The 56,107-nt window shown below is 68.7% G+C and carries 55 protein-coding genes (1 of these 55 only partly in view); 18 read left to right on the top strand and 37 right to left on the bottom strand.

Annotation, left to right across the window (positions count from 1 at the left end):
* The first annotated feature begins 198 nt into the window (after positions 1-198).
* The 3 genes from BN3560_RS12030 to BN3560_RS12020 are packed head-to-tail and all read left to right on the top strand — an operon-like array spanning position 199 to position 3,361.
* Positions 199-1,218, top strand: a complete 1,020-nt coding sequence (locus tag BN3560_RS12030) for an alpha/beta hydrolase (RefSeq protein ID WP_096228235.1) — start codon at positions 199-201, stop codon at positions 1,216-1,218.
* Positions 1,191-2,708 (top strand): phthiocerol/phthiodiolone dimycocerosyl transferase family protein, encoded by a 1,518-nt coding sequence (locus BN3560_RS12025; protein ID WP_227115399.1) that lies wholly within the window; start codon positions 1,191-1,193, stop codon positions 2,706-2,708. Before BN3560_RS12030 ends, BN3560_RS12025 begins: the two co-directional genes overlap by 28 nt.
* A complete protein-coding gene (locus BN3560_RS12020) occupies positions 2,705-3,361 on the top strand; it encodes a DUF6320 domain-containing protein (protein WP_096228234.1) in 657 nt (218 codons plus the stop codon). The genes BN3560_RS12025 and BN3560_RS12020 overlap by 4 nt, the downstream gene beginning before the upstream one ends.
* Before the next feature lie 432 nt (positions 3,362-3,793).
* Here BN3560_RS12020 and BN3560_RS14780 read toward each other — a convergent pair whose 3' ends face one another.
* On the bottom strand, positions 3,794-4,150 hold the full coding sequence (locus BN3560_RS14780; RefSeq protein WP_227115398.1) for a hypothetical protein: 357 nt from the start codon (positions 4,148-4,150) through the stop codon (positions 3,794-3,796).
* 1,376 nt (positions 4,151-5,526) lie between these two features.
* Here BN3560_RS14780 and BN3560_RS12010 point away from each other — a divergent pair.
* The 4 genes from BN3560_RS12010 (at position 5,527) to BN3560_RS11995 (ending at position 9,132) form a co-directional block, all read left to right on the top strand.
* On the top strand, positions 5,527-6,231 hold the full coding sequence (locus tag BN3560_RS12010) for a response regulator transcription factor (RefSeq protein ID WP_096228684.1): 705 nt from the start codon (positions 5,527-5,529) through the stop codon (positions 6,229-6,231).
* Between the two features lie 242 nt (positions 6,232-6,473).
* Positions 6,474-7,385: an ATP-binding cassette domain-containing protein gene (locus tag BN3560_RS12005; RefSeq protein ID WP_096228233.1), complete on the top strand. Its 912-nt coding sequence runs from the start codon at positions 6,474-6,476 to the stop codon at positions 7,383-7,385.
* Entirely contained in the window at positions 7,378-8,250 is an 873-nt protein-coding gene (locus tag BN3560_RS12000; RefSeq protein WP_227115397.1) for an ABC transporter permease, read from the top strand. The genes BN3560_RS12005 and BN3560_RS12000 overlap by 8 nt, the downstream gene beginning before the upstream one ends.
* A 3-nt stretch (positions 8,251-8,253) precedes the next feature.
* Entirely contained in the window at positions 8,254-9,132 is an 879-nt protein-coding gene (locus BN3560_RS11995; RefSeq protein ID WP_096228231.1) for a sensor histidine kinase, read from the top strand.
* A gap of 114 nt (positions 9,133-9,246) precedes the next feature.
* On the opposite strand, the gene BN3560_RS11990 is transcribed toward BN3560_RS11995, so the two are convergent.
* The 16 genes from BN3560_RS11990 to BN3560_RS11915 form a co-directional block, all read right to left on the bottom strand.
* Positions 9,247-10,374: a DUF3810 domain-containing protein gene (locus BN3560_RS11990; RefSeq protein WP_096228230.1), complete on the bottom strand. Its 1,128-nt coding sequence runs from the start codon at positions 10,372-10,374 to the stop codon at positions 9,247-9,249.
* 71 nt (positions 10,375-10,445) lie between these two features.
* Positions 10,446-11,042: a hypothetical protein gene (locus tag BN3560_RS11985; RefSeq protein WP_227115396.1), complete on the bottom strand. Its 597-nt coding sequence runs from the start codon at positions 11,040-11,042 to the stop codon at positions 10,446-10,448.
* Between the two features lie 146 nt (positions 11,043-11,188).
* Positions 11,189-11,878 (bottom strand): MBL fold metallo-hydrolase, encoded by a 690-nt coding sequence (locus BN3560_RS11980; RefSeq protein WP_096228229.1) that lies wholly within the window; start codon positions 11,876-11,878, stop codon positions 11,189-11,191.
* Between the two features lie 47 nt (positions 11,879-11,925).
* Positions 11,926-12,396 carry a GNAT family N-acetyltransferase gene (locus BN3560_RS11975; RefSeq protein WP_096228228.1) on the bottom strand — a complete coding sequence of 157 codons (471 nt, stop codon included), beginning with the start codon at positions 12,394-12,396 and terminating at the stop codon, positions 11,926-11,928.
* A 105-nt stretch (positions 12,397-12,501) separates the two neighbouring features.
* Positions 12,502-13,065, bottom strand: a complete 564-nt coding sequence (gene ahpC / locus BN3560_RS11970; protein ID WP_096228227.1) for an alkyl hydroperoxide reductase subunit C — start codon at positions 13,063-13,065, stop codon at positions 12,502-12,504.
* Between the two features lie 541 nt (positions 13,066-13,606).
* Entirely contained in the window at positions 13,607-16,195 is a 2,589-nt protein-coding gene (gene feoB, locus BN3560_RS11965) for a ferrous iron transport protein B (RefSeq protein ID WP_096228226.1), read from the bottom strand.
* A 140-nt stretch (positions 16,196-16,335) separates the two neighbouring features.
* Complete coding sequence (locus BN3560_RS11960) at positions 16,336-17,283, bottom strand: sensor histidine kinase (protein ID WP_231897398.1); 948 nt, start codon at positions 17,281-17,283, stop codon at positions 16,336-16,338.
* A gap of 27 nt (positions 17,284-17,310) precedes the next feature.
* On the bottom strand, positions 17,311-18,117 hold the full coding sequence (locus BN3560_RS11955) for an ABC transporter permease (protein WP_331712903.1): 807 nt from the start codon (positions 18,115-18,117) through the stop codon (positions 17,311-17,313).
* The gene (locus BN3560_RS11950) at positions 18,081-19,031 is read right to left on the bottom strand and encodes an ABC transporter ATP-binding protein (protein WP_096228224.1); all 951 of its coding nucleotides are present in this window, start codon (positions 19,029-19,031) and stop codon (positions 18,081-18,083) included. Before BN3560_RS11950 ends, BN3560_RS11955 begins: the two co-directional genes overlap by 37 nt.
* A 261-nt stretch (positions 19,032-19,292) precedes the next feature.
* Entirely contained in the window at positions 19,293-19,994 is a 702-nt protein-coding gene (locus BN3560_RS11945; RefSeq protein WP_096228223.1) for a response regulator transcription factor, read from the bottom strand.
* Between the two features lie 980 nt (positions 19,995-20,974).
* The gene (locus BN3560_RS11940) at positions 20,975-22,162 is read right to left on the bottom strand and encodes a GNAT family N-acetyltransferase (protein ID WP_096228222.1); all 1,188 of its coding nucleotides are present in this window, start codon (positions 22,160-22,162) and stop codon (positions 20,975-20,977) included.
* Positions 22,163-22,332: 170 nt separating this feature from the next.
* Entirely contained in the window at positions 22,333-22,653 is a 321-nt protein-coding gene (locus BN3560_RS11935; protein WP_096228221.1) for an outer dense fiber protein 1, read from the bottom strand.
* 267 nt (positions 22,654-22,920) lie between these two features.
* Positions 22,921-24,414 (bottom strand): DNA polymerase Y family protein, encoded by a 1,494-nt coding sequence (locus tag BN3560_RS11930; RefSeq protein ID WP_231897396.1) that lies wholly within the window; start codon positions 24,412-24,414, stop codon positions 22,921-22,923.
* 173 nt (positions 24,415-24,587) lie between these two features.
* On the bottom strand, positions 24,588-26,117 hold the full coding sequence (locus BN3560_RS11925; RefSeq protein ID WP_172623288.1) for a hypothetical protein: 1,530 nt from the start codon (positions 26,115-26,117) through the stop codon (positions 24,588-24,590).
* A 4-nt stretch (positions 26,118-26,121) separates the two neighbouring features.
* Positions 26,122-26,808: an ABC transporter ATP-binding protein gene (locus BN3560_RS11920; RefSeq protein WP_096228219.1), complete on the bottom strand. Its 687-nt coding sequence runs from the start codon at positions 26,806-26,808 to the stop codon at positions 26,122-26,124.
* A gap of 217 nt (positions 26,809-27,025) precedes the next feature.
* The gene (locus BN3560_RS11915) at positions 27,026-28,141 is read right to left on the bottom strand and encodes a helix-turn-helix domain-containing protein (protein ID WP_096228218.1); all 1,116 of its coding nucleotides are present in this window, start codon (positions 28,139-28,141) and stop codon (positions 27,026-27,028) included.
* 262 nt (positions 28,142-28,403) lie between these two features.
* Between BN3560_RS11915 and BN3560_RS11910 the strand changes: the two genes are divergently transcribed.
* The 5 genes from BN3560_RS11910 (at position 28,404) to BN3560_RS11890 (ending at position 31,844) form a co-directional block, all read left to right on the top strand.
* Positions 28,404-29,333 carry an EamA family transporter gene (locus BN3560_RS11910; protein ID WP_096228217.1) on the top strand — a complete coding sequence of 310 codons (930 nt, stop codon included), beginning with the start codon at positions 28,404-28,406 and terminating at the stop codon, positions 29,331-29,333.
* Positions 29,334-29,653: 320 nt separating this feature from the next.
* Complete coding sequence (locus BN3560_RS11905; protein ID WP_157780582.1) at positions 29,654-30,133, top strand: type III toxin-antitoxin system ToxN/AbiQ family toxin; 480 nt, start codon at positions 29,654-29,656, stop codon at positions 30,131-30,133.
* A 218-nt stretch (positions 30,134-30,351) separates the two neighbouring features.
* A complete protein-coding gene (locus BN3560_RS11900; protein ID WP_096228215.1) occupies positions 30,352-30,675 on the top strand; it encodes a PadR family transcriptional regulator in 324 nt (107 codons plus the stop codon).
* Entirely contained in the window at positions 30,672-31,028 is a 357-nt protein-coding gene (locus BN3560_RS11895; protein WP_087191954.1) for a DUF1048 domain-containing protein, read from the top strand. Before BN3560_RS11900 ends, BN3560_RS11895 begins: the two co-directional genes overlap by 4 nt.
* A gap of 24 nt (positions 31,029-31,052) precedes the next feature.
* Positions 31,053-31,844, top strand: coding sequence for a class I SAM-dependent methyltransferase (locus BN3560_RS11890; RefSeq protein ID WP_096228214.1), 792 nt, complete (start codon positions 31,053-31,055; stop codon positions 31,842-31,844).
* Positions 31,845-31,958: 114 nt separating this feature from the next.
* On the opposite strand, the gene BN3560_RS11885 is transcribed toward BN3560_RS11890, so the two are convergent.
* Positions 31,959-32,441: a hypothetical protein gene (locus tag BN3560_RS11885; RefSeq protein WP_096228213.1), complete on the bottom strand. Its 483-nt coding sequence runs from the start codon at positions 32,439-32,441 to the stop codon at positions 31,959-31,961.
* Positions 32,438-32,647, bottom strand: a complete 210-nt coding sequence (locus BN3560_RS11880; protein WP_087191957.1) for a helix-turn-helix transcriptional regulator — start codon at positions 32,645-32,647, stop codon at positions 32,438-32,440. The genes BN3560_RS11885 and BN3560_RS11880 overlap by 4 nt, the downstream gene beginning before the upstream one ends.
* Before the next feature lie 308 nt (positions 32,648-32,955).
* Here BN3560_RS11880 and BN3560_RS11875 point away from each other — a divergent pair, with 308 nt between their 5' ends.
* Together BN3560_RS11875 and BN3560_RS11870 are read left to right on the top strand one after the other, a co-directional pair.
* Entirely contained in the window at positions 32,956-33,843 is an 888-nt protein-coding gene (locus BN3560_RS11875) for a helix-turn-helix transcriptional regulator (RefSeq protein ID WP_161959473.1), read from the top strand.
* A gap of 61 nt (positions 33,844-33,904) precedes the next feature.
* The gene (locus tag BN3560_RS11870; protein WP_096228211.1) at positions 33,905-34,489 is read left to right on the top strand and encodes a type 1 glutamine amidotransferase family protein; all 585 of its coding nucleotides are present in this window, start codon (positions 33,905-33,907) and stop codon (positions 34,487-34,489) included.
* 179 nt (positions 34,490-34,668) lie between these two features.
* Here the strand turns inward: BN3560_RS11870 and BN3560_RS11865 are convergent, their stop codons facing one another.
* From BN3560_RS11865 to BN3560_RS11845, 5 genes are all read right to left on the bottom strand, one after another.
* Complete coding sequence (locus tag BN3560_RS11865) at positions 34,669-36,108, bottom strand: HAMP domain-containing sensor histidine kinase (RefSeq protein WP_231897395.1); 1,440 nt, start codon at positions 36,106-36,108, stop codon at positions 34,669-34,671.
* Positions 36,096-36,758 (bottom strand): response regulator transcription factor, encoded by a 663-nt coding sequence (locus BN3560_RS11860; protein WP_087191961.1) that lies wholly within the window; start codon positions 36,756-36,758, stop codon positions 36,096-36,098. The genes BN3560_RS11865 and BN3560_RS11860 overlap by 13 nt, the downstream gene beginning before the upstream one ends.
* A gap of 204 nt (positions 36,759-36,962) precedes the next feature.
* Positions 36,963-37,781, bottom strand: coding sequence for an ABC transporter permease (locus tag BN3560_RS11855; RefSeq protein WP_231897394.1), 819 nt, complete (start codon positions 37,779-37,781; stop codon positions 36,963-36,965).
* A complete protein-coding gene (locus BN3560_RS11850) occupies positions 37,778-38,554 on the bottom strand; it encodes a lantibiotic immunity ABC transporter MutE/EpiE family permease subunit (protein WP_096228208.1) in 777 nt (258 codons plus the stop codon). The genes BN3560_RS11855 and BN3560_RS11850 overlap by 4 nt, the downstream gene beginning before the upstream one ends.
* Complete coding sequence (locus BN3560_RS11845) at positions 38,551-39,249, bottom strand: lantibiotic protection ABC transporter ATP-binding protein (protein ID WP_096228207.1); 699 nt, start codon at positions 39,247-39,249, stop codon at positions 38,551-38,553. Before BN3560_RS11845 ends, BN3560_RS11850 begins: the two co-directional genes overlap by 4 nt.
* 137 nt (positions 39,250-39,386) lie before the next feature.
* Here BN3560_RS11845 and BN3560_RS11840 point away from each other — a divergent pair, with 137 nt between their 5' ends.
* A complete protein-coding gene (locus tag BN3560_RS11840) occupies positions 39,387-40,208 on the top strand; it encodes a hypothetical protein (protein WP_096228206.1) in 822 nt (273 codons plus the stop codon).
* A 19-nt stretch (positions 40,209-40,227) separates the two neighbouring features.
* Here the strand turns inward: BN3560_RS11840 and BN3560_RS11835 are convergent, their stop codons facing one another.
* A complete protein-coding gene (locus tag BN3560_RS11835) occupies positions 40,228-40,593 on the bottom strand; it encodes a winged helix-turn-helix transcriptional regulator (RefSeq protein ID WP_096228205.1) in 366 nt (121 codons plus the stop codon).
* Positions 40,594-40,728: 135 nt separating this feature from the next.
* Between BN3560_RS11835 and BN3560_RS11830 the strand changes: the two genes are divergently transcribed.
* A complete protein-coding gene (locus BN3560_RS11830; RefSeq protein WP_096228204.1) occupies positions 40,729-41,244 on the top strand; it encodes a nitroreductase family protein in 516 nt (171 codons plus the stop codon).
* Between the two features lie 407 nt (positions 41,245-41,651).
* Positions 41,652-42,329: an orotate phosphoribosyltransferase gene (gene pyrE / locus BN3560_RS11825; RefSeq protein ID WP_096228203.1), complete on the top strand. Its 678-nt coding sequence runs from the start codon at positions 41,652-41,654 to the stop codon at positions 42,327-42,329.
* A 127-nt stretch (positions 42,330-42,456) separates the two neighbouring features.
* On the opposite strand, the gene BN3560_RS11820 is transcribed toward pyrE, so the two are convergent.
* The 12 genes from BN3560_RS11820 to BN3560_RS11765 all read right to left on the bottom strand — a co-directional run bounded on the left by BN3560_RS11820 (position 42,457) and on the right by BN3560_RS11765 (position 55,349).
* Positions 42,457-43,170, bottom strand: a complete 714-nt coding sequence (locus BN3560_RS11820; protein ID WP_096228202.1) for a VanZ family protein — start codon at positions 43,168-43,170, stop codon at positions 42,457-42,459.
* A gap of 210 nt (positions 43,171-43,380) precedes the next feature.
* Positions 43,381-44,553 carry an MFS transporter gene (locus BN3560_RS11815; protein WP_096228201.1) on the bottom strand — a complete coding sequence of 391 codons (1,173 nt, stop codon included), beginning with the start codon at positions 44,551-44,553 and terminating at the stop codon, positions 43,381-43,383.
* A gap of 160 nt (positions 44,554-44,713) precedes the next feature.
* The gene (locus tag BN3560_RS11810) at positions 44,714-45,049 is read right to left on the bottom strand and encodes a 4Fe-4S dicluster domain-containing protein (protein ID WP_096228200.1); all 336 of its coding nucleotides are present in this window, start codon (positions 45,047-45,049) and stop codon (positions 44,714-44,716) included.
* Positions 45,050-45,069: 20 nt separating this feature from the next.
* A complete protein-coding gene (locus tag BN3560_RS11805) occupies positions 45,070-47,376 on the bottom strand; it encodes a molybdopterin-dependent oxidoreductase (protein ID WP_096228199.1) in 2,307 nt (768 codons plus the stop codon).
* Positions 47,369-47,644 carry a hypothetical protein gene (locus BN3560_RS11800; protein ID WP_096228198.1) on the bottom strand — a complete coding sequence of 92 codons (276 nt, stop codon included), beginning with the start codon at positions 47,642-47,644 and terminating at the stop codon, positions 47,369-47,371. The genes BN3560_RS11805 and BN3560_RS11800 overlap by 8 nt, the downstream gene beginning before the upstream one ends.
* Positions 47,645-47,650: 6 nt before the next feature.
* Complete coding sequence (locus BN3560_RS11795; RefSeq protein ID WP_096228197.1) at positions 47,651-48,949, bottom strand: trigger factor; 1,299 nt, start codon at positions 48,947-48,949, stop codon at positions 47,651-47,653.
* 33 nt (positions 48,950-48,982) lie between these two features.
* The gene (locus BN3560_RS11790) at positions 48,983-49,219 is read right to left on the bottom strand and encodes a hypothetical protein (RefSeq protein ID WP_087191973.1); all 237 of its coding nucleotides are present in this window, start codon (positions 49,217-49,219) and stop codon (positions 48,983-48,985) included.
* 134 nt (positions 49,220-49,353) lie between these two features.
* A complete protein-coding gene (locus tag BN3560_RS11785) occupies positions 49,354-50,859 on the bottom strand; it encodes an MFS transporter (protein WP_096228196.1) in 1,506 nt (501 codons plus the stop codon).
* A gap of 70 nt (positions 50,860-50,929) precedes the next feature.
* The gene (locus BN3560_RS11780) at positions 50,930-51,262 is read right to left on the bottom strand and encodes a 4Fe-4S dicluster domain-containing protein (protein WP_096228680.1); all 333 of its coding nucleotides are present in this window, start codon (positions 51,260-51,262) and stop codon (positions 50,930-50,932) included.
* A 33-nt stretch (positions 51,263-51,295) separates the two neighbouring features.
* Positions 51,296-53,608: a molybdopterin-dependent oxidoreductase gene (locus BN3560_RS11775; RefSeq protein WP_096228195.1), complete on the bottom strand. Its 2,313-nt coding sequence runs from the start codon at positions 53,606-53,608 to the stop codon at positions 51,296-51,298.
* Between the two features lie 30 nt (positions 53,609-53,638).
* On the bottom strand, positions 53,639-53,875 hold the full coding sequence (locus tag BN3560_RS11770; RefSeq protein WP_096228194.1) for a hypothetical protein: 237 nt from the start codon (positions 53,873-53,875) through the stop codon (positions 53,639-53,641).
* A gap of 226 nt (positions 53,876-54,101) precedes the next feature.
* Entirely contained in the window at positions 54,102-55,349 is a 1,248-nt protein-coding gene (locus tag BN3560_RS11765) for an MFS transporter (protein WP_157780581.1), read from the bottom strand.
* Between the two features lie 356 nt (positions 55,350-55,705).
* Here BN3560_RS11765 and BN3560_RS11760 point away from each other — a divergent pair, with 356 nt between their 5' ends.
* Positions 55,706-56,107, top strand: the 5' portion of a protein-coding gene (locus tag BN3560_RS11760) for a response regulator transcription factor (protein ID WP_123649924.1). Its footprint extends 1,098 nt past the window's final position; 402 of the gene's 1,500 nt are visible here — the first part of the coding sequence; its start codon is at positions 55,706-55,708; the stop codon falls past the right edge of the window.

The raw sequence follows: 56,107 nt of genomic DNA, 5'->3' as shown, positions 1-56,107 counted from the left end.
AGGCGCCTGCCACGCCGCCGAAAGGCAGTTCGCAGCCACCGGCGCGGGGCTCGCCGCATGCCGGGGCCGTGGGGCCCGCGCAGCACGCCCCACGCTGCGGCGCGCTTGTGCTACGATGGCACGCGAGGGAATCGCGGCGCCGCTGCCGCGCAGGACGACCCGGCAGCGGCGCCGCCACCCCGGGAAAGGACGGCATACATGCCCATCAACAAGGCGGTGCTCGCCGCCTTCAAGGCGGCAACGCGGCTTCGGCCGGACATCAAGGAGTTCTACAAGGCGCAGCGCGTGGCCGAGGACCTGAGCGCCAGGCTCGCCATCCCCAACCCGCGCTGCCGCATCGACGACATCACGGCCCCCATGCCCGACGGCTGCGCGCTCCCCCTGCGCGTGTTCACCCCGCTCGACATCGACTTCTCGTTGGCCGAGGGCTTCAAGGTCACGGAGGACTTCCGCGGCACCGTGCTGTTCTTCCACGGCGGCGGCTGGGTGAACGGCGACGTGGACTTCTACACCGACGCCTGCAGCACGATGGCGCTGCGCCTGGAGCGGCGCGTGGTGTCGGTGGACTACCGCCGCGCGCCCGAGCATCGCTTTCCCCAGGCTCCCGAGGACTGCTACGAGGTGGCCCGCCAGCTGCACGCGGGCGAGCTTTTGGCCGACGTGGACCCCGACCATATCGTGCTCTTCGGCGACAGCGCCGGAGGGAACCTGGCTGCCGTGGTGTCGCTCATGGCCCGCGACCGCGGGGAGTTCCTCCCCCGCACGCAGATGCTGCTCTACCCCGTGACGTACAACGACCATGATCCCGCCACCTCGTTCTTCGACTCCGTGAGGGACAACGGCGAGGACTACCTGCTCTCGTCGCGCGACATACGCGGCTACATGGAACTGTACGCCTCGTCGCCCGCCGACCTGCACCGTCCCTACTTCGCGCCGCTGCTGGAGGGCGACCTCTCCCGCCAGCCGCGCACCCTCGTGGTCACGGCCGAGTACTGCCCCCTGCGCGACGAGGGCGAGGTGTACGCCCAGCGCCTGGCCGACGACGGCGGCGACGTGCAGTGCTACCGCATGCTGGACGCCGTGCACGGCTACCTGCTGTACCCCACCGTGTTCAACATCGTGAAGGACACGTACCGCATCATCAAGCAATTCCTCGATGGCGACCCGCTCGTGCAGGAAGGCGAACCGACGTGGCTCGGACTGCTTGGTACCGACTAGACAACGTAGGGAAGTTCTACTCGTCGCAGGCGGGCAGCTCCGCCCAGACGGTGTTCCGCTACGCGGCGACGATGGCCGACGACGTGGACCCGGCGGCGCTGCAGCGCGCGCTCGACCGCACGGCGGAGATGTTCCCCGGCTTCAACGTGTGCCTGCGCAGCGGCATGTTCTGGCACTACCTGGAGCAGGCTCCCCAGCCGCCCGCCGTGCACGAGGAGAACCTGCCCATCTGCTACGGCCTGCACGTGGACGCGAAGAGCGTGCTCATCCGCGTGAGCTACTACCGCGCTCGCATCAACCTGGAAGTGTCGCACATGGTGTCCGACGGGCGCGGGTCGCTGAGCTTCTTCAAGGCCCTGCTCTACGCCTACGTGGAGGAGCGCTACGGCGTGGAGGGACTGCCGCAGGAGTACGACGGCTCGGACCACCAGAAGGCCGAGGACAGCTTCGACAAGTACTTCGAGCGCGACAAGGCGGCCCCCACGCGCGCGCCCAAGGTCTACCGGCTCACCGGCTGGCGCGATGCGGCGGACCCCACGTACCTGGAGTACCACCTTCCCGTCCGCCCGGTGCTCGACCTTGCGCGCGGGCACGGCGTGAGCCTGACGTCGCTCGTCATCGCGGCCATCATGTGCGCCATCCGCGCCGAGATGCCCCGGCGCGAGCGCCACCGCGCCATCCGCCTGGACGTGCCCGTGGACCTGCGGCAGCATTTCAAGTCCACCACTACCAAGAACTTCTTCGGGCTGGCGTTCGTGTCCTACGTGCCCGGCGATGAGGACGAGCCCGTGGAGCAGGTGGCCGCGAAGGTGCAGGAGCAGCTGCGCGTGGCCACCGACCCCGAGAGCCTCAAGCCCCGCATGAACCGCATGATAGCGCTGGAGAAGAACCCGCTTCTGCGCCTGGCCCCCCTGTTCGTGAAGGACGCCCTGCTTGAGCTGGCCAGCCGCTTCACGGCGCGCGAGACCACCACGACGCTCTCGAACCTGGGGCGCATCTCCGTGGACGCGCGGGTGGCCCCGTATGTGCGCGACCTCAACCTCCTGACGTCCACCACCGGGCTGAACTTCCTTTTGTGCTCGTTCGGCGACGACCTGAGCATCGGCATATCCACGGCGTATTCGAACCCCGACGTGGTGAAGAACTTCGTCCGGTACTTCTCGGGCTGCGGCATCGAGGGGCTCATCAACATCAACAAGACGAGCGAGGAGGTTGCCGAGGACCGCCTGGAGGCAAGGCTGGAGGCCTCGGTGAAGCGCGCCCGCGGCCAGGCGCCCGCCCGCGGCGGGACACCCGAGCGCGAAACGTCGAAGCGCAAGGCGAAGGCCGCGCGCGGGGCGCGGGCCGACGGGGCGGAAGTAGGGCGCGAGACGGGGGCCGCGCTGGCAGAGCCGGAGCACGGGGAGAAGGCGGCGCGGAAAACGAGGGCTGCGCGAAAGGCTGGCTCGGACAGCGACCAGAAGGCGAAGCGTAAGGAGGCCGGGCGATGAAGCGGTGCGGCAAGTGCGGCGTGTCGTTCACGGGCGACCTGGACCGGTGCCCGCTCTGCCAGGCAGAGCTCTCGGGCAAGGCCGAGCCGTCGGCGTTCCCCAGAAACGAGGTGCGCAAGTCGGGCGCCGTGGCGTTGAGCGTGCTGGCGTTCGTGAGCGGCGCGTGCCTGCTGGCCATGCTGTTCCTGGGGCGGCTGCTGGGCTTGCCGGGCGACATCGTGCTCACCGTGTGCCTGGGCCTCGTGGTGAACTACCTGTTCGTGCGCAACATCCTCGTGCATACGCCCGACTTCCTGCGCGTGGTGGTGCGCTACTTCCTCATCCTGCTGGCCATCGCGGCGCTGTGGTACCTCATCACGCGAAACCCCGTGGTCACGACGTTCGTCATACCCGGCATCTGCCTGGTGGCGCTCGTGTTCGACGCCGTGCTCGTGGCCGTGTTCCGCGGCACGTTCGTGTCGGGCTACGCGAAGTACCTGCTGTTCGACGTGGTGCTGGGGCTGATCCCGCTCGCACTCGTGGCCTTGGGCCTGGCCACATGGGACGTGCCGGCCAACGTGAGCGCGCTCACGGCCAGCGTGCTGCTGCTGGCCCTGCTCGTGTTCACCCGCAAGCAGCTCGTGGCCGAGGTGCGCAAGCTGTTCTCCGCGTGACGGCGCGGCGCGCGCAGGCGCGCGCGTCCGTCGCATCCGCCACCGCTTCGCGCTGCGCAGCGCAGTGCGAAGCGCATCGTGCGGCACAGTAATCACCGGTTTTCTACAGCGGGCCGCGTCAGCAGAGCGGGTCTCGCCTTCGGCGTTACGAACAACCAGGGGAAACACCCGAAAGAGGCGGCCTTCGGGCCCCATCGCGCTGTCCCAGGCCGCGCGCATGTCGAAAACCGGTGATTACTGTGCCAACGGGGCGTCATGGCGCTCGAAGAGCGATGCATCGCCCGCCCGCCCCTCCCCCGCACCGGGCCATGCAGGGAGGGGGGGGGCGCCACGGACAGCGGGTGCAGAGGGGCGCCGGGCGGTGCCACGGCAACCGGGTGCAGGGGGGGGCGGGCGGCGCGTCGGGCGGAGTCGCTGCCACGCCGCCTTCAGTTACTCGTATCCTATCGGGAGGCCCAGCTGCCTGCGCAGCTCCAGCTTGCGCCCATGGTAGTTGGACGTACGTATCTGCGCGCGCTTGCCCAGGTGCCGGCGGAGCGTTTGCGCTATCGCCTCGGTCGCCGCGAAGCTGTCGAGCTCGTCGTTCGTCACCCCCACCACCGTCCAGCCCATGGACATGAGGGCGTTCGCCCTCCTCGAGTCGGAGACGCGGCTTGCCTCCCCCTCGTGCCACTCCCTGCTCTGGTACTCCACATCGAGCTTCCGCTCCGGCCAGCACAAATCCATGCGGAACGACTTCTTACCGGTGAGGGATTCGGCCGCCCTGCTCGCCCCGACCTCGTAGTTCATATGGGGGGATTCCCAGGCCGTAGCCCCCGTGGCGATGGGGCAGCCCCAAGACGAGGGCCTGTTTCGTCTCCCGCGCCGAGGCCGAGCCGTCGGCAAGGTAGCGAAGGGCACGGCCGACCTTGCGCGCACCGTCGACCGAGGCGTTCCGCGCCGCATAGCCGCCCAACGACCTGACGGATGCCAGGGGCTCTACCCCATAGGCAGCTGCGGCCCCTGTGCGCCGGGTCCGGTACGTTCCACACAACTCGTACCCAAGCTCGAGTATGGCGACCAGGCTCTTCCCCCGGGCGGCTTCCTGGACAAAGGCGAGGGCCGGCACGCAGGCGAAGACGCCGTCGCCCAACCGGTAAAACGATGTGCCCGAAAGAGGGACGGTCAGCGAATGTGACTTGACAGCCTTCGAAGGCCGCCCCAGCGCAGCGCTTCCAACGAGCACGTGCGCAGGCCTTTCGAGGCGCAGATCCGGGTATGAGGCCTCGAGATGCTCGATGGCGGCCTCGACCTCGCCCCTCGCCGGAGCGCGGCTGGGAAGCACCCGTGCTTTCCCCGCAACCGGCGGAAGCGTCCGGGGGGCCGCCGAGCGCAGGATGGCCAAGGCGGTCTTGTGTCCGAAGATGATAGGCGCGCGCTCACGGTCAGGATGGGAGGAGACGGGCATGGAACCTCCTTGCAAGCCCTTTGCTAAGAGGATCTTGCAAGCGTGGTAGGGGAACGGGGGGCACGCCGTTCCTGCAATGGGCTGCTCGCCGAGGCGAAGAGCGCCTGCACTGGCTCCGTGGTGCCGCTATTCTACCAGCAGGCCGCGCATCGGCACAGTAATCACCGCATTTTTACAGATTGGGAAGCAGAGGCTGGCGGCAAGCGGGGCGCAAGCGAGGTGGTCCGACGTTTCCCCTCGTCGCAGAACGGCATTTCGGAAGGCGCGGCCCGAGGGGAAGGCATTCCGTCGAAAACCGGTGATTATGGTGCCGGCGGGCCGGCCCGTAAGAACCAACACCCCCGAAACCCTGGCGCTTCCCGCCCCCGCCTTTGGCCGCTAGCGTGGACGGGAGTCGGAGCGGGGGTCGGGGCGAGGCGGGAGCGGGTGCGGATAAGCCCGCCTGCGCGCAGGGGGCGCGCTCCCTTGCGAGCCAATGCGGCATGCGATGCGCGGACAGGGAGCCTGCCCTCCTTGGGCGATATGGGCGAAGGCGGGGAGGGTGCGGGGGGGGGTTGGGACGTGGGCGGGAGCGAGCGCGGGTACGCGGGCGTGTGCGAACGCGGATGCGGGGCTTGTGCGAATGCGCGGGCGAGCCGGTACGGGATCGGGGCGGGAACGGGAACAGGGCGGGGAAAGAGTGGCGCCCTGCCAGGCCCGGTTGGGCTACAATACGCGTATGGAACACGCAGCCCGCATCCTCGTCGTCGAGGACGACGAGGACATCAACAACGTGGTGGCCGCCGCGCTCGCGCGGGCGGGCTACGCCTGCGCGCAGGCGTTCTCGGGAAGCGAGGCGCGGCTCCTGCTGAAAGCGGGGGCCGCCGCGGGCGAGGCGCCGTACGACCTCGTCATCACCGACCTCATGCTGCCGGGCTCCTCAGGCGAGGAGCTCGTGCGCGAGATACGCGCGCGCAGCGACGTGCCCGTCATCGTGGTATCGGCGCGCGCCGATACGGGCGACAAGGTGGAGCTTCTGAAGCTGGGGGCCGACGACTACCTGGCCAAGCCCTTCGACCTCGACGAGCTGCTCGCGCGCGTGTCCGTGCAGCTGCGCCACGCTTCCCGCGGGGCGGGGCGCAGCTCGGGCACGCTACGGTTCAAGGACTGGGTGCTCGATGCCGAAGCCCGCACGCTCACAGCCGCCGGCGATCCCGTGAGGCTCACGCGCCTGGAGTTCGGCATCGTGGAGGCCCTCGTGCGCCGGCCCAAGAAGGTGTTCACCAAGCGGGAGCTGTTCCAGGCGGCCTGGAACGAGGAGGCGTTCGTGGAGGAGAAGGCCGTGAACGTGCATGTGAGCAACATCCGCGGCAAGCTCAAGCCCTCCGGCACCGACGGCTACATCGAGACGGTTTGGGGCATCGGCTTCAAACTGGCCGAATGAGGCGAGACAGGGACCGTGACAGGGGGACGGGGATAACGTCACGTTCCCCTTCGTTTCGCTCAGTTGCAGCGCATCGCGGAACGTGACGTTATCCCCGTCCCCCTGTCACGCCCCCCCTGTCACGCCCCTCGCACGGCAAACTTAGCACTTTCTTAATGGTTTCGAAGCGAATTGCTGAACGCCTTTTCCGTATCGTGGTTGGCAGTCAGAGAACGATCCGACGATCGGAAAGGAGCGGGAACGTGAACGTGATCGAAACCAACGGGCTCTCGAAGGCCTTCGGCAGCAAGATGGCCGTCCACCAGTTCGACATGCATGTGGGCCAAGGCGATATCTACGGGTTCGTCGGCCGCAACGGGGCGGGCAAATCGACGGTGATGAGGATGCTCGCGGGGCTCGCCGCACCCACGGGCGGCGAGGTGCGCGTGTTCGGCATGCAGCCGCGCGAGGCGAGCGCGAGCCGGCGCATCGGCGCGCTCATCGAGTCGCCGGGGCTGTACGGCTCCATGAGCGCAACCGACAACCTCATGATGAAGGCGCTCGCGCTGGGCCTGGCCGACCCCAAGGACAAGGTGCACGGCCTGCTGGACCTCACCGGCCTGGGCAGCGTGGGCTCCAAGGCGACGAAGAACTTCTCCATGGGCATGAAGCAGCGACTGGGGCTCGCGCTCGCGCTCTTGGGCAGCCCCGACCTGCTGCTGCTCGACGAGCCGCTCAACGGCCTGGACCCCGAGGGCGCCCGCGAGATCCGCCGGCTCATCATGCGCCTCAACGACGAGCGCGGCATCACCGTGGTGGTGAGCTCGCACGTGTTGGAGCAGCTGGGGAAGATGGCCACGCGCTACGGCGTCATCCGCGAGGGCCGCATGGTGCGCGAGATGTCCGCCGCCGAGGTCGACCAGGAATGCAGCGATTTCCTGCAGCTGGAGGCCGCGAACCCGACGCTCGCGCTGGCCGTGCTGCAGGAGCGCTTCGCGGGCCTGCGCTTCCAGTCCATGCCCGACGGCGCCATCCGCGTCTTCGGCGGGGCGGACGCGGGAGCGGTGGGCGCGGTCCTGAACGAGCAGGGCATCGCCGTCCGCGGCTTGTACGCGCACCGGCGCGACCTGGAGGAGTTCTTCGTTGAGATGATGGGGGCTGAGTACCGTGGCTAATATTCTGAGGATGGACCTTTACCGGCTCGTGCACGGCAAGTCGCTGTGGATATTCCTTGCCGTCATCACGGTGCTGGCCGTTATCAGCGCAGCCACCATGGCCTACATCACCGATCCCGCGTTCGTGCAGTCGATGCAGGCAGCCAGCGCAAGCGGCGCGCCGACGGGCGTGCACATCGGCTTCTCGAACGGGAGCGGCCCGAGCGCGGACGACCTCGCCGAGACGAACGCCCTGGTGACGCAACTTGCCCAGGGCATGACGCCGGAGGCGCTCGTGGGCAACGTGTTCCTCGGCGGAGGCGGGCTCTCCTGCCTGTTCGTCGTGTTCCTCGCCATCTTCCTTGCCGCGGAGTTCGAGAGCGGCTTCAGCAAGAACGTGTTCACCGTGCAGCCGAGCCGCCTCGCGTTCCTCGGCGCGCGCATCGTGGAGATACTCGTGCTCGCGGCGCTGTTCACCGTGATGATCGTCGCAGCGACGCTCGCCACGGCCGCCGTGACGGGCCTCGAGCTCGCATCCTCCCCCCTGCCCGACTTCGCGCTGTGGGGCGTGCTCGTCGCGGTCGTGGCCGCGGGCTTCGGCATGCTGACGGCGCTTGCTGTTTGGGTCACCCGCAAGATGGCGGCGGGCATCGGCATCGGCATCCTGCTGGCCTCGGGCCTGGTGACGCTGGGGATCCAGGGGCTGGGCATGCTGATTCCGAGCATCTCGTTCCTCGCCGACTACACGCTGTCGTCCTGCATGGGCTCGCTCTCCCTCGGGCTCGGCGGCCCCCTCGGCGCGGGGCACATCGCGCTCGTGGGCGCGGCGTTCATCGCCGTCGCCGGAGCGCTCTGCGCCCTGGTCCTCAAGAGGAAGGACGTCTAGGCCATGGAAGCCGCGGTCGTTCTGCTCGCCGTCGCCGTCGTTGCGCTCGCCGTCCAGCTTGCCCGCTCGGAGGCGCAGCTGCGGGCCATTGCGCGGTTCCTCGTGAACCGGGAGTCGGCGAGCAACGCCCGCGTCGCGCTGTCCGTGCGCACGCGCGGTTTCGTGCAGCTGGCGCAGGCGGTGAACCGGCAGATCGACCGCCACCAAGGCGAGCGCGTCGCCGCCGAGGAGGCCAAGCGCGAGCTGCGCCGCGGCCTCACCTACCTCTCGCACGACATCCGCACGCCGCTCGCGGGGGCTCAGGGCTACGCGCAGCTGCTGGCGGCCGAGGAGGACGAGGCCCTGCGCGCCCGGTACCTGGACGTGGTGTCGCGCCGCCTGGAAGACGTGGGCGGACTGCTGGACCAGCTGTACGCCTACGCCCAGGTGCAGGACCCCGACCATCGCATCGAGCGCGAGCCCGTGGACGTGGGCCAGGTGCTCGCCGAGTCGCTGGCCTCGTTGTACGGCCAGTTCAAGGAGCGCGGGTGGGAGCCCGGCATCCGGCTTGCCGACGAGCCGCTCGTGGCCGACTCGAACGCCGACGCCCTCGCCCGCATCTTCCGCAACCTCGCCGTGAACGCGCTGCGCTACGGGTGCGAGCCCCCGCGCATCGTGCAGGAGGGACGCACGGTCGCGTTCGCGAACCGCGTGGCCGACCCGGACGGCATGGACGCCGATCGCCTGTTCGAGCGCTTCTACCAGGGAGACGCCGCGCGCGGCGGCGGGGGCAGCGGCCTCGGCCTTGCCATCGTCGCCCAGCTGTCGCGCGCCCTGCGCATCGAGGCCACCGCCCGCCTGGACGGCGACGTGCTCACCGTGGAGCTGGCGTTCCCGGAGTGAAACGGCGTCGAGCCGATCCCCCTCGCAGCATCAATCCCGCAGTTCTGCCGGCCGAGCTGCTGCATGGCGCAGTGCCGGATGACGCAGGATGACGCAGCGGGATGAAGCGGGGCGCTAGCTCGGCGGATCGCCCTCCCCCGCCCTCTGCTCGGCGAGCAGCAGGTCGACCATGCGGCCGTAGCTCCGCATGCCGTCGGATTGGTTGTTGGCCTTGAGGTACGCATCGTTGGCGGCGTTGGAGGCCTCCTGCACCGGACCCTCGTACTGGGCCCAGTGCTCCGCGCGCTCGGCCAGGTCGCGTTGCACCGAAGGCGCAAGGCCGGCGGCGATCTGCGTGGCAGCCTCCGGATCGGCCTTCCGCAGCGCGCCCATGGCGTTGTCGCAGGCCAGCAGCAGGCCGCTGTAGCGCATGAGCGCGTCGCCGGATTCCTTGCATGCCAGGTACGCGATGAAGTTCGCCTCGTCCTCGCGCATGAAGCCGCACTGGTGCGCCAGCTCGTGGGCCATCGTCCACGGCACCGTGAAGAACGGGTTGTCCACGTTGATGTTCGACTCCATGGTGAACGGGAAGAACATGCCGCCGATGTTCGCATACGACATCAGCTTGGACGCGAGCACCGGCTTGGGCGGCGAGTACAGCGGCCGCTCGAGCGCAGGGTAGCGCTCCGCGAGCTTGCGCATGGCGGCCACCGATTCTTGCGAGTAGCGCTCGAACTCCCCCGGCTCGGCGGCGAACAGGTCGACATCGTTGCCGAGCTCTGCGCGCTCGCGCCCGAGGCCCTCGGCGAGCGACGAGGCCAGGCGCACGAGCTCCTCCTGGCGCTCGGCCGGATCGGCCCCCTCCTCCGCCAGATCGTAGCCGGCGTGCTGCGTGAAGGTGTAGCGGTGGTAGTTCAGCCCGCAGAGGAACGTGAAGGCGAAAAGCGCGACGCAAGCGACGGCTGCCGCGCCCATGATCCCGCGGTATGCCATCATACCGCGCTCGCCCTTGCTCACGGCGACCTTGCGAACCCAGTACCCGACGTACCCCAGGCAGAACAGCAGGAACAGCGCCGCCACCCACTCGGCCACCGAGAAGCCGACGAGCGACGGCAGGAATCCCACGGCCGAGGACGCCGCGGGGTACACCGTTTGCGCGTACCATTCGGCTGCCTCGGGATTCGCCTGCGCGAACGCCGTCGCCGCAAGGGCGACGATCCCTAAAGGTATGAACAGCATGCGTTTGAGCAGGTACTTCCTCATGTTCCTTCGCAAGTCGGCGCAGCACGGCCGCCCTCATTGTACCCCACGCGGCCACAAGCCGGTCGACGCGCTCACAGCCGTGCGATGACTACCGCTAGCACCGCCGAGAGCACGCCGACAACCGCCAGCGGCGCGGCTCCGTCGACAAACGAGGGCACGGGCGGCAGCCGGAAGTACAGCACGTAGCACACGAGATTCGCCGCCGTCACAAGCGCGACCACGCCCGCGAGCAGCCAGAACGCGCCGCCGAAAAGCATCCCTGCGCCCATGAGCGCGTTCAGCACGGCAAGCTCCAGCGCCGCCCACAGCACGAACAGCAGCAGCTCCGTGGTCACGGGCCGCCCGAAGAAGCGCACGGTGACGAAGGCGAGCGCCGCATACGCCGCCACGCCGCCCACGGCGAACACCCACCCTGGTGCCGCGCCGCCAACCTGGGGCGCGCCCGCGAGCGCTCCCAAGCCCATCGCCAGCAACACGACGGCCGCGATGCCGAACGCTACCGCGCCCAAGATGAACCCCACGCCCATCGCGTACAGAGCCCCCGTCGCCTTCGGCAGCGCGGGATTGAAGAACGTCCACCACCACGCCAGGTACAACGCCGCGCACACTGCGAGCGCCGCATGCCCCCACACGAGGGTTCCGGGCACCGCCGTATCCATCGGGGCCATGGCATCGTCCTTTCTCGTCGCATGCCCAGCACCGCGCCCGTGGGGGCGCAAGGCGCCGGCCGGCCGCTTCCGCATAAAGGTTACTCCTGCGGCCGGACGAGCAGGGGAAAGCCGGCCGCCGTTACCTGCCCGATGGCAGCGCGTCCTCAACCCGCGAGCGTTGCCAGGTAGCCCAGCAGCTCGCCCTTGCCCAGCGGGTCGGCATGGCCTAGAAGGCACGTCTCGCAGTCGATGCCCTCGATCGTGCGTACCAGGGCCCGCAGCCTCTCCTCGTCGACGCGCCACCCGTCGAAAGGATCGCCGCACGTCGCGTCACCCAGGAACAGCAGGCCCTCCTCGGGAACGTGCACGAGCACCGTGTCGTCGGAATGCGGCGAGGCTGCTGCGAACACGCGTGCGGTCAGGCCCCCGAGATCGAGGAGGAGCTCGCCGTCGAACACCACGTCGGGCAGGGCGACCACGATTCCGGCCTCGGCGTACTCGCGGGCGATATACTCCTCGCTCCGCTTGAGCGCCAGGACGGCGGCGGGATCGGCCAGCGAAGCGCGCGCCTGCGCGAGCAGCTCACCGGTGCGCCGGCACGCGACGGTGAGGCCGTGCGCGCGGTGCATGCCGAACGTGTGGTCCCAATGCCAGTGCGTGATCGCCGTGAGGTCGGGCCGGGGCAGGCCCGCGTCGTCGAGCTGCGCGTAGAACTCCTCGACATGCACAGCCGACGCGCCCGCGTCCACCGCGAGCGCAAGGCGATCGCCCTTGAGGAGCACGAGCATCGGCCGGTCGTTCTCCGGCTGGTGCGGCAGCCAGAACGTCCGCTCACCCAGCTTGTTCAACTCCACGGAAGATCCCTCCCCGAAAACGCGGGGCCCGACGCCGCACCCATGCGTCAGACGTCCATCGCGAACAGGTCGTCGGCCTCGTCGTAGGAGAACCCGAGCGCGCGCAGAAGGCCGCGGGAGGCAACGTTCTCCCGATCGGGCTGCACGATGATGCGCTCGGCATCGGGTTCGGCGGCAATGAGCCCGATCAGCTGCGAGAGCGCCGCACGGGCAATGCCGCGGCGCAGCAGCGTCGGCTCGCCCAGCAGGTAGTCCAGGCTGTACGTGCCCTCCACGGGAAGCGCGCCGTTCCAATCCTCGCCGCTTGCGGAGAACGGGTAGAGCTGGCAAAAGCCGGCGGGATCGCCGTCGGCCTCGATGACGAAGTGGCTGATCCAGGCGTACTCGCCGTGACGGCCCTCCACCTCGGCCATCCAGTCCTCGGGCTGCTCGAACCAGGGGCGCACGTGGTCGGCAGCGAGCCATCGTCGCAGGCGGGGAAGGTCGTCGTCTTCGAAGGGCCTCAAGGTCACATCCATGGGGGTGCTCCTTTTCGAGGGGGTATCGGCTCTGCCCATCATACCACGGGCCCCCGGAACCGTCCCGGAGGCCCGTCGTGCGCACCGCCCGGCCTGCTGCGTCCGCTACAGCTTGCCCACCAGGTCGATGCCCGGGTGCAGCACCTCGGAGCCCGGCACCCAGCGCGCGGGGCACACCGAATCGCCGTGCTCGGCCACGAACTGGCTCGCCTGCACGCGGCGCAAAAGCTCGGCGGCGTTGCGGCCGATGTTCCCGGCGTTCACCTCGTAGCACACGATGCGGCCCTCGGGGTTCACGATGAAGCTGCCGCGCTCGGCCACGCCCTCCTCCTCGATGTACACGTCGAAGATGTCGGCCAGCCTGTGCGTGGGGTCGGCCAGCATCGGGTACGGCAGGCTCTTGATGTTCTCGGACGCGTCGTGCCAGGCCTTGTGCGCAAAATGCGTGTCGCACGACACGGAGTAGATCTCGCAGTCGGCGGCTTTGAACTGGTCGTACAGGGCGGCCAGGTCCTCAAGCTCCGTGGGGCACACGAACGTGAAGTCGGCCGGGTAGAAGAAGAACACGCTCCAGTGGCCCAGCACGTCGTCCTTCGTGACGGTGGCGAAGCCGTCGTCCTGGAACGCCTGGACGGAGAAATCGTCGATCTCGCGGTTGATCATGGACATGGTATCGCTCCTTCGCTTCGTTCGGCGGGCGGCACGCGGCCGTTCGCACACGTGGCGGCTCGCCTTACTTGTTTTCCTTGGTTTACTTTCCCATATTTGCTACTCAATTTGCAACATTTATGGGCATCTTCCAAGAATCTCCACGGCGGCGGCGAGGCGTCGTTTGCGGTTCTCTTTTTTCCGTTGCAGGTACACCCCGAGGCACTGGACCATCCCTCGGGGCGTGCACAGAAAGAACGCGAGCCACGACTCGCCGTCTCACTCGCATCAGCTAGCGAGTTTCCGACGCAACGCGTCGATCAACCTCATGGAAAAACGTCCCCTGAGTCACCGTTTCGATCGCTCTGAAGTGTTTTGACCGGGCCGAGAACTTACTCTTCATGGCACTCCAAGGCGCCAGATCGCGTTTGACCAGTTCGATGTAACCGTGATCACCCTCATCGGAGCCGAGCGAGCTTCAAAGCGACCAAAACGGTGACTCGGAGGGGTCGAAATGTCGAAGAAGGGAGGAACGAGGATCGCACAGGAGGTCTTCCGCACGCTACGGGCGCGTCGCGTCCGCAGAGGCCTCGTCCGCCTGCGCTTCGGCCGCCTCGTCGCGCCCGCACGTCCCCGCGCTCGCGCATCCCGCGCAGGACGCCGCGCTGCAACCACCGCCGCAGCCGCCGGCCCCCGCGCGGCGGCGGCGCGCCATGCGGCGCAGCACCAGCGCCACGGCCACGGCGACCACGGCTCCCACGGCGACGCTCCACGCCTCCCCCGCCGGCAGCCCCATCGCGAGACCCGCCCCGCGCACCGCGAGCGCGGCCAGCCAGGCCACGGCGAACTGGCCGAACACCATGGCCAGCGCCCAGCGCCCGCCCAGCTCGCGCCTCACCGAGGCGATGGCCGCCACGCACGGCGTGTACAGCAGGCAGAACACCAGAAGGCCCAGCGCCGCGAGCGGCGTGAGGGCCGCCACGAGGCTGGCCGTCGACCCGAATAGCACGGACAGCGTGGACACCACGCTCTCCTTCGCCATGACGCCCGTGACGAGCGCCGTGGAGATGCGCCAGTCGTCGAACCCGAGCGGCGCGAACACCGGCGCGATCCACCCGGCCACCACGGCCAGCATGCTGTCGGCCGAGTCCGCCACCACGTTCAGCCCGAAGTCGAACGTCTGCAGGAACCAGATGACGATGGTGGCTATGAAGATGATGGTGAACGCGCGCTCCAGGAAGTCCTTCGCCTTCTCCCACAGAAGCTGGCCCACGTTGCGGGCGCTGGGCATGCGGTAGTTCGGCAGCTCCATGACGAACGGCACCGCCTCGCCGGAGAACAGGCTCTTGCGCATGAGCAGCGCCGCCAGCACGCCCACCGCCATGCCGCCGAAGTACAGCCCCACCATGACCGCGGCCCCGGAAGCCGGGAAGAACGCCGCCGTGAAGAACGCGTAGATGGGCAGCTTCGCCGAGCAGCTCATGAACGGCGTGAGCATGATGGTCATCTTGCGGTCGCGCTCCGACGGCAGCGTGCGCGCCGCCATGACCGCGGGCACCGTGCAGCCGAAGCCCACGAGCATGGGCACGATGGAGCGCCCGGACAGCCCGATCTTGCGCAGCAGCTTGTCCATCACGAACGCAACGCGCGCCATGTAGCCCGAGTCCTCCAGAAGCGACAGGAAGAAGAACAGCGTGACGATAGTGGGCAAAAATCCCACCACGCTGCCCACGCCGTTGAACACGCCGTCGATGACGAGCGACTGCAGCACCTCGTTCACCTGCGCCGCCGCGAGCGCGTTCGCCACGACGTCGGTGAGCCAGCCGATGCCGGCCTCCAGCATCTCCGACAGCCACGCGCCCACCACGTTGAACGTGAGCCAGAACACGAGCGCCATGATGGCCACGAACGCGGGGATGGCCGTGAACGTGCCGGTGAGCAGCTTGTCGAGCGCCATGCTGCGCGCATGCTCGCGGCTTACCCGGGGGCGTACCACGCACTCGTCGCACACGCGCTCGATGAAGGCGAACCGCATGTCGGCGATGGCCGCCGCGCGGTCCAGGCCGCGCTCGTCCTCCAGCTGGCGCACGATGTGCCCCAGCAGGTGCTTCTCGTTCTCGTCGAGGGCAAGCTTCTCCAACACGAGCGCGTCGCCCTCGGCCAGCTTGCTGGCAGCGAACCGCACGGGGATGCCTGCACGCTCGGCATGGTCGCCCACGAGCGCCATGATGCCGTGCAGGCAGCGGTGCACGGCGCCGCCGTGCGCGTCGGCTGCGCAGAAGTCCTGGCAGACGGGCGGCTCCTGGTAGCGCGCCACATGCAGCGCATGGTCCACGAGCTCGCCGATACCCTCGTTCTTGGACGCGGAGATGGGCACCACGGGCACGCCCAGCAGCTTCTCCATCTCGTTCACGCGGATGGTGCCGCCGTTGCCCTCCACCTCGTCCATCATGTTCAGGGCCACCACCATGGGTACGCCCAGCTCGAGCAGCTGCATGGTCAAGTACAGGTTGCGCTCCACGTTCGTGGCGTCAACGATGTTGATGATGCCGCGCGGTCGCTCGTCCAGCAAGAACTGCCGCGTGACCACCTCCTCGCTGGAGTACGGCGACAGCGAGTAGATGCCCGGCAGGTCGGTGACGGTGGCCTCCGCATGCCCGCGCACGCGGCCGTCCTTGCGGTCCACCGTGACGCCCGGGAAGTTCCCCACGTGCTGGTTCGCGCCGGTGAGCTGGTTGAACAGCGTGGTCTTGCCGCAGTTCTGGTTGCCCACGAGCGCGAACGTGAGGGGCTCGCCCTCGGGCAGCGGGCGCTCGGCGTCCCTGTCGTGGAACTTGCCGCCCTCGCCGAGGCCCGGGTGCTCCACGCGCTCGGCGAAGCTGCGCCTCGGCCGCGCGCCGCCGAGGCGTTCGGCGTCGGCCTCGCGCTCGTCGGCCACCTCGATCTTGCGCGCGTCGTCGCGGCGCAGCGTGAGCTCGTAGCCGTGGATGCGCACCTCCACCGGGTCGCCCATGGGAGCGTGCTTAACCATGGCCACGTCGGCCTGCGGGATGATGCCCATGTCCAGGAAGTGCTGGCGCAGCGATCCCTCGCCGCCCACCGCCACCACGGTGGCGGTCTTGCCGATGGGAAGGTCGTTCAGGGTGCCCAACGTCTCGTCTCCTTGCGGCCGCGGCGATCCCCCTCGCCCGGCTTCGTTAGCCTGCGTTTACTTTTCAGGAATCATAGTACCGCGAATCGGCGGCATTGGCACGAAAAAGTTTTCCAAGGTGAACGATTTGTGAGAACCGCTCAAGCTGCGGGGAGCTCGATGCGGAGCACCAGCCAGCACGCTCCCTCGCGCCGCTCCAAGCTCGCCTCGATACTGCCGCCCATGCGCTCCAGCAGATGGCGGGCGATGGCCAGGCCGAGGCCCGAGCCCTCCTGCGCACGCGACGCGTCCGCCATGAAGAACGGTTGGAACAGGCGCGAGAGGGCGCTTTCGGACAGGCCTTCCGCGTCGTTGGAGAACTCGACCGCCACGCGGCCGCCGGCCCCCGCAGCGCCCGCGCCCTCCCCGGCCATCGACACCTCCAGCGCCGTCTTCGCGTACTTGCCGGCGTTGTGCAGCAGGTTCGCCAGCACGCGCTCCACCGCCTCGCCGTTCGCGCGCGCCAAAACGGCATGCTCCGGCACGTCCAGGCGCACGTCCAGGACCCGGTCGGCCAGCAGGCGGTACTGCTCGGCCACGGACTCCCGCAACATGCGGCCCACGTCCACCGGCCCCAGCTCCAGCGGGACATCATCGCCCTGCAGGCGGGACAGCTCGTAGAACTGCGCCACCAGCCGCTCGAGCGACGCCGCCTTGCGCCTGACCGTGCCGAGCGCCTCGCGCGCCTCGGCATCGAGGGCCGCGTCGTCCACGAGCGCCAGGTACCCCCGGATGGACGTGAGCGGCGTGCGCAGGTCGTGGCTCACGTGCTCGACCTGCGCCTTGAGCTCCGCCTCGTGCCGCGCGCAGGCCGCCGCCTGCGCGCGTATGCCCGCAAGCGCACGGTTCACCGTGCCGAGCAGCGCCTCCAAATCGGCGTCGGGAGCCGGCAGCCTCACGATGCGGTTGTCCTCCAGATGCCCCACGATCTCGTCCAGCTCCCGATCCGCCTGCCGAAGCGACCGCTTGAGCAGCGCGTACCGCGCGGCGAGGAAGGCCGCTGCTGCAAGTGCGACCGCCAGCAGCACCCCGAGGACGATCTCTGCCATGCCCGCGCCCCTTCCCATGCCCCGATCCTACAGCTCCGCCTTGCCCGCACGCCATAAGCCCACGGCGCCGAACACTGCGATGCCCGCAATCCCGGCGATCAGGCACTTCGCCAATCCTTCAGGCGTATCCCACAGAAACTGCGCCAGGCCGCTCTGGTTGATGGCCACCTCGTTCGCAAAGAAGTTCGCGGGCAGCCAGCTTGCCAGCCGGGCCACCGGCTCGACGCCCAGGCCGATCACGTTCAGCACCGCCGGGACGACGCTCACGACGGCCACCCATACCAAGAACGCGGTGACGGTCTTCGGCAACGCAGAGCATACCGCAACGCCCAGCACAACGCAGGCCGCGGTGAATGGCAGCGCCGACGCCACGCCTTCGAGCAGAATGGCCACGGCCTCGGTCGACCCCTCCAGCAGAAGCACCGCGCTGCCCACGTACACGGCCAGGACCACGGCCAGGATGGCGAGCCCGAGCACCGTCGCCACGAGGCACTTCCCCAGGAACAGGTCGCGCCGCGAGCAGCCATGCGCGATGGCGTTCTTGAGCGTGCCGTCTTTCCGGTCGTCGGCGAACAGCACCCACACCAGCAAGCCAGCCATATAGAACAGAAGAGGCAGCATCGAGACGAGGTTGCTCATGGAGAAACGCACCGTGGCGTAGGGAAAGCCGGGCGTGGAGGACATGGCCCACAACAGCACGTTGGCCGCCAGCACGATGGCGCAGAGCGTGCCGGTGAACAGGTATGCCGCGCGGCCGTGCGCGATACGGTACGCCTCGCCCTTCAGGTAGTTCAGCATCATGCCACCCCCATCTCCGGCGCATCCCAGCTCCAGGGATCCACCTTGTCCTTCATATCGAGGTAATATTGTTCCAGCGACAGGCGCCGCCGCTCCAGTTTCAGAATGGACAGGCCGTGCGCGCTGGCGAGGCCGCTGTACGCCTCCATGTCCAAGCGCGGGTTCGCGATGCTCACCGTGCCGTCGCCGAGCACCTGGTACGTCGTGCATCCCAGCTCACGCTCCAACAGCACCGTGTAACACGCGGCGTCGGACACTGCTATCTCGATGCGGTCCGCACACCGCTCCCGCAACTCCTCGGCGCCCACCTGCTCCAAGAGCCTTCCATGCGACAGGAAGGCGTAGACGGTGGCCATCTGCTCCAGCTCCGCCAAGTGGTGGCTCGACAGCACCACGGTGATGCCCTTCTCGCGGTTGAGGCGTTGCAGCAGGGTGCGCATCTCCACGATGCCGCTGGGGTCGAGACCGCTCGCCGGCTCGTCCAAGATGAGCACCTCGGGCTCGCCGATGAGCGCCATCGCCAGGCCCAAGCGCTGCTTCATTCCCATCGACAGGTCCTTGCAGGTGCGGTCTCTCGCATAGGCCAGCCCTACCTCCTCGAGCATCCTGTCAGTCGCGTTCTTGCCGGGCACGCCCTTCTGGATGCGGCAGCACTCCAGATTCCTCTCCACGCTTAAGTGCGGGTAGAAACCAGGCTGCTCGATAATGCAACCGATGCGCGCCCTCTGGCGCTCAAGCTCGCGTGGAGAGTGCTCGCCGAAGAGCCGAATCTCGCCAATCGTGGGAAAAGCCAGGCCGCACAGCAACTTGAAAAGGGTGGACTTCCCCGCCCCATTGTCGCCCACCAAGCCGAACACCTCTCCGCGCCGCACGGTCACGCCCACGTCGTCGAGCGCGGCAAAGCTGCCGTAGCGCTTGGTGAGGCCCCTTGTCTCTATCACATTTTCCATCGGGTCGCTTCTCCTCTTTCTCGCATTCGCCGACCATGGGGAGAACCTTACGCTACGGGCGCTTAATAAGTCCTCAAGAAAGGTTAAGGAAAGCGTAAAGGCGCAGGGGCCGCGCGGCGGCATGGCGGGCAGGGGCGCGACGCTCGGCCGGCGAGGCAGCCGATGCGGCGGGCTTGGCGGGAGGCCGGTGCGGCAAACCGGCACCGAGCCCGAATCGGACGCCCCCGCACGGCCCGGGCGCATCCCCACGCGTCCGGCCGCTCACGCCAGCTTGAAGCCGATGCCCCAGACGGTCTTGATGTACTCCCCGTCCGGGTCGACGGCAGCCAGCTTCTTGCGGATGTTGCTCACGTGCACGTTGATGGCGTTCTCCTCGCCATAGTAGCCGCACTTCCACACCAGCTCGTACAGGCGCTCGCGCGAGAACACCTTGTCGGGAGCCTGCATGAGCGTCTGCAGGAGGTCGAACTCGTGCGCCGTGAGCGTTATCTCGGCGCCGGCGAGCGTCACGCGCCGGGCGGACGCGTCCAGCCGCAGGCCCCGATGCTCTAACACGGGGCCGGCGCCGCCGGGCGGCGAGGGCGCGCCGCCGCGGTACCGGCGCAGCACGGCTTGCACGCGCGCCGCCACCTCGTCGGGCTCGAACGGCTTCACGATGTAGTCGTCGGCCCCCAGGGCGAGCGCGTCCACCTTGTCCGCCAGGCCCGCCTTCGCCGACACCACGATGACCGGCAGGTCGAGCCCCCGTTCGCCGCGCAGGTGCGCGATGAGCTCTCCCCCGCTGGCGCCGGGCAGCATGAGGTCCAGCAGCATGAGGTCGAACGATCCGCGCTCGAAGTGCAGCAGCGCCTCGGTGCCCGAGTACGCCCGCGTCGGCTCGTGCCCGGCGCGCGCCATGATCTTGGCGAGCAGGGCGTTGATGTCGGGGTCGTCCTCCACGATGAGAATGCTGCTCGCGTCCAAGCCGGCCAATCCCCCTTCCCGCGCGCCCTCGGCGCACCCTTCCGCACGCGCTTTGCACACATGCCCTGTGCTGGATCCGTCTCCATTATCAACGAAAACCGCCGGGCCGTCGAGGCGAGACGAACGCATGCGAGAGCGCAGGCTCCTCCCGCCTTCTGCCGACCGCCCGCGCTTTCGCAACAGGGATGCGCCGCCCGGACGGCAGACCTGCTGCCGAGCCGCCGCCGGCTATTTCGCTTCAAAACAGGAGAAGCGGAGGGAAGAGGGGGGATCTTCCCTCCGCTAGGAGGTGCGGCGGATGGCCAGACGAGAGGAGCCTCCGCCGCCGGGTCGGCGGACGATGGTCGAAAGCCGTTCCCGCAGGCTGCCAGCGGCCGAGCCGCTCCGAGTTCGCCTGCGCCGTTCCGTTGCGCTTTCGATGTAAGTTAGATTAAGCTAACATGAATTCGCGGGCAAGAGAAGTTACCTGCGTCGTACATTTTCTCCACAATTCGCGCACCCTCTGCCGTGCAGGCCATGGCAGCCCGCGCGCTCCCGGCGCGGGCGAACCCGGGACTCGGCCCTCGCTCGCCCATGCGGTCAAGCCGCCTTCACGGCTCGGACCATGCAACCGCGAGAGCCCGCCTTGCGCCACGACGCCTCGTCGAATAAACGGCCCGGAATGGTCCGGAACTCGGCTTCCATTATTGAGCAATCGTCAATAAATAATGTTCAGCGATTAAGGAGCATCGCCGGCAGCGGTTTTTTGCACACTATTTACCGGAATGTTGCACGCACATCCCCCCGCGGACGGCTTCTGCGCAAGTCCGAAACTCGCGAACAGGGGAAACGCCGGCCAAGAGACACGAGGACGGCGGGCCGACGGCTCGCCGAGAGGACGCAGCCGCCCCAAAACGCAATAATCTGGTGAAAAACGTGCAGAAAGGGGCGGTTCTGCATTCGCCCCCGCCGCCGCACCGCACCGCCCTGCCGGCAATGCTTCAGACCAGGCCGGCTTCGGCGAGGGCATCGGCGACGCTTTCGGCTTCGGTGATCGCGCGCACGGGGCGGCAGGGATTGCCGTAGGCCAGCGTGCGGGGCGGGATGTCCCTCGTCACCACGCTGCCGGAGCCGATGACGGCGCCCTCGCCGATGGTCACGCCCGCGTTCACGGTCACGTTCGCCGCGATCCACACGCCGCTCTCCACCGTGATGGGCAGGCTCCGCTCCCACACGTGCCCGGTGCCGCCGGCGTCCTCGCAACGGGCGCGCTCGCGGGCGAGCAGCGGGTGCAGCGGCGTGACGAACGAGCAGCCCGGCCCCACCCCCACGTCGTCGCCGAACGTGATGGGCGCGCCGTCCAGGAACGTGCAGTTGAAGTTGAAGAAGCAGTTCCTTCCCAAAAACAGGTTGTAGCCGTAGTCCACCTGCGCGCCCGTCGAAAGCGAGGAGCCCTCGCCCACGGCGCCCAGGAAGCCGTGCAGCATCTTCATGCGGTCGGCGTCCAGCATGCCCTGCTGCGCGTTGAAGCGCGCCATGACCTCGCAGGCGCGGATATGGTCGCGCATGAGCGCCGGGTCGGCGCTGTCGAACCAGGCACCGCCGGCGGATGCGGATGCGGCGCGGGCCGCGGCCTTGCGGGACGGTACGGACGATCCCGGCAAACCGGCACCCTGGGCAGGCGGGCTCGCGGGCGACCGGGTCGAGCCCCCGGCCGTCCCGGGAACACCCGCCTCCCCCGCCAGCCCGAGGCGCATATGCAGCAGCGGGAAAGGGTGGCCCGCGCCGTCGACGGGCGAGCGGCCGACCACGACGAAGCCCGCACGCTCGTAGAAGCCCGCGGCCAGCGGGTTCTGCTCGTTCACGTCGAGCGTGCGCACGCCCCAACGCTTGACGGCATGGGCGAGCAGCGCGCCGCCCACACCGGCGCCGCGCGCGGCATCGTCCACGAACAGCATCTCCAGATGGCTGTCCTGGGCGCCGGCGAAGCCCACGGCGGCGCCATCCTGCCAGGCTACCGCAAGGCGCCCGACGGCAGCGAGGCCCGCGGCCACCTCCGGGCGCAGGCCCGCGATATCGTCCTCGGAGAGGAACCCGTGCGTGGCGCGCACGGAGCGCTCCCACACCTGCGCCAGCCGGCCCACCAGCTCGGGCGCGCGCCCCTGCGGCTCGATCTCTTCGATGTCCATGGCTGTTCCTTTCGCATGCTTCCGCCCGGTCGATTCGCACCATTCTAGCGGAAACCGATGCCGTCGCCCATCGGAGCCCCCGTCCCATCGGCACGCCCCATCGGCACCCACGCCGGCGCCGACATCCGCCGGCCGTCCTTGGACGAAGGGACGGCCGACACGGGCGCGCATCATGCCCCGAAGGCTCCGTCGCCGCACCGTGCGGACGCCCCAGCATCCTCGGGCGGCAGCTCGGGCACGATCTCCTCCACGAACCAGCGCGGGTCCTCGTGGAACAGGAACGTGTGGGAGTTCCCCACCACCACGTCGTAGCGCACGCCCTCGCCGCCCACCTTGAGCGAGGCGCACCGCCGCCGCCCCAGCACGGCGCGCACGGGGAAGCGCCGCCCGTCGTGCCACGCCACGGCGCGCGGCACGACGGTGCCGTCCGCCAGGAACTCGGCCTCCACCTCCACGTACCGCTTCCGCCTGCCCGCAATGCCCCGCACCATGCGCCCTCGCGCCTCCTCCCCCTTGTTCGCTCCCCCTTGTTCGCCCCCGCCGATTCGCGCGAAGCGCGAACTTTACCGCGCCGGTCCGGCTGCCAAGCCGTCCAGGTTGGCGTAGCAAGTCAGCGAGGGCGGCCGTGGTGCCCGGAATTCGCGGGATCGCGGGGGCGAAGCGTACTTCGGTACGCGAGCCCCCGGGATCGCGCGAAGGCCGGGTGCCACGGCCGGCCGCAGCGTCGGCTCGTTCCGCCGTTCGGAGAACGGCGGAACCTAGAAGTACCCCACCGGGTGCACCACGTTGTCGCGCTTGACGTCCAGCTCCAGCAGGCTCTCGTCCAGCAGCTCGGTCCCGCGCTGGATGCACGTGTTGCCGAAGCGGCGGCGCAGCTCGTCCACGGCCTCGTCCAGGTCCTCCAGCACGCGCCGGCGTGCGTCGAAGGGCAGCTCCAGCTGCTCGGGCGCGTCCACGGGCACCAGGCCCGAGGCGCGCACGTGCAGGCCGCGCAGGGGCCGCGTCTCGTCCAGCGGCTCGTTTGCCACCAGCAGGTTCCAGGCCGCCTGCGCGATGTGCCCCGTCACGTTCGTCGCGCGCGGCAGCGTGACCTGCCGCCCGTAGCTGGACAGGTCGGCCGCGTCGCGCACGCCGATGGACACCGTGCGCGCGCGGAACCGCGCCTCGCGCAGCCGCTGCGCCACCGATTCCGCCAGCAGCCATATGAGCGCCCGCGCGTCGGCCTCGCACGCGATGTCGTGCGGCGCGGTGAGCCCGTTGCCGAAGCTCTTCACGGTGCAGTCCACCTCGTTCCTTGCCGCGTCGTAGGGCTTCACCGGGGTCGCGTCCTCGCCGCGCGCGAACGTGCGCAGGATGCCGCCCACCTTCCCCAGCCGCCGACGCAGCAGCTCGGGCGAGGCGCAGGCCAAGTCGCCGACGGTGTCGATGCCCGACGAGTGCAGCTTGGCGCGCGTGGCGCCGCCCACGTACAGAAGCTCGTCGGCGGGGGCCGGCCACACGAGGCCGCGGTAGTTCTCCGGCGTGACGGCCGTGATGGCGTCCGGCTTCTCGTAGTCGCTGCCGAACTTCGCGAATATCTTGTTCCACGACACGCCGATGGACACCGTGCAGCCCAGCTCGTCCTTCACCCGCTGGCTGATCTCGCGCGCCACGTCGAGCGCGCTGCGGCTGGACAGCGCGAGCGCGCCCGTGAGGTCGAGCCACGCCTCGTCGAGGCCGAACGGCTCCACGAGGTCGGTGTACTGGTAGTATATCCGGCGCGCCAGGCGCGAGTACTTCTGGTACACGTCGTAGCGCGGCGGCACCACCACGAGCCCCGGGCACTTCTCGCGCGCCGACCACAGCGCCTCGCCCGTCACGATGCCCGCCGCCTTCGCCTGCGCGCTCTTCGCCAGCACGATGCCGTGGCGGCGCTCCTCGTGCCCGCCCACCACGAGCGGCACCCCACGCAGCTCCGGGCGCTCGGCCTGCTCGGCGCTCGCGTAGAACGCGTTCATGTCCGAGTGGAAGATCACGCGCCGCCGGTTGCGCTCCTGCACGGGCCCCCGGTTGCACGACCGCTGCTGCGGCTGCGGGCGCGCCCGCTCCTGCGGTCGTAGCCGCGCCTGCTCCTGCACCTGCGCCCGCTTTTGCGAGTCGCCCCCGGCCTCCCGCCGCACCGCATCCACCATGACCTCGCCCGCTTTCCGCACGCCTGCAGAGGCCGCGCCCGCCGTCGGCCTCCTGCTCCGAATCTCTTTAGAAGAACGCATGTTCGCATACTATCGGACGGCGCACAAGCGAACAGACCGTGGATTTCACGTAACGGCTCGCACCATGATTTCGCAGGTCAAATAACTGTTTCGATCAGCTATCGACCCGCGCGGACGGTGCGTTGGCAGCGCGCCAAGGCGGCGCACGCGGGCGGCGCTCCCCCGCCCGCGCGTCAGCGGGCACGCTCCGCGCCGCCGCGCACCACGGCCGCCACGGCTGCGCACACGGCGGCGGCACCGGCCACGGTGAGCGGCGGCGAGCCCGCAAGCGACAGCGCGCCCGTCGCAGCCACGAGCACGAGGGCGCCCGCCTCGTAGAACGGCTGCGGTCCGCCCGGGAACAGGCGCACGGCGTCCAGGCCGCAGCAGAGCACGGCGGCGGCGTTCACGAGCACGGCCAGCGCCAGCCCCGCTGCCAGCGGGAAGCCCGCCGGCAGCACGAGCGCCACGACCGCGCACGATACCGCGCTCGCCACGGCGAGGCCCGGGAGCGAGTCCAGCGCGAGCAGCGAGAGCGTCCCGAAGGGCAGCCGGTCGCGCACGAGGCGCACGCGTAGGTCGTCGCGGAACGCGCGCGTGGCCTCGCGCGCGCCCTGCGGGAACATGACGAGCGCCGCCAGCCAGAACAGGAACGTCACCGGGCCGCCGGCGCCCGCAAGCGCGAGCACGCCGAGCGGCGCCGCGCTCGCGCCGAACGCCAGCAGGCTGGGCAGGCCGCCGTACTGGCGCAGGTGCGAGAGCGCCGCGCGCGACACGAGGACGCCGGCGCCGAAGGCGAGAGGCAGGCGGAAGCGCACCCCGCGCGCGAGCCGGGCGGCCAGCTTGCGGCGGCGCCGGTAGTCGGTGACAGCCTGCGGGTCGAGCGGCGAGAAGGGGCCGAACGGCTGCAAGTCGGCGTAGAGCGCGTTCTCCACGATGACGGCCGTCCGGTCGATGCGCGGGGCCAGCAGTGCCAGCAGGCCGCCCTCGGCCGCGCAGGCGGCGATGCCCGCCGCGCAGGCGACGGCCGTGCCGGGGCCGCCAGGGGCGAAGGCGGCCGGCGGGACGCCCAGCGCGAGCGCGGCGGCGCCGAGGACCGCCGCAACGGCCGCGAGCGCCAGGGCGACGGTTCCCCGGCGCCGGACGGCGCGCGGGCAGGCGAGCCGCGCCGCGCCCAGGAGCCACGCGCCGCCCACCGCCGCCGCGACCAGCAGCGCGGCGGCCAGCGCGCAGGCCGCCGGCGGCGCGAACGCCCCCAGCCCGCTTTCAAGCCCCACGCCCAGCACGTACCCCGCCAGCGCCCCGGCCGCGGCGCCCGCGAGCATGGAGGAGGCGCAGCCCATACCCGCGATGGCGCGCATGCCCAAGGGTCCCGCCGCGACGAAGGGCATGTCGGCGCGCGCCAGCTTCACCGGCGACATGCGCAGCGCCCGCACCGCCGCCCACGCGAGCACGGCAACAGGCGCCAGCAGGCCCAATGCCAGCGCCATGGCCGACGATGCCGGCCCGACCGCGGCGAATGCCGCCGCCGTGGCGTCCAGCAGGGCCGCCCACATGAGCGCCGCCCACACCGCCGCGATGGCCGCCAGGTACAGCTGGTAGGCGCGCTCCCCTGGACTGCGGTCCTCCACGAGGTCGGTGCCGCCAGCGTGGACGAGCCGCACGAGAGCCGTGCGCGCATGCCGGGCGCGCAGCCATAGCAGCAGGCGGATGTCGCACAGCATGGCGTCAGCCCCGCCCGGGGACGGCCGCCGCCAGGCGCCCGCCCTCCACGTGCAGCAGCAGGTCGGGCTCCAGGCCCGGCACGTCGTGGTGGCAGCTCACGAGGGCCGCCGCGCCCTCGGCGCGCGCCGCGTCCAGAAGGCCGCTCAGCACGGCGGAGGCGTCCGGGTCCAGCGGCCCGTACGGCTCGTCAAGCAGCAGCAGGCGCGGGCGCACGGCCAGCGCCAGCACGAGCGCGAGCTTCTGGCGCATGCCGCGCGAGTACGCCGAGGGGCACTGGTCGCGATGCCCCGCCAGCCCGAGCGCCTCCACGAGCCCGGCCGCGCGGGCGTCGTCCGCGGGCAGCCGGTTCGCCCTCAGCACGAAGTCAAGGTGCTCCCCGGCGGTCAGGTCGTCGTAGAAGGCGGGCACGTCGGGAACGAACGACACGGAGCGGCGCTGATCCAGCCGCTCGGGCCGAAACGGCCGGCCGGCAAGCTCCACCGTGCCTTCGGCCGGCGCGTCCCATCCGGCCAGGCAGCGCAGCAGCGTGGACTTGCCCGCGCCGTTCGGCCCGGTCAGAAACGCAATGCTCCCGGCCTCCAGAGAGAACGACACGTCGTTCCACACGTCTTGGCGCACGTAGCGGTACGCCAGCCCCTCCATCCGCAGCGCGGGCGCCGCAGCGCGCGGTTCTCCGTCCAATGCGTCCATTCGCCCTCTTTCGTCTTCCTGGACCGATCGCAAGGTTTCCATCAGAAGTCACACCAGGTTCGCTGTAGGGCAAGGGGCTCTGCCCTTGCCGTCAACCGAGATTGTCCTGCAAGTGGCGGCAAAGGCTCTGCCCTTGCCCTACAGGATGGTTCCGCCGCGAAATGCCGATTGCGAAACTGTTGGCACAGTCCCGCCGGCTGGAATCGCCTCGCACTCCCTACGCCGCGGCCAGCCGGTCGAGCAGCGGGCGGAAGCGCGGATCGTCGGCCACGCGCTCCCACGCGGCATCGCCGGTGACGGCCAGCTTGCACTGCTCCTTCATATCGAGACCGCCGAACAGCGTGTCGGCGGTCGCCTGCTCGCGCTCCACGTCGGTCTCCGCCAGCTCGGGCACGAGGTCGAACAGCGCGGAGCGCCGAGGGAACAGCAAGCCGTCCAAGTCGAAACGCTTGAGCAGCCCCACGAACCGCTCCAGATAGGACAGCGCGCCCTCCTCGTCGCCGGCCCACAGGCACGCCGTGGCCGCCGAGCCGCAGAACGTGGCGGCCTCCATGGGGTTCACCTCCTCAACGTCGAAGCCCTCCATCACCCCCTCGGCCGCCCGCAGCAGCGCGGCGAGGTGCGCCGGGTCCTCGGTGTAAAGCGCAAGCTGCATGCCGATGCTCTGCATCACGTTCATCTCGCCCCAGAACAGCATCTCCTGGCAGAGCTTCAGGCACGTCTCGCGCTCGCCCCGCATACTGTGCAGGCCCGCAAGCATCCCCTCGATGCCCAGCGGACGTGCGGGCTTCACGCCCTCCAACAGGGCAATGGCCTCGTCCATGCCGCCGCGCTGGCTGATGACGAGCGCGCGCACGACGCGCGCCGAGCGCACCAGCTCCACGTCGTCGGCATTAGCCTCCACCCGCTCGGCCAGGCTGCACGTCCTGTCCAGCAGCTCCTCGGCGCGCTCCGGCTCCACGAGCGAGCGCTGCGAATACAGCGAGGCCATCTGCAGTAGCAGGCTCCAGCACGAGGCGTAGTCGCGCACGAGCTCGTCCATGCGCGCGTAGGCGGCGTCGGCGTCTTCGGCGAACAGGCGGCACAGCTCCAGGTAGACGTCGCGCACCTCGTCTTCGGCAAGCTGCGGCCGAAACGCGAACAGGTCGTCCAGCGAGATGCCGAAGTAGGCGGCTATGCGCGGCAGCAGCGCCACGTCGGGCAGGCTCTGGCCCAGCTCCCACTTCGACACGGCAGCCTTCGTCACGCCCAGGCGCTCCGCCAGCTGGGCCTGCGTGACGCCCGCCGTGCGTCGCTCGCGCGCGATGGTGGCGCCGATTCCCACATCGTTCATGGTCGCCTTCCTCTCTTTCGGGTCCCGGCCGCTTTGGGATTTGCCCGCGCCCGGTTCCGGGACGCTTTCCGCGCTTCCAGTATGAGGGAGTCGCATTGGTTGACGCAAGCGATCATCGGTTGATTCTCGAACGCGAAAGTAACGCACCGCGCGACCGGGCAAGGCGGCGCAGCGCGGCCCACGGCGCACGCCTTCTGCCGACGCCACGGCCCGCCGCCCCGCCCGCCTCCGGGCGCTCTCGGCATGCCCTAGAATAGGCCCCATGCAGAAGGACACCTTGAAATACTCCGGGATCGTCTTCCTCGCCGGCGCCAGCTACGGCGCCCAGGCCACCACGGTCAAGATCACCTACGCCGCCGGCTTCACCTGGACCCAGACGGTGGCAAGCCAGGTGCTGTTCGCCGCGCTGCTGTTCGCGGCGGCGCTGCTCGTGCAACGCTCGCGCGGCAGGCGCCTCGTTCCGCTCTCGCCGAAACAGGTGCTCGCCCTTCTGGCCCTCGGGCTGAACACGTGCATCGGCACCGTGCTCTACAACTACGCGCTCACCCTGCTGCCGGTGTCGGTGGCCATCACGCTGCTGTTCCAGTTCACGTGGATGAGCATCGTCCTCCAACTGGTCGTCGTGCGCCGCCGCCCGCGCGCGGCCGAGGTCGTCGCCGTCGCCGTCATCCTGGGAGGGACGTTGTTGGCCAGCAGGGCGTTCTCGAGCGACGTGGGGGCGCTCGATCCCGTCGGCGTGGCGTGCGGGCTGCTCTCGGCCGCGAGCTGCACCTTCTTCATGTTCTTCTCGAGCCGCGTCGGGCGCGGCCTGCCGCCCATCCAGCGCGGGCTCGTCGTGTGCCTGGGCGCGTGCGCGCTCGGCTTCGCGCTGTGCCCCGACTACTTCGCCAGCGGCGCGCTGCAGGACGGCATCTGGAAGTTCGGCCTGGTCCTGGGGCTGTGCGCCCTGTTCGTCCCCGTGGTGCTGTTCGGCATCGCCACGCCGCACCTGACGCCGGGACTCTCGGCCATCATGGCGTCCTCCGAGCTTCCCTGCGGCATCGCCCTGTCCGCGCTCGTCATCGGCGAGCCGGTGGAGGCGCTCCAGGCCGTCGGCATCGTCGCCATCCTCGCCGGCATCGCCATCTCGCAGCTTCCCCACATGAAGGCGCAGGTCGAGCCTGCGGAGGAAGCTGCGGAGCATCCCGCCTAGCCGGCACGCTTCGGAACACCTCTAATGGGGACTGTCCCTTTTTGGGACACGCACTAACAGATGCGGTGGACGCATAGCTGTGTAGACGTAAAGCATAGTTTCCCCATCGTTTGTTCGCTTGCGCTCCGCGCGGGCGCGTGCCATACTAAGGTTATTCAAGGTGTTTCGCCACCGATAAGCGCGACTGGTTTATGCAAGGTGTTTCGCCACCGATAAGCGCGACTGGTTTATGCAAGGTGTTTCGCCACCGATAAGCGCGACTGGTAAGCATGAGCGGTTCGAGCAGTCGAGCCGCTCATCTTTTTTACAAGGGGGAGATCATGGGGGCGCTGAACTTCTACACCGTCGATCAGGCTTATATCGACGAGCTACAGGCCATCGAGCCGAAGGTGCCGAACGTGCAGTACGAGAAGCACAACAAGTTCGTGTGCGGCGTCCTGTTCCGCATCCACGGTCTTGACTACTTCGCACCCGTTTCCTCGTTCACCAAATCGCAGAAGACAAGCTTCGTCATCAAGAACGTGAACAACAAGCCCGTCGGAAGCCTGCGGTTCTCCTTCATGTTCCCCATCCCGCCCGACCTGCGAGCCGTCAAGAGCTTCGACGAAGAGGACTACCAGCGCAAGCGCCTGCTTCTTGAGGAATACCAGTACTGCAACCGCAAGGCGCGGCAGATCGTCTCGAAGGCGCAGCACGTCTACGACATGGCGACCTCGGGAAAGGACCCGCATCTGGCCGCGGTGTGCTGCGACTTCAAGCGGCTCGAGGCGCACCTGCGCGAGCGGCAGGCGAACTCGTAGGGACGCTCGCACGCCGCGGCGGTAGGCGAGCCGCCGTATCACGCCCCCAGCGCCCCGCCTAGCGCCCATACCCGCGATCCGGCCTGCCCGCGCTCCTGCCCGCCGCGCCTTACCGTCTTGCCCGTGCCCTCCTGTATCCTCGCTATTCTGTGTTACTATATACTGGTACTAAGCACCGCTGAATACCGTTCACCCGAACCGCTTGGAAGGAGGGAGCGATGGAGAACCTAACCGAGATGCTGAAAGGCGTGCTGGAGGGCTGCGTGCTGGAGATCATCGGCCGCGAGGAGACGTACGGCTACGAGATAACCCGGCACCTGAACGCGCTGGGCTTCGCCGACGTATCGGAAGGCACGGTGTACGCCATCCTCGTGCGCCTGGAGAGGAACGGGCTGGTGGACACCCAGAAGAAGCCGTCCGAGCTGGGCCCGCCGCGCAAGTTCTACGCGCTGAACGATACGGGCCGCGAGGAGCTCGTGCGCTTCTGGGCGAAATGGGAGTTCGTCGCGTCGAAGATCAACGAGCTGAAGGAGAGCCGATGAAGAACCCGGTCGCCTATTTCAAGAAGGTCGCCCGCGAGAAGCGCGAGTACCGCGAGGCCATGGCGCGCGTCAAGGCGCTGCCCGAGGACTACCGCTTCGTGTACGACAAGATCCAGCACTATATGTGGAACCATGTGGCCGGCGACGGCATGGACATGACCGTGGTGCTGGCCGACCTCGTGGACCTGTTCGAACAGGGCGCCGCGGCCGGTCGGGACGTGCTGGACGTCACCGGCGAGGACGTGGCCGCGTTCTGCGACGACCTGCTGACGGGCGCGAAAACGTACCAGGGCACGAAGCAGGACGCCCTCAACCGCGCTATCATGGGAAAGCTGGGGAGCAACCGCCCCTAGCCCGACGAGAGGAGAGGACCTGGCATGATCGAGGTGGAGAGCAACCGGCATGCCTGGGGCATGCTGGCCGAGGACCATTACCGCCACTACCGGAAGCGCATCGAGGACGGGGAGAACCGTCTGAACGCCCACATACGGGAAGAGCTGGGCGATTTGGCCGGCAAGCGCGTGGCGCACCTGCAGTGCAACGTCGGGTTCGACACGCTGGCGCTGGCCGAAGGCGCGGCGCACGTGACGGGCGTTGACCTGGCTCCCGAGAACGTGCGCTGTGCGCGGATGCTCGCCGAGGACTTCGGGTTCGCGAACGTCGATTTCGTCGAGGCCGACGCCTGCAACCTGCCCGCCAGCCTCGACGGCCGCTACGACGTGGTGTTCACATCCGAGGGGGTGCTGGGCTGGCTCCCCGACCTCGATTCCTGGGCGCGCGGCGTGCGACGGCTGCTCGCGGACGGCGGCTTCCTCTACGTGTTCGACTCGCATCCGTTCTACCTGGCCTTCGACGAGGCCAAGCTGGGACGCGGCGAGTACGACCTGGCGTACCCCTACTTCGGCAAGGAGCCCGACGTGGACGACTGCATCGGCGGCTACGCCTCGGAGCCGAAGGAGGGCGTCGAGGCGTACTTCTGGATGCACCCCGTCTCGGACATCCTGAACGCGCTTATCGGGGCCGGCTTGCGCATCGACGCGTTCAACGAGTTCCCCGAGAACTTCTTCGACTCGGGCAGCCTCGAGCTCTCCCCCGAGAAGGGCCTCTACGAGCTCCCTGGCAACGACGACAGGTTCCCGATGACGTTCAGCCTGCGCGCCTCGGCGTGACGGCGCGCACGTGGGACGGGTGCCGGGAGCAGGGAGACTTCGGGGCTTGGAGGGTGGAGACGCCGGAAGACCTGCCCGATGCCGCGAGGGTCGCGCCGGGAGGCGGGCCGCCCCTCACTTCCGGTACTCGAGGCACCACCGGATGCAGTACGAAGCACTCGCGGCAACGAGGGTGGCGGCGATGATTCCCACGGCCGTGCGGTACACGGCTACGGCGTCGCCCAGGAAGGTTGCGGAGAGGAACTGGGCGGCAGCCAGCACGCCCAGGCCCACGATCAAGCACGTCATGAGCACCCGGTACGCGGTTCTGAGCGCGCGGCCCGTTATCTGGAGCTCGCGCTCGTCGTCGGCTGCGAGCTCCAGGTTGTCCCGCGTGCTCGCATGCAGCCCGCTGCGCCTCACGAACATCGCACGGGCGATGGGATAGAGCACCAGAAACACCACGAACACCGCCATGAGCGGCGAGAGGTGGACGGAAAGGGAGAAGCCGTCTGCGGTCGCACCGCCCTCGTAGCGCGAGAACGGGAACATGAACGCCAGCCCCATGAGCACGAACAGCAGCACGTTGCCCACGCTCTCGAACACCACCTTCTTCATGATTGCTCCTCCTTGCTGAACACGTCCTCCACCGCGGCATCGAACACCTCGCACAGGTTGAGCGCGAAAAGCAGCGACGGCACGTAGCTCCCCTTCTCCAGCGAGATGATGGTCTGGCGGGTGACGCCCGTGAGCCGTGCCAGCTCGCTTTGGGAGAGCCCGCGGTCCTCGCGCAGCTCCCTCACCCGGTTCCTGATGGTGTCCACGGTCGGCTCGATTCAATAGTAGTAAAGTTGACTTTACCTAGTATGGCAGGCGGGCGAAGATATGTCAAGTTGACTTTACTTGCATCGCGGGCGCCCGAAACAGAACAGCCGGCGCATAATAAAGAGAACAGATGTTTCACGCTAAGCACTCCGTCGCAGGCATGGTAAGCTGGCGCTTGACAAGTTTGCGTTCCGGCAGGTTTGCACTCCGGCAGGTTTGCGCCAGTGCAAGCTGACGCCGCGGCAAGCTGGCGCTTGGCGAGTTGGCGCCTTGAATGCAGGCAGGAAAGGGAGGGAGGGGGGGGCTTATGCGGATGGAACGACTCATCGGGATCATGTGCGTGCTGGCGGATGCGCAGCGCACGACCATCGGGGCGCTGGCCGAGCGGTTCGAGGTGTCGACGCGCACGATCGCGCGCGACCTCGACACGCTGGGGCAGGCGGGCGTGCCCCTCGTCACGTTCCCGGGCGCAGGCGGCGGCGTGGGCGTCGTCGAGGGCTTCAAGGTGCGCCGCGACCTGCTGAGCACGCACGACGCAGCAGCGCTGTACGCGGCGCTCGACGGGCTGCGCAGCATCGACGGCGACCAGGCCGTCACGCAGCTCATCGCCCGGCTCGTCCCCGGCGCCGACGCGAACGCGCAGGTCGCCGCGAGCGGCCCCATCGCCCTCGACCTCTCGTCGTGGTTCGCCGACGGCATCGCGCAAGAGAAGCTCGCCCTTCTGCTCGACGCCGTGCGCGAGCGGCGCTGCGCGCGGATCGAGTACATCGCGCGGTCGGGGCGCAGCGCGCGCACCGTGGAGCCGGCGCGGCTCGTCTACAAGCAATCGAGCTGGTACCTCCACGCCTTCTGCCGAGAACGCGAGGCGTTTCGCCTGTTCAAGCTCAAACGAATCGCCGCTCTCGAGGTGTTGGGCGAAACGTTCGAACCGCGCGACACCCCGGCGCTCGCCCTTTCCGCCCCGCACGCCCCGCTGCTGCTGCCGCCCGACGAGGACGTTCCGGGCACCTTCCTCGTGGAGCTCGACTACGACGCGGCCAACGAGTTCGCCCTCGTCGAAACCATCGACGCGCGCTTCCTCGAACGCGGAGCGGACGAAGCCGCCGGCGTCGCGCGCTTCCGCACCGACGACGCCGCCTGGGTGCAAAGGCTCTGCGGATTCCTGGGCGATCTCGCACATATTCGAAAACCATGACATACAGCTGTCATGGTTGCCCCCGTACTATGGGTTCCGCCCCCTAAGGAAAGGATCCACCATGCAGCATCCGAAGAAAACCGTGCTCGTCTACGTGTTCGACGGCTTCGCCGACTGGGAAAGCTCGTACGTGTGCGCCGAGCTCAACCAAACCGACTCCTTCGAGGTGAAAACCGTCGCGCCCGACCATGCCCCGAAACGCTCGATGGGCGGCATCGCCGTGGTGCCCGACTACGCGCTGGACGACGTCCCCGAGGAATTCGCCGCCCTGCTGCTCATCGGAGGCAACCCCTGGCTCGACCCGACGAGCGGCATCGACGCCGTTGAGCCCCTCGTCCGCCGTGCGCGGGAGCAAGGGGCGCTCGTGGGAGGCATCTGCAACGCGGCCGCGTTTCTGGCCGAGCACGGCTTCCTCGACGACTGCGCCCACACGGGCAACACGCTCGAGTACGTGCAGCAGTGCGCACCCCATTACCGCGGCGCCGAGCACTTCGTGGAAGCGCAGGCGGTGGCCGACCGCGGCGTGGTCACGGCGAACGGCAGCGCCGCGCTCGAGTTCGCGCGCGAGGTGCTGCGCGAGCTGGGCGCGAAGGACGACCCCGATGCCTGGTTCAAGCTCCACAAGGACGGCTTCTACCCCGGGTAGCGCCGGACGCGGCGCGGGATGCCGCTCAGGATGAGGGCGTCCCGCGCCGCGCCGATCGCACGCCGCGTCCGTCGCGAATCGGCGCGGGCGCGCGCAAGCGTCCACAAGCGAAACCCCGCGCCGCAGGAGAGAGGGCGACAGGGAAGGCGAGGGGAAGAAGGAGCGGAAAACTCTCGCCCCTAGCCCAGCGGAAACCGCAGCGTCACGCAAGCGCCGCCGTCCGCGTCCTCGCGGTTCGCCAGCTCCACCGAGCCGCCGTGGCGGGCGGCGGCCTGAGCGGCCACATGCAGCCCCAGCCCGCGGTGCCCGCGCGCGGTGCGAGCGGGATCGCCCTGGTAGAAGCGCTCGCAGGCGCGCTCCAGCGCCTCGGGAGAGAAGCCGGGCCCCGCATCGGCCACGCTCACCGCGAGCATGCCGCCCGCGCCCGCCGCCTCGTCCGCCCGCACGCGCACCTCCACCGTCGAGCCGGCGGGCGCGTGCTCCACGGCGTTCGCCACCACGTTCATCGCGGCGCGCTCCACGAGCGCCTCATCCATCCGCAGCGCCTCGGGCAGCGCCGCGCCCTCGCTCCACGCCACCTGCGCTCCGCCGCACGCCGCAAGCGCCTCGGCCTGCGCGCGCAACCGCTCGAGCAAGGGACGCAGCGGACGTTCGACCGGCGCGAACGCCGCGGCGTCGCCGAGCGTCGCATCGATGAGCGCGGCCAGGTACGTGCCCATCTGACGCGCGCCCTCGGCCGCATCGGCCGCGCACGGGCGCGCCTCGTCCGACAGCTCGCCTTCCAGCAGCAGGTCGACGTTGCCGCGCACCACGGTGAGCGGCGTCTTGAGGTCGTGCGCGAGCGCGGCGATCTGCTCGCGCTGCGCCTGCTCGCTTCTCCATTGCGCCTCGAGCGAGCGCTTGAGCGAGGCGCGCATCTCGTCCATCGCGCCCAGCACGTCGTCGATCTCGCGCACGCCCGACGCCCCCACCTCGAAGTCGAGGTCGCGCTCCTCGATGCGGCGCGCGGCGTCTGCAAGCGGGGCCATCTTGCGCGACAGCACGCGCGCCGCGCGCACGGCGATGCCCACGAGCACGAGCACCGCCAGCACGGCGAACCCTCCCAACAGCAGGTTCTGCGGGTTCGGCAGCGCGTCGCGCAGCCCCTTCGACGCGAACTGCGGCATATAGTCGTACGTCCGCACGCACACCGAGCCGTCGACCAGCTCCACCGGCTCGTAGCGCGTCGTGCTCAGCCCCCCGTAGGCGATGGCGAGCCCGTCGAAGGCGGCCGCCTTGAGATCGTCCCTCGCGCGCTCGGGCGCATCGCCGGCCACGTAGGCGCCGTCCTGCGCGAACAGGGCCCAGCGAAAGCTCGACGGCACGGCGTCGTCGATCGCCCCAGCATCGTCGCTCGGCAGCTCAGCCAGGCGCGCCGACGTCTCCGCGAGCGCCGTGTCGCCGTAGTTCGCCGGATACACCGTGCCCGTGCCGACGAGGATGCCGAACACGGCGTACGTCCCCAGCGCCAACGCGACGGCCGCCGCCAGCACGTAGGCGAAGTAGCGCAGGATGACCAGGCTCAACGGCAGACCGCGCCCGCGGGCGCGCCGGGTTCCGCTTCCGCTCACGCGATCCATTTGTACCCCACCCCCCATACGGTCTGCACGGGTTCCGCGCCCGCCGCCTTCAGCTTCGCGCGCGCGTTGCTCACGTGCACCGAGATCGTGGCCGCGTCGCTTTCGGCGCCCCAACCCAGCACGCCTTCGACGATCTGGTCGCGCGAGAACACCTGGCCGGGGTGGCGTGCCAAGAACTCGCACACGTCGAACTCGGTCTTCGTCAGCGCCACGCGCGCCTCGCCCACGTACAGCTCCCGCGCCGCGAGGTCGAGCCGCACGTCGCCGAACGCGAGGGCGTACACGCGCTCCCGCTTCTCGCGCCGCAGGTGGGCGGCTACCTTCGCGCGCAGCTCGGCCGCGCCGAAGGGCTTGCGCACGTAGTCGTCCGCGCCCACGCCGAGGCCGAACACGGCGTCCTCCTCCGCGGCTTTCGCCGTGAGGAACACGATGGGCGCGTCCGTGCGCTCGCGGACGATGCGGCACAGCTCGAAGCCGTCCATGCCGGGCATCATCACGTCGAGCAGCACGAGGTCGTAGCGCTCGGGATGCGCGGCGAGCGCCTCCTCGGCGCATGCCGCGCAGCGCACGTCGTGACCGTCCTTGCCGAGCGTGCGCTCAAGCAGGCTCCTGATCGCCGGCTCGTCGTCCACCGCCAGTATCCGCGCCATCTTCGCTCCTTTCCTTCGTCGTCGAGTGTAGCATGAGGCGGCAAACCCGTCCCGCCGCCCCGCGTCTCACTGCCCCGCGTCCCGCCAGTCCCGATCCGCATATTCGCCCCGAACACACGCTTGGAGGCCGTTTTGCGTGTGTTTCGGGCGACGGGGGCTCCGGTCGGGCACGGAAGACGGAGGCGAGGCGCGAGGGGCGATGCCTCATTCGCCGCCGCGGCGGCCTTCGAAACGGTTCGCGCAGGCCAGCACCGCGGCTGCCACGACGGCCGTCAGGACGACGCACGCAAGCGCCACCGTCGTCCAGGCCGACGCGAGCGCCTGGGCATGGCCGGCCGCGCCCATCGCCGAGGCGATGGACGCCTCGAGGGGCAGCGTCGCCAGGCGGGACGGCCAGGCGAACGGCACGAGCGCGGCCGCCTCGACGCCCAGCGCCCCGGAAAACGTTCCCGTCACCAGCCCGTTCGCCAGCCCGCCGAGCAGCGCCATCGCAGCGATGAACCCGAGCGCGCCCAGGCCGATGGACGCGTTGCGCCCCCACTTCAGCGCCACGATCAGGAAGACCGCGTACGAGCACGCGCTTCCCAGCGCGATGCCCAGCACGGCCAGCGCGAGGGCCGGAAGCTCCGGCATCGGGCGCACGGCCAGCGCGAGGGCCGCGCAGAACAGCACCGCCGCCCAGGCAGCCGCCGCGAGGCCGAGCCCCAAAAGCGCGACGATCTTCGCCGCAAGCGCGCTTCTGCGCGACGACACGCCCAAGAGGTTCGCCGCCTCGCCCGCCCGCTGCTCCGCGTCGGCCGCCAGCCCGCACGAGATGCCCGCCAAAAGCGGCGCGCCGGCGCCGAGCAGCTGGAAGAACGCGTCGGTCCCCATGAGCGAATCCCAGGCCGAGAACGCGAAGTACGCGCCCGCCAGCCCGCCGAGCACCGTCGCCAACACCGCATGGAGCCACACGAGGGGCGAGCGGCGCAGCCGCGCAGCCTCCGAGCGCAGCGCGTGCGCGAACGTCACCCGCGCCATCATGCGGCCTCGCGCTTCGAGAACCACGCCGCCCCGGCGATGGCGAGCGCCGCGAACAGGGCAAGGGCCACCGCGATGCCGAGCACGGCGTCCCCGCCGAAGGTGCCGAGCGCGTCTCCCGCCTCGAGCGGCACGCCCGAGGGCGCCACGCCCAAGAGCGGCGCTACCGCGCACAGCGTCGTGGCCGGGGGAAACGCGAACCACGCGCCCGACGTCCACAGCGCGATGCCCACGCCCACCTGCGCCAAAGCCGGAATCGCGATGCCGGCGAGCGTGCCGAAGCGCAGGGTCAGCGCGAGCGCGGCGGGAACCATCCACGAGCTGGCGAGGGTCAGCAGGACCGCCGTGGCCAGCCCCTCGGCGAAGCTCGGCCCCTCGGCGCCGAGCGCCGTGAGCACCGTCGAGCAGGCGAGCACGACGAGGTTCGCCCCCAGTACGAGCGCGAGCGCATAGGCCACCTTGGCCCACCACGTGCGCGCCGGCGGCAGCGGAAGCCCGAGCACCGGGCGCAGCTTCTGCCGCGCGTCGAGGTTCGCGATGGACGCGCAGATGAGCGCGATGGCCACCGGCATCATGAGCGCGTACCAGTAGTTCCACAAGCACGTCGCGATGCCGCCGATGGCGCCCGTGCCCGGGATCACGCCCGAGGACAGCACGCCCAGCGCGCAGAACGGCAGCGGCGCGATGAGCGCCACCTTGCGCGGGGCGCCGCGGCGGCCCTTGAGCACCTCCGCCTTGAACACGGTCGGAAACGATCCTGCTGCAGCTCCCATCATGCCACCGCCTTCCCCATGCACACGTCCATGAACAGTTTCTCCAGATCGACGCCCGCGTCGAGCGGTGCCTCGTAGGCCAGCCGGCCCTCCACGATGATGCCGACGAGGTCGGCCACGTGCTCCACTTCGTTCAAGATATGGCTCGACAGCACCACGGTGATGCCGCGCTCCGGGAACGACCGGATGAGCGCGCGCAGCTCCTGGATGCCCACCGGGTCGAGGCCGTTCGTCGGCTCGTCGAGGATGAGCAGGCGCGGGCTGCCCACGAGCGCGAGCGCGATGCCGAGGCGCTGCTTCATGCCGAGCGAGAACTGCCCCGCGCGCTTCGACCCCGTATGGGCGAGCTCCACCGTGGCCAGCGCCTCGTCGATGCGGCTTTCGGGCATGCCCAAGAGCGTCGTGCGCACGCGCAGGTTCTCGCGCGCGGTGAGGTTGTCGTAGAGCGGCGGCGTCTCGATGAGCGCGCCGATGCCGTCGAGGTCGGCGCGCGTCCACGGGCGCCCCGCGAAGGCGATGCCGCCCGACGTGGGGCGCAGCATGCCGCACACCATTTTAAGCAGCGTCGACTTCCCCGCGCCGTTCGGCCCCAAAAGGCCGTACACCGAGCCCTCCGGCACGTGCAGCGACACATGGTCGACCGCCGTCTGTCCCTTGAACGTCTTCGTGAGCGCGTTCGTCTCCAATATGCATCCCATAGATCTTTCCTTTCTCTTGCCTGAACCCAGGATGCGCCCGGTTCTTAAAGATTCTTTAAAGGCCGCGGCGCTTTTTCCCGCGCCCCCTCGGCGCGCTATACTGTCATCTTGTGCAAACGCAAGAGGAAGGGAACCGCATGGCCGTGTTGCGCGCAGATTTCTCCTTGGCCGAAAAGGCGTTCGCCGTCGTCGGCGCCGTCGCGCTGTTCGGCGGGTTCGGCGCGCTCATGTACGGGGAATTCGCGCCTTCCGTCGGAATCCAGGGGCTCGTCGATCGCGGCATCGGGGGCATCGGGTTCTTGGCCATGGGGATCGGCGTGCTCTGCTTCGTGCCGCCGGTCCTGCACGACCCGTGGCGCGCTCGCCCGCGCACCGCGGAGGGGCGGCGCGCGCTGGCACGCGAAACGGCGCGACAGGCGGGCGTCGTCGTCCTCAACCTCGTCTGCTACGCGGGAACGACGATCTTCGCCCTCGGCGCGCTCACCGCGCTCGGCCGCGCGCCCCTCGCCGCAGGGGCCGCCATCGCGCTCTGCGTCGCCGTGTTCGCGCTCTACCGGCGGCATCGGCAGAAGCACCGCTGCACGTACGGCGTCGTCAAGCCGTTCGGCATCGTGGCGTTCATGCTCGCGTTCGGCGCGGCCGCAGGAGCGTTCGGAGCGCTGCGGGCATCCGACGCCGTGGCCGACGCGATCGAGGGTCCGCGCGAGCAGCGCTGCCTCCTGAGTGACTTCGAGGAGCAGCGTCCCTCGGGCCGATACGCCTCTGCGCGCTCGGCCGACCTCGTAGTCGAGTTCGTCGCCGAGGACGGCGAGACCGTGCGCGTGTCCGTCAAGGAGCAGGACCGCGATGCGCTCCGGCAGATCGCCGACGCCGGCGACGCCGTGCGCCTCGCCTATTACCCCCGGACCGAGGTGTTCGTGAGCGCGCGCCCCGCCCACGCCCCCTCGCCGCAGGCGTAGCGAGGGCTTCCGGCCGCGGCTACTCCCCCGCGGCCGCCCCTTCGCCGTCGTGGGCGCACGCCTCGAGCCGGTCGAGGTACTCCCGCCCCCACGCGCACATGGCCTCGAGCACGGGCGTGAACGAGCGGCCGAGCGCGGTCAGCGCGTACTCCGTCTTCGGGGGCACCACCGGATAGACGATGCGCGTCAACATCCCGTCCGCCTCCAGCTCGCGCAGCTGCTGCGTCAGCATCTTGGACGTGGCCTGCGGAATGAGGCGGCGCAACTCCCCGAACCGCAGCTTGCCGCCGCGCAGGTGCCACAGGATGAGCGCCTTGTGGCGCCCGCCCACCAGATCGAGCGTCGCCTCCACCGAGCAGTGGTACGCGTTCGCACGCTTCGCCATGGCGCGCTCCTTCCCCGTTCAACCCATTAGTATCCTTTTGGATAGTATATACCAAAAGAGTGCCTACTTGTCATTTGGATATCATGGAGTACCCTGAGCGGCAAGGGAACCGGAAAACACGGAAAGGATCGCATTATGGATTTCCTCGAACTGGCCAAGCGCCGCCACTCGTCGCGCGCCTACGAGGCGCGCCCCGTCGAACGGGAGAAGGTCGACCGCATCGTGGAGGCCGCCCACGTGGCGCCCACGGCGTCGAACCGCCAGCCGGTGCGCCTCGCCGTCGTCGAGGGCGCCGAGGCGCTCGCGCGGCTGGGCGCGGCCGGCAACCTGCACGGGGCGCCGCTCGCCATCGTCGTGTGCGCCGACCACGGGCGCTCGTGGAAGCGCTCCTTCGACGGCCTGGACGCGGCCCTCATCGACGCGAGCATCCTGGCGGACCACATGATGATGGAGGCCACCGATCTGGGCCTGGGCACCTGCTGGATCTGCGCGTTCGACCCCGCCGTCGCGTCGCGGGCGCTCGAGCTGCCCGCTACGCTCGAGCCGGTGAGCATCCTGGCGGCCGGCTACGCCGCCGACGCCCCCGCCGACCCCGAGCGCCACGCCGAGACGCGCATCCCCGTGCGCGAGCTCGTGCTCTTCCGCGGCTGACGCCGCGCCGGGAGCGCCGGGGACGGCCGGCGGCGGGGCGCGGGGATGCGGCACGACCGGTGTCGAGGCGCGGGGACGCAGCGCGGCTACCCGGCAGCGGCCTGCCGGGGCGGGCCATCCGTCGGCACGGCAACCCGGCGACGGCTCCCCTGCGGCGGCCATCCGGCGGCAGGGCACCCCGCCGCCCGAACGCAGGCGCGCCCGGCATCCGTTGGGGACGGGATGCCGGGCGCGCCTTCTTGTGTTTCAGACCGCAATCACTATATGACGTAATCTAATAGTTGTCAATGACCTCTATTGTAGTTTTTCGCGAATAGAGGCGGAGCGGGCCGCGTTCTAGTATCATGGTCGCACGACGGAACGCGCGCGTGCGGCACCGTGCCGCACGCGGGAGGAAGGGAGCGCCCATGGAGGCCTACAAGCAGGAGTTCATCGAATTCATGGTGGAGAGCGACGTGCTCAAGTTCGGCGACTTCACGCTGAAGAGCGGCCGGAAGTCCCCCTTCTTCATGAACGCGGGCGCCTACGTGACGGGCTCGCAGCTCCACCGCCTGGGCCAGTTCTACGCCCGCGCCATCCACGACGCGTTCGGCTTGGACTTCGACGTGGTGTTCGGCCCGGCGTACAAGGGCATCCCACTGTCCGTCATCACCACGATGGCGCTCTCGGAGCTCTACGGCAAGGAGGTGCGCTACTGCTCGAATCGCAAGGAAGTCAAGGACCACGGCGACACGGGCATCCTGCTGGGCTCGGCGCTGCACGACGGCGACCGCGTGGTCATCGTGGAGGACGTGACCACGTCGGGCAAGTCCATCGAGGAGACGCACCCCATCCTCATGCAGCAGGCGGACGTGGAGGTGGTGGGCCTCATGGTGTCGCTCAACCGCATGGAAGTCGGAAAGGGCGGCGAAATCTGCGCGCTCGACGAGGTGCGCGAGCGCTACGGCTTCGCATGCGCGTCCATCGTGGACATGGCCGAGGTCACGGAGCACCTGCTGAACCGCGAGTGCCAGGGCCGCGTGGTCATCGACGACGAAGTGAAGGCTGCGCTGGACGCCTACTACGAGCAGTACGGCGCGAAGTAGCCCCGCCCTCCCGCAGGTGCGGCCGTCAGGCCGAACGAAGCGAAAGACGGCCATCGGGATGAACGACAGGGGGAGCGCATGGTGCGCTCCCCCTGTCGTTCATCCCGGGCAGACCCAGGTCGCCTCACTATCCGTTCGCCGCCACGAGCAGGGCCGTCAGCGCCAGGACGAGCAGCGTGCAGGCAAGCCCCGCGGCGTTGCACCAGCGCAGCGCGCGCCCGTCCGAGCGGAAGGCGCGGCGCGCGAGCGCGTAGAGGCCCAGCCCCAGCGCGCCGCCCGCCGTGTTCGCGATCAGGTCGGTGACGTCCGACGCCCCCATGGCGAACGCGAACTGCAATACCTCGAAGCCCAGGCTCACGGCCGCCACGGCCGCGATGCCCCGCCAAAGCGGCTGGCGCCCTGCGAGCATGCCCAGGTACAGCCCGAACGGCACGAACGCCACCAGGTTCTCCACGGCCTCGCGGTAGTCGGCCGCGCCGTTGATGACCGTCGCGCCCGCCAACGGCACCAGGTTCACGCTGCGCATCGTGCCTGCCACGTCAAGCGAGAACTGCCCTTTAAGCAGCACGATCCATGCCAAGAACGCCAGATAGACCGCGAAGAGGCACCCGGTGAGCGCCCGGCTTCCCAAGAACCCCGCCGGCCGTTCCATCTGGAACGCCGCCGGTGCGGCGATACCCGGAAGGCCGTCCGCCACGCCACCTGCCCCGTGCCCGGCGCCGCGTCCCAGCCCGTGTTCGACCGCGCCGCGGCGCCCGCCGTCGCGTTCGCCGTCCCTCGCAGGGCCGTCCGCCCTGCCCGCCGCCTTGCCTGCACACCCGCAAGCCTTTGACTGCTCCATAAGGCCGCTCCTTCTCCGCTTCCGCCCGGTTGCGCCCCGGTGCGCGCAACCGGGGCAGGAAGAAGCGTACCGCCCTGCGGCCCCCGCCCCACCCCGCGCGCGCCAACCGTAGCCGCAACTTCAGCGCCGGTTAAGGAACGCTTAAGGGACGGGAGCATGAGGGGGCGCGGCAGCCTTCGCAGCCGACGGAGCGTGGCTGCACGGCTGCCGTCAAGAGGCGCTGTCGGCACGCCGCCTTCCGCAAACGACGAGCAGCCCCAAGCCTGTCAGGACGGCCGTCGCGTTGAACAGGAACAGGGCCGCCGCCCCCGCCGCCTGCAGTACGAAACCTCCCAGAACGGGGCCCAAGCCCATGCAGAGATCCGGTCCGAGATAGAACGTGTTCGCAGCGCGCCCAACTCGATCCTTAGAAACCCCGCGCACCGACTCGGCCTGCAGGGCGCAGTACGCGGATCCCTGCCCCGCCCCCATGCACACTCCCGCCGCGGCGATGCCCGCGAACGAATCCACGAACGCCGCCGCCAGCATCCCGAATGCGGCGAGCATCATCATGGGAACCGCCACCGCATGGACGCCGCGCGCATCGCTGATGCGCCCTGCCAAAGGTCGCGCCGTCGCCGTTGCCAAGGAGTAAAGCAGAAAATACAGGGGCGCACCCTCGATGCCGCGCATTTCGCCCACTACGAGCACAAACGACGACGTCACGCCCTGCGCCACCATCAGCAGGCCGGCTACCGCGGAAAGCGGCAGCGCGGGGCCGTAGAGCCAATCGGAGGGCTTTCCGCGAAGCCGCCCGCCCGACGATGCGCGAACCTCTGCAGCGGGAGGCGTCTTGAACAGTACCGCCATGACGAACCCCGCTGAAAGCAGAGCCCCCGAGGTGGCGAAGGCGCCCGCATAGCCTGCCATGTCGCCGACGAGCGAGCCGAACGCAGGACCCAGGGCGCAGGCTATCGTGTAGGCTACCCCCAGCCACCCCACTCCGCTTCCCACCCTCTCCTCGGGAACCACAAGCGATGCGAGCGAGACGACGACGGTCGATTTGAAGGCGAAGGCGAACCCCTGCAGGGTCAGGAAGAGCGCCATGAGCGGGATCGACCGGAACAGGGCGCACCCCAAAGCCGAGACCGCGAAGAGCCCGCAGGATACCGAGAGCAGGTCCTTTTTCCCCAGCCTGTCAGCAACGATGCCGCTCGCCGGCCTTGCAGCGAGAGCCGCTGCGGCGAGAAGCCCCGCGAGGAAACCCGCCAAAGTCAGGGACGCTCCCAACGAAACCGCATAACCCGCGATGAGGGGTCGCGTAAGGTACAGCCCGAACTGCAGCGTTGCCTCGATGCAGAACAGCTGCGCGAACCTCGTGTTCCACAGCTTCGCGCTCCCCATGCCCTCCCCCTCCTCTTGCAGCAACCCCTGGCTTCCAAAGCCGGAAACCGGTGCCGAGCCAAGTTCAAAACGTGCGCACCAGGCACCGGCGCCGATCAAGCAGGAGAAGAGCCGGGCGCAGCTGTTTCCGGCCGAGTGCCTCGCGCCCGGCTCCAAGTGCTTACGGCAGGAACACCGAGCACTGCGCCCCGCGTTCGGCCATCTTCACGGCCAGCTCCTCGAGCGTGCCGTACTCGATGGCGTTAGCTAGACAGTGCAGCGCGCACGAGGGCTCCCCGCCCGCGGCAACGCGGCCCTCGCACAGGTTGCACGAGGTGGTGGGCACGGGGACGTACTTACCCTCCCAGGTGCCGTCGGTCTTGCGCCACGGCCCCATCTCCAAAAGCTTGATGCCCCATTGCCCCAAGGGCAGGCCCAGCTCGTTGCGGCAGGCGATCTCGCAGGTGTGGCAGCCGGTGCAGTACTCGTTGTCTATCATCAGTCCATAGGTGGCCATATCAATACCTCCCTTCCAGGCTAGTTTTCGGTCCGGCAGATCTTGCAGGGCAGCGCTCCGTAGTGGGAGCCCAGGCCCAGCTTCCCGATCTCCTTCCACGGCATGAGCGAGTTGATGGACGACTTGCGCACGCTGAACAGCTCGGCGTCCTTGTCCTCCGGGTACCACCATCCGTGGTCGCACCCGATGACGCCCTCCTTCACGATGGGCGTGATATCGGCAACCATCTGGCACTTCCCCCAGGGGTTCTCGATGGTCACCCAGTCGCCCTGGCCGATGCCGTGCTTCTCGGCGGTGGCGGGGTGGATCTCCACCGTGGCTGCGGTGCGTATCTCGCGCAGCGAATCGATCATGCGGTGCTCGGTGTGGAACGACGTGGGACGGCGGGCGCCCGTGACGAAGTCGAGCGGGTACTCGTCGATCCATTCGGGGCGCGAGCGCTTGGAGAAGCGCGGCTCCTCGTAGTAGGGCAGCGGATCCTCGCCTAGGTGCTGCTTCACCGTGCTCCACAGCTCCACGCGCCCGGTGGGCGATTTGAAGCCCGGCTTGCCGTCGGCGCGCAGCAACCCCAGTTCGTACTGGTAGTAGGGAATCTCGTAGCGGCCGTACACCCATTCGCGCAGCGTTTCGTAGGTCATGTCCTCGCCCGTGTCGGGGTCGGCCGTGTAGGGTATGTTCTGGATCTTGTTGTCCAGGTACGCGTGCGGGCTCGACCACTTCTCGGCGTCCTCGGTGCGGTCGGGATTGATGCGGTGGTCGAGGTCGAGCATGATCTCCAGGTCGGACTTGCACTCGCCGAGCGGCTCGAGCACCTTCGTGAGCGCATGGAACTGGCCGGGCTGGTTGCAGCCGTGGAACGTGACGATGCCCTCGTGCTCGAGCGAGGTGGACACCGGAAGCACCACGTCGGCGAGCGCCTGGATAGTGGGGTTCATGAAGATGTCGGTGGCCACCACGAACTCCTTGTGGCGGCATGCCTCCATCCACTGCATGGGCTGCTGGGTGATGCACGACGAGATGAAGTTCGAGCTCTGGATGAACAGGAACTCTATCGGGTACGGGATGTTCGTGCGCAGCGTGTCCAACGTGCAGTCGGGCTGCGTGGTGTTGATGATGAAGTCCATGGCCGGATACTGGTCGTGGCCGGCGATGGGGATAGGGTTCGAGTCCTCTTCCTCCACCAGCATGCCCACGCCCTTGCGGCCCGTGGAGCCGCCGTTGAGCATGGTCTGTCCCAGCTTGATGCCGCCCGGGTTGTCCAGGTTGCCGCAGATGGCGAAAATACCCCAGATGGCATGGCAAATCTGGAGCGTGTTGGGGTTCTGGTCGGTCTTGAGGCCCACCGACGCCGTGCATGGCTTCTGCGCAAGGCAGCGGGCGGCGGCGTAGATGTCCTCGACCGGCACCTCGCAGATCTCGGCGGCCCTCTCGGGCGTCATGGTGCAGCAGCGTTCCGCGTACTCGTCGAAGCCGTACGTCCATTTCTCCACGAAGTCGTGGTCGTAGAGGTCCTCTTTGATGATGACCGCGTTGAATGCCATGGCGAGCGCCGCGTCGGTGCCGGGCCGGATCTGGAAATGGTAGGCGGCGTGGCGGGCGAGCCAGTTGGCGCGGGGGTCGACCACGATGACCTTCATGCCGCGCTTCATCATGTCAACCGTGCTGTGCCCGAACAGGCCGTCCGGGTTCGACCACAGCGTGTCGCGGCCCCACACGAGCATGTAGCGGGGCAGCTCGTAGCGCGGGTCGTCGTAGCGGTCCTTGAAGCCGAAGGCGCCGTCGTACTCCACGTAGGCGCAGCCCAGAAGCCAGTCCATGGCGGTCTGGCGTGGGATGACGCACGACCAGCCGCCGTTGGCGTGGATGGCCGTCCGGCTGTGGAACACCTGGTTGCACGTTTGGAACTGGTACGCGCTGGCCTCGCGGCCGGTGCCCGTCCAAACCGACACCGTGTCGGGGCCGTATTTCTCGGTAAGCTCGCGGTACTTCTCCACGATGATATCGTACGCCTCGTCCCACGAGATGCGCTCCCACTTGTCGGGCTGGCCGCGGTTCGCGCGGTCGCGCTTCATGGGATGCAGGAGACGGTCCTCGTGGTAGAGGTACTCGGGCAGCGTCAGGCAACGCACGCAGAGGCGCCCGTTCGTGATGGGCTGGTCGGGGTCTCCCTCCACCTTCACCAGCTTGCCGTCCTTGACGAACGCCCTCAGGCCGCAGCCGACGCCGTGACAGCCCGGGGGCGACCACTGGGCCGTGCGGTACACCTTCGTCCCGTCCTCGAGCTCCGTGACGCGAGGCGTCTCGGACACGCGGGTCAACTCACTCATGCTCTCTCCTCTCTGTTGCGCTCCGCCCGTTGGCGAAGCGGTTTCCCTGGTTGCGCGGGCCGACGGAGGGCTGCGCGCCGCCGGGCCCGGGCGATGCGGCCCGGTCGGCCGCCTCGATGAGCCCGCTGCCGCACACGGCGCAGCGGACGGGGCTCTCGCCCGGCTCCACGGCATGCCCGCAGTCGAGGCAGACGGGCGGCGGTGGGGCGATACCCCATTCCATCTCGTCGCATTTCCCGCAGTGGTTGCACACGTAGCAGCGCTCCATGACCGGTCAGCCCTTCACGACCGCCGTGTCGGCGAGCCAGTTGAGGGCGGCGATGCGCTTCGCGGCATCCTCCACCACACGGCGCCTCCCCGTGCGCTCGAGCGTTTCCGGGTCGTACGACCCGGCGCCGAACGCCTCCTCGCACGCAAGCCGAAGGTCATCCTCGGCAAGCTCCATGCCGCGTGCGTCGAACAGGGCCTCCAGCGCGAAGCCCTGGCGCAGGTTCTCGCCCGACTTGATGAGCAGCTGCACGGAGAGCTCCTCCTCGTTCATGCGCTCCTGCTCGTAGTAGTCGTCGATCGTCTGGCCCTTGCCGGCCAGCTCGCGTTCGAGCGAGCGGCGCAGGCCGTCCCGCGAGGCTTGGTAGAACGCGTCGGGAATAACCCCTTGCAGGCGCTTCTCCAGCTCGATGTTCGCCAGGCGGGCATGCGCGTCGCGGTTGAGCAGCGTTGCCTCGGCCTCGAGGCCGCGGGCCACCGCAGCCCGAAACTCCGCCGCCGTGGAGGCGCCCTCTATGCTTTCGGCGACCCACGCGTCGGTGAGGGCCGGCACTTCCTTGTGCAGCTGGCCGAGAACCGTGACCGTGGCCGTATAGCACTCCACGTCGCCGTCGCCGAGGGCTCGCGGCCGCGGCACCTCGTAGTCGAAGGTGCGCGTCTGGCCCACGTCCATGCCCACGAGCCGCTCGACGAAGGATTCGGGCATGGAGCCGTCCGCCAGCTCGAGCACCATGCTCTTGCCCGTGAGGCGCGGCACCGGCCGCCCTTCCAAGAACGTGGCCACGTCGACGCTCACGACGTCGCCGAGCACAACCGGGTGCGGGTCGGCCGGCAGGAACTCCGCGCGCGCCTCCATGAGCTCCGCGATGCGGGCATCGACCAGCTCGCCGGTCACCCGGACATCCTCCGCCTCGATCTCCACGGGGTCCGCCGACGACAGCGAAAGCGCCGGCCTCTCCACTGCGGACAGCTCGAAGGCGAAGTCCTCGCCCGCGTCCGGGTACGCCGTGGCGCGGACGCGCGGCGTGAGCGCCGGCTCGATGCCGAGCGCCGCGAGCGCCTCGCCCGCCGCTCGGTTGACCACGAAGTCGCGCCGCACCTCGCGGTAGTCCTCCGGCGGCATCGTGCGCGCGCCGGCGGCGTCCACGTCATCCCACTGCGCATCGGACGGCAGCTTGCACGCCGCGCCCACCGCGCCGTAGAATTCCGCCAGCTGTCGGTGCACCTCGGCGGCGTCCAGCACGACGGCAACCTCTACCGCGCCGGTCGCCTCATCGTCCGCCCTCTCGAGTTTCTTGAAGTCCATGGCTCGCTCCCGTCCTTGGCTGCGTCTTCGGCGCTACTCGGCCGCAGGGGCCTTCGGGGCCGCAGGGGCTCCCGGCGCCGCCGGGGCTTTCGGGGCAGCTGGCGCTCCGGGGGCACCTGGCGCCCCGGGCGCCCCCGGCATGCCCGCGATGGGCGGGGCGCTCGGCAGCGTCGCGCCGCACTGGTCGCAGTTCTCGTTATTGAAGTCGTTGGTCGCGCCGCAGGCGGGACACGTCTTGTCCATGCTGATGGCAGCCGGTCTGAAGCACATGTGAGTCCTCTTTTCCGTTAGGGACGGGCCGTCCGCAGCCACTCGCCACGGCGCAGGCCAGCGGCTGGGACGCTCGGTCCCCGCCGCAAGCGCGCTGTTTGCGGCCCGCCCGGTTGTAGTCAATCGGCGGACGGCTACTTGCCGTCCGCGCCCTTTTCAGCCTCGCGGGCAGCGAGGTCGACGGCGATCTGCTCCATCTTCTTCGGTGTCAGACGGTAGCCGAAGAAGAAGGCCGCGAACGCCACGCCGAAGCACACGGCGGGAATGAGGCAGATGATGTTCACCATGCCCTGTGCGAGCTCGGGCGACGCCTCCATGCCCGACACGAATCCGATGGCGGCCAAGCCGAAGCCTGTGAGCAGGCCGGCCACCGCGTTGGCGATCTTCGGACACCACTGGAACGTGGACATGATGAACGCCTTGGCGGTCTTGCCGTCGCGCCACTCGCCGTAGGCGATGGCGTTGGACTGCATGCCCATCATGGTGCCGTTCATGAAGTTCATGCCGAAGTAGATGCCGCAAATGCACACGATGAAGGCCATCATGCTCGACGCGCCCACGAAGAGGCACACGACGGAGAACGCGAACGACACCCCGATGCCCACCAGGTACGTGGCACGGATGCCCACCTTGCGGGCGACGGGCTCGGACACGAACGTGGCCACGAGGCCCGTGACGTTGCACGCCGTGAGCATGACGGCCGCCATGGCCACGTCGCCGAACGCGTAGGTGAACACGTACATGGCCATGCTCTGGATGGTCATCTGCGCCACGAAGCGGATGATCTCGGCGAACAGGCCGATGACGGCCGGAAGGTTCGTGAGCCAGTACTTGAGCATCTCGCCCAGGCCCACCTTCTCGCCGGCGGCGAGGGGCGGCACCTTCTCGCCGCGCTTCTTGGCCGCAGCGCGCTCCTCGCATATCTTCTGCGTGGGGTCCATGCCGTCGATACGCTTGTACATGACCACGAACATGACGATCATGATGATGCCGAACACCAGCGCCAGCACCGTGAATCCGGCCGGTCCTGCGTTCTGGGCGTTCTCGCCGGCGGGCACGCGGTACACGAGGCCGTTGATGGCCAGGATAGCCGGCAGCGATATGGCGGCGAACAGCACCTTCACCAGCATGTTGCCCTGCGCCTTGCGCTGCGAGAGCAGCGTGCGGTCGGCCTCGGTCCGGCTGATAACCGGTACGATGGACGTGGCGGCTATCATGAAGAAGCTGGAGAAGAACCCGCCCACGATCTGGAAGAAGATCATCCAAGCCGTCTTGGCACCCATGTCCAGGAACACGGGATCGACGAACGTCATGAGCAGGCAGACGAACGTCGCCGGCGGCGCCACCAGAAGCCAGCTACGGTACTGGCCGTGCTTGAGCCACACGCGCTCGATGATGATGGCGGCTATGATGACGAAGAACCACTCGCCCACGCCCGTGACCGCCTTCACGGTGCCCATGACGGTGGGCTCCAAACCGCAGATCTCGGTGAGGAAGTACGACCAGTAGTTGCTGTTCATCTGGTTGAACGCCGTCCAGGTGAGCATGCCGAGGCCGTATATCAGGCCGAGCGCCTGCCCAACGTTGTTCTGGATGGCCGAAACCGCCCGGTCCCCTAGCTGTGAAACCTTCTCGCTCATGCGAAACCCCCTTTGCCGTATGCCGGCCCCCGCGGCGCGCCCTCCCGGTGCACTGCGGGGGCATAATCCCCTACCGAACCGTGAACAGCGCCATGCGCGGCTTGACCGCTTTCTTGGCAAGCTCGTCCACCGGGCCGAACTCCATCGCCAGCGACTGGCAGTGGTGCACGCACGCCGGGACCTTGCCCGCCGCCACGCGCTCCGCGCACAGGTCGCAGCGCTGGGTGGGCATCGGGACGTAGTCCCATTCCCACGCGTCGCCGTCCAGCTTCCAAGGCCCTATCTGGGCGAGCTTGATACCCCACTCGCCCTCGCCCAGGCCCTTCTCCACTTTGCACGCCATCTCGCAGGCGTGGCAGCCCGTGCAGAACTCGTAATCGATCAAAAGACCATGTTGTGCCATGCGTCCCATCTCCTTTCCTTAGTATGGCGGCGCCTACAGGTTGTGGTGCTCCGCGTACATCCTCTCGAACTCGGCCCCGTATCCCTCCGGCGCCGGGTAGACGCGGCAGAGCTGGGTCTTGTACGACGAGCCGTAACCGCTCGGGCCGAAGTCCCCCTGCACGGTGAGGCAGTTGATGTTGGACTCCCACACCCCGTAAAGCGACGGCTCCTCCTTGTCGCGCTCGGGGAACCACCAGCCGTGCTCGGCGCTCACCACGCCCTTCATGATGGTGCCGGTGACATGGGCCACCTCGATGGCCTTGCCGTGCGCGTTCTCGATGACGGCCCAGTCGCCCTCCTTGATGCCCGCCGCCTCGGCGTCGGCCGGGTTGATGGCGAACATCGGCCACTTGTGGAACTCGCGCATGGAGCGCAGCTGGCGATGCTCGGAATGGAAGTACTCCCAGCAGCGGCGCCCGGTCGTGAGCACGAGCGGGTACTCGGCGAACAGTTCGGGCGTGCTCTCGGGGCTCTCGGGCGGCTCCTTGAAGTAGGGCAGCGGGTCCATGCCCACGTTGTTGTACATGTTGCAGAACAGCTCCACGCGCCCGGACAGCGTGTTGAACCCGGGGTTGCCGTCGAAGCGGAGCTTACCCGTCTTGTACTTGTAGTACTCGAACTCGGGGTACACGATCACCTTCTCGCGCAGCTCGCTGAACGTGATATGGATGGGAACCGTGGCCATGTTGTTCGTGCAGAACTCCAGCATCTCGGGCACGTCGTCCCAATAGAACAGGTCGGGGTTCATCTTCTTGCCGAGCTCGAGCATCATCTGCTCGTCGCCCACGGCGTCGCCGGTCTGCGTGACCTTCACGATGGAGCGCAGGGGCGTGTACCAGCCGCGCACGCCGTTGCGCTCGCAGCCCATGGCCATGGGGATGAACAGGTCGCCGATGGCCATGGCGGTGGGCGTCATGAACAGGTCGCACACCACCACGTGGTCCATGTCCTTGTACACGTCGTACACGCGCCGTGCCTGGCCGGCCATGTTGGTGAACGCCGTCGTGGAGCACATGAACAGCATCTTCACCGGATACGGCACCCCCGTCTCGGCCGCGTCGAGGATGGCCTCGGGAATGGCGTGGCCGCCCTTGCCCACGGCGTTCATGAGGCCCCAGTTGCCGTCGTCGCCCAAGCGGCCCTCGCGGACGTTCGGCAGGCTCTTGGCAATGTTCTCGCGGATGTCGGACTGCACGTAGCCGAAGTTGATGCCCACGAAGCCGCCGGGGTTGTCGATGTTGCCGGTAAGCGCCTGCACGGCCACGGCCGCATGCGCCGTGCCGTTCGCCCACTTCGTCTGGTCGAAGGCCACGCCCCACTGCAGCGTGGTCACGCCGGCGGTGCCGATGAGGCGCGCTGCCTCGTAGATCTTCTCAGGCTCGCACCAGCAGATCTCCGCGGCGCGTTCGGGCGTCCAATCGCTCACGCGCTCCTTGTACTCGTCGAAACCGTAGCACCAGCACTCCACGAACTCCTTGTCGTAGAGCTCCTCCTCCACCATCACGTGCCCGATGGCCAGAGCGAGTGCCGCATCGGTGCCGGGACGCACCTGCACGTAGAGCTTGGCATGCGCCGAGAGCCACGTCACCTGCGGGTCGACCACGAACAGCTCCGAGCCGCGGCGCATGCAGTCGATGATCCAGTGCCCGTAGAAGCCGTCGGCGTTGGCCCGAAGCGGGTTGTTGCCCCAGATGATGAACAGGTCGGGGCGCCGGTAGTCGGGGTGGTCGAAGCGCGCCTCGTTGAGCTGTCCACAGTCGGCGATGAACGTGTCGCCCAAGACCGCGTTCATGCCCTGCATGCGCGGCGTGTAACAGCAGTTGCCCGCGAGCAGGCCGCAGTTGTCGTTCGGCGTGCCGAAGGCGCCCTGCCCCAGCACGTTGGACTGCCAGGTGGCGTTGCGGCCCGTGCCCGCGCCGGTGCAGATGGACTTCGCGCCGTACTTCTCGGTGATGTCCTTCACCATCTCGACGCACAGCTCGTACGCCTCGTCCATGGTGATGCGCTCCCACTTGTCCTTGCCGCGATCTTCGCGGGCGCGCTTCATGGGATAGATTATGCGGTCGGGGTGGTACACGGCCTCCACCATGGCCAGGCAGCGCATGCACAAACGGCCGTCCGTCACCGGCGAGTTGGGGTCGCCTTCGACCTTCACCAGCTTGCCGTCCTTGTCGGTGTAGAACAGGATGCTGCACCCCTGGTGGCAGCCGGGAGCCGACCATTGGCACGTGCGCGTGACGGTGAGGTCCCCTTCCTGGTACTGCCAATCCTTCTTGTAGATTTGAGGATCGAAGCACTCTCTCATGCAATTCTCCTTCCAGCGTTCGCTCTCGTATCACTTCACCTGCTCGCCCTGCTTCTGGGCGCGCGCCCATACGCCCAGCAGGACAAGGTTGTCGTTCGACACGACGTTGTCCTCCCCCACCCGGTGGTAGGTCATGCGCGTTTGGAGCTCGGCCGGGTCGCGGAACTCGTGGCGAATGTAGAGCTCGCCGTCGAGCAGGTAAGCCTCCTTCGTTTCCGGCGAATCGATCGTCGGCGCATACCGGGCGAGCAACTCCTGATCTGCCATATGAACCTTCCTTCCTCGCAACTCCCTCGGGCCGCCAACTTCCCCGAGGCCCTCCTTCATCCTTCGACCCCACCGTGTCTCGGCTCATTTGGCCCACGGCGGCTTCGATGCCGACGAGTTTCCCCGGTTGGCGGCGCCGACGCATCTGCTGCTGGGTATTAACCTGGAAACCATGCTCTGAACTGGCGGTTTGAAACTGTTCCAACGGGGTGCGATACTCTGGGTATTAGCCGCGCCCAGCACCTTTTCCCTGCCGGCCCGCCCCTCTCTTGCGTCGGGAGGACATCGCCTCCACCGCGACGAGCGCCGCGAAGCCGCATCCGGCCACGGCGAGCGAGCCCGCTGCCGATTCCGCACCCCACACGAGCACCTGCAGGCCGTTGATAACGAGCGGCGACAAAGTGGCGCCGAGCGAGACGAACGAGACCAGCACCGAGATGGCCATGGTCACCACGCTCTTGTCCACCGTCTTCGAGATGTAGTAGATGGTGCTGATCTGCTGGATGCCCGATCCGATGCCGAACAGCACCCCGCCCGCCATGATCACCGGAAAGCTGTAGCCGAACGCCGCCACGGCGAGCATTCCCGCGGAGAGGCACCCGAACCCGATGCACAGCGTGGAAGGGCCGAACGTCTTCGACACCTTCCCATATGCGATGCCCACAAGGAAGGACACGACGCTCACCGACGAGGCCACCACCGACACGTCGGCCGTCGTGCCCAGGCCGCGCTCCTGCACCAGCATGGCGATATTGGTGTGGAAGCCGAACAGGAACATCATGGCGAAGAAGAACAGGGCGAACAGGTAGACGGCGCGGGGCTTGAACACCTCCTTCAAGCCGGCCGCACGGCCCTTCCCGCCGACAAGCCGCTTGTCTAGGCCGCCCTCGGGAAGCGCGATATGGGCTACGATGAACACGGGTATCACACCCAGGTACACGAGGAACGCGTTGCCCCAATGGGAAAGCGCCAAGAACCCCACGAGCAGGGCGACCAGCGCCTCCCCAATGAAGTTGAACGCCTGCTTGAACCCGAGAGCGCGACTGCGCTCGCCGTCGTCGTCCCAGGTCTGGCAGATGAAAGCGTTCGCCATGGGGTGCAGGAGCCCCTGCCCGAGACCCACGCAGGCGCTGCACGCGAATAGGGCGTAGATGCTGGGCTCGGGCAAGACTGCGGGGATCATGCCCCCGACGAACAGCACCGCCAGCGCGAACTCCGCGATGCGCTTCTTGCGCACGTACGAGGACAGGAACCCCGAGAACAGCGTTCCGGGGATGCTCACCAGGGGCGGCACCGAGAGCACCATCTGCACCATCGTGCGCGGCACGTCCGGATACGCGTCGCCCAGCACGCCGAGAATCGACGAGAACGCCGAGAACACGCTGTCGTACACCGCGAGCCCGAACACGGGCACGAGCACGAGCGCGTGCTCGATCCTGAAATAGGCGAAGAACCTGCGAAACGTCTCTCTCATGGCGCCTTCCCCTTTACGCCGAGGGCCGCTTGCGTCGCCGAGCACAACGCGGCACGGGCCCTGCCGCCGGACCGACGGAGGCCGCGCCTGCGACCGCGCCCCTCGCGCGCCGCAGGGCATCCGCCCGTCGCTTGGCCATGATTGCCACGGGGACGGTTTTTGTCTTGCTACTCAGAGGATTAAATCGGCTCCGGCGGCATCGAAACGAGAAAACGTACTCTCGATAGCATACCGCACGCGATAGAATACGATATATCCGAAACCTGCGGAGCAGCGCATCGGAGGGCGGGCCCTCCCAAGCCGAGCCGCGCGCCGGCTTTCGCATGGGTACGTGGAATCAGGGGGGATACGCGACCATGGCCGAAACCACCAAGGGGCATGCAAATCGAAAGGCGAACCGCTACAGCGAGCGGGAGCTGGCGGGGATCGCGGGGTTCACGCTCTTCACCGCGTCCGTGCTGCTTGCCGCCTTCAGCCCGCTGCTGGCCACGGTCGCAACCAACACGCCCGTCATGCACGGCCTCACCCACGGCACGATGTTCGCCGCCATGGCAGGCTTCTACTTCGTCATCACGCGCTGCAAGGGTCGCAACGAGCTCGTCTCCTCCAACCGGGTGCGAACCGGCTTCCTGGCCCTGCAGCTGCTGTTGCCCGGCATCGTCCTGCTCGAGACGGTGCTCGCGTTCGCACTTCCCCTGGTACTCCAGTTCGCGCTCTGGGCCGTGTTCGGCGCCTCGGGCGCCTACTTCTCGTGCGTC

The sequence above is a fragment of the Gordonibacter urolithinfaciens genome (genome assembly GCF_900199375.1).
GTDB classification, from domain to species: domain Bacteria; phylum Actinomycetota; class Coriobacteriia; order Coriobacteriales; family Eggerthellaceae; genus Gordonibacter; species Gordonibacter urolithinfaciens.
Note: the sequence above shows the minus strand (reverse complement) of the source record. Positions and strands in the feature narration are given on the sequence as shown.

Bases quoted from the DNA above. Each gene is read 5' to 3' on its own strand.
- BN3560_RS11915 (WP_096228218.1), bottom strand. From the start codon at position 28,141: ATGAACGATGTGGGAATCGGCGCCACCATCGCGCGCGAGCGACGCACG.
- BN3560_RS11765 (WP_157780581.1), bottom strand. From the start codon at position 55,349: ATGAGAGAGACGTTTCGCAGGTTCTTCGCCTATTTCAGGATCGAGCAC.
- BN3560_RS11910 (WP_096228217.1), top strand. From the start codon at position 28,404: ATGCAGAAGGACACCTTGAAATACTCCGGGATCGTCTTCCTCGCCGGC.
- BN3560_RS11840 (WP_096228206.1), top strand. From the start codon at position 39,387: ATGGCCGTGTTGCGCGCAGATTTCTCCTTGGCCGAAAAGGCGTTCGCC.
- BN3560_RS11860 (WP_087191961.1), bottom strand. From the start codon at position 36,758: ATGGCGCGGATACTGGCGGTGGACGACGAGCCGGCGATCAGGAGCCTG.
- BN3560_RS11950 (WP_096228224.1), bottom strand. From the start codon at position 19,031: ATGGAAAATGTGATAGAGACAAGGGGCCTCACCAAGCGCTACGGCAGC.
- BN3560_RS11790 (WP_087191973.1), bottom strand. From the start codon at position 49,219: ATGTGCTTCAGACCGGCTGCCATCAGCATGGACAAGACGTGTCCCGCC.
- BN3560_RS11885 (WP_096228213.1), bottom strand. From the start codon at position 32,441: ATGAAGAAGGTGGTGTTCGAGAGCGTGGGCAACGTGCTGCTGTTCGTG.
- BN3560_RS11805 (WP_096228199.1), bottom strand. From the start codon at position 47,376: ATGAGTGAGTTGACCCGCGTGTCCGAGACGCCTCGCGTCACGGAGCTC.
- BN3560_RS11990 (WP_096228230.1), bottom strand. From the start codon at position 10,374: ATGAGGAAGTACCTGCTCAAACGCATGCTGTTCATACCTTTAGGGATC.
- BN3560_RS11895 (WP_087191954.1), top strand. From the start codon at position 30,672: ATGAAGAACCCGGTCGCCTATTTCAAGAAGGTCGCCCGCGAGAAGCGC.
- BN3560_RS11810 (WP_096228200.1), bottom strand. From the start codon at position 45,049: ATGGCCACCTATGGACTGATGATAGACAACGAGTACTGCACCGGCTGC.
- BN3560_RS11780 (WP_096228680.1), bottom strand. From the start codon at position 51,262: ATGGCACAACATGGTCTTTTGATCGATTACGAGTTCTGCACGGGCTGC.
- BN3560_RS11875 (WP_161959473.1), top strand. From the start codon at position 32,956: ATGCGGATGGAACGACTCATCGGGATCATGTGCGTGCTGGCGGATGCG.
- BN3560_RS11975 (WP_096228228.1), bottom strand. From the start codon at position 12,396: ATGGATGTGACCTTGAGGCCCTTCGAAGACGACGACCTTCCCCGCCTG.
- BN3560_RS11890 (WP_096228214.1), top strand. From the start codon at position 31,053: ATGATCGAGGTGGAGAGCAACCGGCATGCCTGGGGCATGCTGGCCGAG.
- BN3560_RS11835 (WP_096228205.1), bottom strand. From the start codon at position 40,593: ATGGCGAAGCGTGCGAACGCGTACCACTGCTCGGTGGAGGCGACGCTC.
- BN3560_RS11785 (WP_096228196.1), bottom strand. From the start codon at position 50,859: ATGAGCGAGAAGGTTTCACAGCTAGGGGACCGGGCGGTTTCGGCCATC.
- BN3560_RS11930 (WP_231897396.1), bottom strand. From the start codon at position 24,414: ATGCGTTCTTCTAAAGAGATTCGGAGCAGGAGGCCGACGGCGGGCGCG.
- BN3560_RS11920 (WP_096228219.1), bottom strand. From the start codon at position 26,808: ATGGACGCATTGGACGGAGAACCGCGCGCTGCGGCGCCCGCGCTGCGG.
- BN3560_RS14780 (WP_227115398.1), bottom strand. From the start codon at position 4,150: ATGAACTACGAGGTCGGGGCGAGCAGGGCGGCCGAATCCCTCACCGGT.
- BN3560_RS11830 (WP_096228204.1), top strand. From the start codon at position 40,729: ATGGATTTCCTCGAACTGGCCAAGCGCCGCCACTCGTCGCGCGCCTAC.
- pyrE (WP_096228203.1), top strand. From the start codon at position 41,652: ATGGAGGCCTACAAGCAGGAGTTCATCGAATTCATGGTGGAGAGCGAC.
- BN3560_RS12030 (WP_096228235.1), top strand. From the start codon at position 199: ATGCCCATCAACAAGGCGGTGCTCGCCGCCTTCAAGGCGGCAACGCGG.
- BN3560_RS11925 (WP_172623288.1), bottom strand. From the start codon at position 26,117: ATGCTGTGCGACATCCGCCTGCTGCTATGGCTGCGCGCCCGGCATGCG.
- BN3560_RS11820 (WP_096228202.1), bottom strand. From the start codon at position 43,170: ATGGAGCAGTCAAAGGCTTGCGGGTGTGCAGGCAAGGCGGCGGGCAGG.
- BN3560_RS11845 (WP_096228207.1), bottom strand. From the start codon at position 39,249: ATGGGATGCATATTGGAGACGAACGCGCTCACGAAGACGTTCAAGGGA.
- BN3560_RS11865 (WP_231897395.1), bottom strand. From the start codon at position 36,108: ATGGATCGCGTGAGCGGAAGCGGAACCCGGCGCGCCCGCGGGCGCGGT.
- BN3560_RS11900 (WP_096228215.1), top strand. From the start codon at position 30,352: ATGGAGAACCTAACCGAGATGCTGAAAGGCGTGCTGGAGGGCTGCGTG.
- BN3560_RS11940 (WP_096228222.1), bottom strand. From the start codon at position 22,162: ATGGACATCGAAGAGATCGAGCCGCAGGGGCGCGCGCCCGAGCTGGTG.
- BN3560_RS11995 (WP_096228231.1), top strand. From the start codon at position 8,254: ATGGAAGCCGCGGTCGTTCTGCTCGCCGTCGCCGTCGTTGCGCTCGCC.
- BN3560_RS12010 (WP_096228684.1), top strand. From the start codon at position 5,527: ATGGAACACGCAGCCCGCATCCTCGTCGTCGAGGACGACGAGGACATC.
- BN3560_RS11800 (WP_096228198.1), bottom strand. From the start codon at position 47,644: ATGGAGCGCTGCTACGTGTGCAACCACTGCGGGAAATGCGACGAGATG.
- ahpC (WP_096228227.1), bottom strand. From the start codon at position 13,065: ATGTCCATGATCAACCGCGAGATCGACGATTTCTCCGTCCAGGCGTTC.
- BN3560_RS11855 (WP_231897394.1), bottom strand. From the start codon at position 37,781: ATGATGGCGCGGGTGACGTTCGCGCACGCGCTGCGCTCGGAGGCTGCG.
- BN3560_RS11775 (WP_096228195.1), bottom strand. From the start codon at position 53,608: ATGAGAGAGTGCTTCGATCCTCAAATCTACAAGAAGGATTGGCAGTAC.
- BN3560_RS11960 (WP_231897398.1), bottom strand. From the start codon at position 17,283: ATGGCAGAGATCGTCCTCGGGGTGCTGCTGGCGGTCGCACTTGCAGCA.
- BN3560_RS11815 (WP_096228201.1), bottom strand. From the start codon at position 44,553: ATGGGGAGCGCGAAGCTGTGGAACACGAGGTTCGCGCAGCTGTTCTGC.
- BN3560_RS11935 (WP_096228221.1), bottom strand. From the start codon at position 22,653: ATGGTGCGGGGCATTGCGGGCAGGCGGAAGCGGTACGTGGAGGTGGAG.
- BN3560_RS11985 (WP_227115396.1), bottom strand. From the start codon at position 11,042: ATGGCCCCGATGGATACGGCGGTGCCCGGAACCCTCGTGTGGGGGCAT.
- BN3560_RS11850 (WP_096228208.1), bottom strand. From the start codon at position 38,554: ATGATGGGAGCTGCAGCAGGATCGTTTCCGACCGTGTTCAAGGCGGAG.
- BN3560_RS11770 (WP_096228194.1), bottom strand. From the start codon at position 53,875: ATGGCAGATCAGGAGTTGCTCGCCCGGTATGCGCCGACGATCGATTCG.
- BN3560_RS12020 (WP_096228234.1), top strand. From the start codon at position 2,705: ATGAAGCGGTGCGGCAAGTGCGGCGTGTCGTTCACGGGCGACCTGGAC.
- BN3560_RS11795 (WP_096228197.1), bottom strand. From the start codon at position 48,949: ATGGACTTCAAGAAACTCGAGAGGGCGGACGATGAGGCGACCGGCGCG.
- BN3560_RS11870 (WP_096228211.1), top strand. From the start codon at position 33,905: ATGCAGCATCCGAAGAAAACCGTGCTCGTCTACGTGTTCGACGGCTTC.
- BN3560_RS11905 (WP_157780582.1), top strand. From the start codon at position 29,654: ATGGGGGCGCTGAACTTCTACACCGTCGATCAGGCTTATATCGACGAG.